Annotated in this window: 52 protein-coding genes (1 of these 52 only partly in view); 26 read left to right on the top strand and 26 right to left on the bottom strand. The window is 40.6% G+C overall.

The window, feature by feature from the left end; genetic code table 11:
- Positions 1–636 carry the end of a PLP-dependent aminotransferase family protein gene (locus tag JF50_RS09515; RefSeq protein WP_327077595.1) on the top strand. It extends 804 nt beyond the left edge of the window, so 636 of the gene's 1440 nt are visible here — the last part of the coding sequence; its start codon lies off the left edge, out of view; it ends in the stop codon at positions 634–636.
- 68 nt (positions 637–704) lie between these two features.
- Here JF50_RS09515 and JF50_RS09510 read toward each other — a convergent pair whose 3' ends face one another.
- On the bottom strand, positions 705–899 hold the full coding sequence (locus JF50_RS09510; RefSeq protein ID WP_039609201.1) for a CVNH domain-containing protein: 195 nt from the start codon (positions 897–899) through the stop codon (positions 705–707).
- A 145-nt stretch (positions 900–1044) separates the two neighbouring features.
- Complete coding sequence (locus JF50_RS09505; protein WP_039609200.1) at positions 1045–1518, bottom strand: SixA phosphatase family protein; 474 nt, start codon at positions 1516–1518, stop codon at positions 1045–1047.
- A 250-nt stretch (positions 1519–1768) separates the two neighbouring features.
- On the opposite strand from JF50_RS09505, the gene JF50_RS09500 reads away from it, so the two are divergent.
- From JF50_RS09500 to JF50_RS09475, 6 genes are all read left to right on the top strand, one after another.
- Positions 1769–3028 carry an efflux RND transporter periplasmic adaptor subunit gene (locus tag JF50_RS09500; RefSeq protein WP_039609199.1) on the top strand — a complete coding sequence of 420 codons (1260 nt, stop codon included), beginning with the start codon at positions 1769–1771 and terminating at the stop codon, positions 3026–3028.
- Positions 3029–3046: 18 nt separating this feature from the next.
- On the top strand, positions 3047–3769 hold the full coding sequence (locus tag JF50_RS09495) for an ABC transporter ATP-binding protein (protein ID WP_039609198.1): 723 nt from the start codon (positions 3047–3049) through the stop codon (positions 3767–3769).
- Between the two features lies 1 nt (position 3770).
- Positions 3771–5084 carry an ABC transporter permease gene (locus tag JF50_RS09490; RefSeq protein WP_039609197.1) on the top strand — a complete coding sequence of 438 codons (1314 nt, stop codon included), beginning with the start codon at positions 3771–3773 and terminating at the stop codon, positions 5082–5084.
- 13 nt (positions 5085–5097) lie between these two features.
- Positions 5098–6300: an ABC transporter permease gene (locus tag JF50_RS09485; RefSeq protein WP_039609196.1), complete on the top strand. Its 1203-nt coding sequence runs from the start codon at positions 5098–5100 to the stop codon at positions 6298–6300.
- Positions 6301–6361: 61 nt separating this feature from the next.
- The gene (locus JF50_RS09480; RefSeq protein WP_039609195.1) at positions 6362–7693 is read left to right on the top strand and encodes a sigma-54-dependent transcriptional regulator; all 1332 of its coding nucleotides are present in this window, start codon (positions 6362–6364) and stop codon (positions 7691–7693) included.
- A complete protein-coding gene (locus JF50_RS09475; RefSeq protein WP_039609194.1) occupies positions 7693–8985 on the top strand; it encodes a sensor histidine kinase in 1293 nt (430 codons plus the stop codon). Before JF50_RS09480 ends, JF50_RS09475 begins: the two co-directional genes overlap by 1 nt.
- Here JF50_RS09475 and JF50_RS09470 read toward each other — a convergent pair.
- The 4 genes from JF50_RS09470 to JF50_RS09455 form a co-directional block, all read right to left on the bottom strand.
- The gene (locus JF50_RS09470) at positions 8982–9305 is read right to left on the bottom strand and encodes a hypothetical protein (RefSeq protein WP_039609193.1); all 324 of its coding nucleotides are present in this window, start codon (positions 9303–9305) and stop codon (positions 8982–8984) included. The genes JF50_RS09475 and JF50_RS09470 overlap by 4 nt on opposite strands.
- A 141-nt stretch (positions 9306–9446) precedes the next feature.
- Complete coding sequence (locus JF50_RS09465; RefSeq protein ID WP_039609192.1) at positions 9447–10091, bottom strand: 2OG-Fe(II) oxygenase; 645 nt, start codon at positions 10089–10091, stop codon at positions 9447–9449.
- A 74-nt stretch (positions 10092–10165) separates the two neighbouring features.
- Complete coding sequence (locus JF50_RS09460) at positions 10166–10867, bottom strand: CTP synthase (protein WP_039609191.1); 702 nt, start codon at positions 10865–10867, stop codon at positions 10166–10168.
- A gap of 119 nt (positions 10868–10986) precedes the next feature.
- Positions 10987–11463: a low molecular weight protein-tyrosine-phosphatase gene (locus JF50_RS09455; protein WP_039609190.1), complete on the bottom strand. Its 477-nt coding sequence runs from the start codon at positions 11461–11463 to the stop codon at positions 10987–10989.
- A gap of 264 nt (positions 11464–11727) precedes the next feature.
- On the opposite strand from JF50_RS09455, the gene JF50_RS09450 reads away from it, so the two are divergent.
- Positions 11728–12591, top strand: a complete 864-nt coding sequence (locus JF50_RS09450; protein WP_052262217.1) for a serine hydrolase domain-containing protein — start codon at positions 11728–11730, stop codon at positions 12589–12591.
- Positions 12592–12643: 52 nt separating this feature from the next.
- Here the strand turns inward: JF50_RS09450 and JF50_RS09445 are convergent, their stop codons facing one another.
- Together JF50_RS09445 and JF50_RS09440 are read right to left on the bottom strand one after the other, a co-directional pair.
- Complete coding sequence (locus JF50_RS09445) at positions 12644–13384, bottom strand: carboxymuconolactone decarboxylase family protein (RefSeq protein WP_039609189.1); 741 nt, start codon at positions 13382–13384, stop codon at positions 12644–12646.
- A gap of 12 nt (positions 13385–13396) precedes the next feature.
- Complete coding sequence (locus JF50_RS09440) at positions 13397–14170, bottom strand: SDR family NAD(P)-dependent oxidoreductase (RefSeq protein ID WP_039609188.1); 774 nt, start codon at positions 14168–14170, stop codon at positions 13397–13399.
- An 85-nt stretch (positions 14171–14255) separates the two neighbouring features.
- Here JF50_RS09440 and JF50_RS09435 point away from each other — a divergent pair, with 85 nt between their 5' ends.
- Together JF50_RS09435 and JF50_RS09430 are read left to right on the top strand one after the other, a co-directional pair.
- Positions 14256–15173: a LysR family transcriptional regulator gene (locus tag JF50_RS09435; RefSeq protein ID WP_052262216.1), complete on the top strand. Its 918-nt coding sequence runs from the start codon at positions 14256–14258 to the stop codon at positions 15171–15173.
- 150 nt (positions 15174–15323) lie between these two features.
- The gene (locus JF50_RS09430; protein WP_152614497.1) at positions 15324–15803 is read left to right on the top strand and encodes a hypothetical protein; all 480 of its coding nucleotides are present in this window, start codon (positions 15324–15326) and stop codon (positions 15801–15803) included.
- 48 nt (positions 15804–15851) lie between these two features.
- Here the strand turns inward: JF50_RS09430 and JF50_RS09425 are convergent, their stop codons facing one another.
- A complete protein-coding gene (locus tag JF50_RS09425) occupies positions 15852–16325 on the bottom strand; it encodes a hypothetical protein (RefSeq protein WP_039609186.1) in 474 nt (157 codons plus the stop codon).
- Positions 16326–16490: 165 nt separating this feature from the next.
- On the opposite strand from JF50_RS09425, the gene JF50_RS09420 reads away from it, so the two are divergent.
- The 3 genes from JF50_RS09420 (at position 16491) to JF50_RS26030 (ending at position 18701) form a co-directional block, all read left to right on the top strand.
- Positions 16491–16901, top strand: a complete 411-nt coding sequence (locus tag JF50_RS09420) for a nucleotide triphosphate diphosphatase NUDT15 (protein WP_039609185.1) — start codon at positions 16491–16493, stop codon at positions 16899–16901.
- A 144-nt stretch (positions 16902–17045) separates the two neighbouring features.
- Positions 17046–18173, top strand: a complete 1128-nt coding sequence (locus JF50_RS09415) for a YHYH protein (protein ID WP_039609184.1) — start codon at positions 17046–17048, stop codon at positions 18171–18173.
- A 66-nt stretch (positions 18174–18239) separates the two neighbouring features.
- Positions 18240–18701: a hypothetical protein gene (locus JF50_RS26030; protein WP_152614496.1), complete on the top strand. Its 462-nt coding sequence runs from the start codon at positions 18240–18242 to the stop codon at positions 18699–18701.
- A gap of 26 nt (positions 18702–18727) precedes the next feature.
- Here JF50_RS26030 and JF50_RS09405 read toward each other — a convergent pair whose 3' ends face one another.
- The 6 genes from JF50_RS09405 to JF50_RS26705 all read right to left on the bottom strand — a co-directional run bounded on the left by JF50_RS09405 (position 18728) and on the right by JF50_RS26705 (position 23952).
- A complete protein-coding gene (locus tag JF50_RS09405) occupies positions 18728–19615 on the bottom strand; it encodes a lipase secretion chaperone (RefSeq protein ID WP_039609183.1) in 888 nt (295 codons plus the stop codon).
- Complete coding sequence (locus JF50_RS09400) at positions 19612–20529, bottom strand: esterase/lipase family protein (protein WP_039609182.1); 918 nt, start codon at positions 20527–20529, stop codon at positions 19612–19614. The genes JF50_RS09405 and JF50_RS09400 overlap by 4 nt, the downstream gene beginning before the upstream one ends.
- 254 nt (positions 20530–20783) lie before the next feature.
- The gene (locus tag JF50_RS09395) at positions 20784–21215 is read right to left on the bottom strand and encodes a hypothetical protein (RefSeq protein WP_039609181.1); all 432 of its coding nucleotides are present in this window, start codon (positions 21213–21215) and stop codon (positions 20784–20786) included.
- Between the two features lie 97 nt (positions 21216–21312).
- Positions 21313–22476 carry an NO-inducible flavohemoprotein gene (gene hmpA / locus JF50_RS09390; RefSeq protein WP_039609180.1) on the bottom strand — a complete coding sequence of 388 codons (1164 nt, stop codon included), beginning with the start codon at positions 22474–22476 and terminating at the stop codon, positions 21313–21315.
- 13 nt (positions 22477–22489) lie between these two features.
- Positions 22490–23737 (bottom strand): NnrS family protein, encoded by a 1248-nt coding sequence (locus JF50_RS09385; protein WP_052262214.1) that lies wholly within the window; start codon positions 23735–23737, stop codon positions 22490–22492.
- Positions 23704–23952 carry a hypothetical protein gene (locus tag JF50_RS26705; protein ID WP_080760191.1) on the bottom strand — a complete coding sequence of 83 codons (249 nt, stop codon included), beginning with the start codon at positions 23950–23952 and terminating at the stop codon, positions 23704–23706. Before JF50_RS26705 ends, JF50_RS09385 begins: the two co-directional genes overlap by 34 nt.
- A 162-nt stretch (positions 23953–24114) precedes the next feature.
- On the opposite strand from JF50_RS26705, the gene norR reads away from it, so the two are divergent.
- From norR to JF50_RS09340, 9 genes are all read left to right on the top strand, one after another.
- Entirely contained in the window at positions 24115–25686 is a 1572-nt protein-coding gene (gene norR, locus JF50_RS09380; protein WP_039609179.1) for a nitric oxide reductase transcriptional regulator NorR, read from the top strand.
- Positions 25687–25899: 213 nt separating this feature from the next.
- Positions 25900–26370 (top strand): bacterioferritin, encoded by a 471-nt coding sequence (bfr, locus tag JF50_RS09375; RefSeq protein ID WP_039609178.1) that lies wholly within the window; start codon positions 25900–25902, stop codon positions 26368–26370.
- 3 nt (positions 26371–26373) lie between these two features.
- Positions 26374–26865 carry a bacterioferritin gene (bfr, locus tag JF50_RS09370; RefSeq protein ID WP_039609177.1) on the top strand — a complete coding sequence of 164 codons (492 nt, stop codon included), beginning with the start codon at positions 26374–26376 and terminating at the stop codon, positions 26863–26865.
- Positions 26866–27053: 188 nt separating this feature from the next.
- Positions 27054–27653 (top strand): TetR/AcrR family transcriptional regulator, encoded by a 600-nt coding sequence (locus JF50_RS09365; RefSeq protein WP_039609176.1) that lies wholly within the window; start codon positions 27054–27056, stop codon positions 27651–27653.
- A complete protein-coding gene (locus tag JF50_RS09360) occupies positions 27643–28485 on the top strand; it encodes an alpha/beta hydrolase family protein (RefSeq protein WP_039609175.1) in 843 nt (280 codons plus the stop codon). The genes JF50_RS09365 and JF50_RS09360 overlap by 11 nt, the downstream gene beginning before the upstream one ends.
- 74 nt (positions 28486–28559) lie before the next feature.
- Complete coding sequence (locus tag JF50_RS09355; RefSeq protein WP_039609174.1) at positions 28560–29777, top strand: ABC transporter substrate-binding protein; 1218 nt, start codon at positions 28560–28562, stop codon at positions 29775–29777.
- Positions 29778–29803: 26 nt separating this feature from the next.
- Positions 29804–33094 carry a PAS domain-containing hybrid sensor histidine kinase/response regulator gene (locus tag JF50_RS09350; protein WP_235423410.1) on the top strand — a complete coding sequence of 1097 codons (3291 nt, stop codon included), beginning with the start codon at positions 29804–29806 and terminating at the stop codon, positions 33092–33094.
- A 67-nt stretch (positions 33095–33161) separates the two neighbouring features.
- Positions 33162–35339: an exonuclease domain-containing protein gene (locus tag JF50_RS09345; RefSeq protein WP_039609172.1), complete on the top strand. Its 2178-nt coding sequence runs from the start codon at positions 33162–33164 to the stop codon at positions 35337–35339.
- A gap of 39 nt (positions 35340–35378) precedes the next feature.
- On the top strand, positions 35379–35759 hold the full coding sequence (locus JF50_RS09340) for a DUF1294 domain-containing protein (protein WP_039609171.1): 381 nt from the start codon (positions 35379–35381) through the stop codon (positions 35757–35759).
- Positions 35760–35824: 65 nt separating this feature from the next.
- Here the strand turns inward: JF50_RS09340 and JF50_RS09335 are convergent, their stop codons facing one another.
- Together JF50_RS09335 and JF50_RS09330 are read right to left on the bottom strand one after the other, a co-directional pair.
- A complete protein-coding gene (locus JF50_RS09335; protein ID WP_419177506.1) occupies positions 35825–37951 on the bottom strand; it encodes a cation:dicarboxylate symporter family transporter in 2127 nt (708 codons plus the stop codon).
- 246 nt (positions 37952–38197) lie between these two features.
- Complete coding sequence (locus tag JF50_RS09330) at positions 38198–38683, bottom strand: malate synthase (RefSeq protein WP_039609169.1); 486 nt, start codon at positions 38681–38683, stop codon at positions 38198–38200.
- A 266-nt stretch (positions 38684–38949) separates the two neighbouring features.
- Here JF50_RS09330 and JF50_RS09325 point away from each other — a divergent pair, with 266 nt between their 5' ends.
- Both JF50_RS09325 and JF50_RS09320 read left to right on the top strand, forming a co-directional pair.
- Positions 38950–40452 carry a DUF3612 domain-containing protein gene (locus tag JF50_RS09325; protein ID WP_039609168.1) on the top strand — a complete coding sequence of 501 codons (1503 nt, stop codon included), beginning with the start codon at positions 38950–38952 and terminating at the stop codon, positions 40450–40452.
- A gap of 44 nt (positions 40453–40496) precedes the next feature.
- The gene (locus JF50_RS09320; protein WP_160290462.1) at positions 40497–41315 is read left to right on the top strand and encodes a substrate-binding periplasmic protein; all 819 of its coding nucleotides are present in this window, start codon (positions 40497–40499) and stop codon (positions 41313–41315) included.
- A 1478-nt stretch (positions 41316–42793) separates the two neighbouring features.
- Here the strand turns inward: JF50_RS09320 and JF50_RS27775 are convergent.
- From JF50_RS27775 to JF50_RS26025, 4 genes are all read right to left on the bottom strand, one after another.
- Positions 42794–42916 carry a hypothetical protein gene (locus JF50_RS27775; protein ID WP_268747815.1) on the bottom strand — a complete coding sequence of 41 codons (123 nt, stop codon included), beginning with the start codon at positions 42914–42916 and terminating at the stop codon, positions 42794–42796.
- Positions 42917–42965: 49 nt separating this feature from the next.
- A complete protein-coding gene (locus JF50_RS09310) occupies positions 42966–43301 on the bottom strand; it encodes a hypothetical protein (RefSeq protein ID WP_039609165.1) in 336 nt (111 codons plus the stop codon).
- A 222-nt stretch (positions 43302–43523) separates the two neighbouring features.
- Complete coding sequence (locus JF50_RS09305; RefSeq protein WP_039609164.1) at positions 43524–43805, bottom strand: helix-turn-helix domain-containing protein; 282 nt, start codon at positions 43803–43805, stop codon at positions 43524–43526.
- Positions 43806–44687: 882 nt separating this feature from the next.
- Positions 44688–46262: a hypothetical protein gene (locus tag JF50_RS26025; protein ID WP_052262213.1), complete on the bottom strand. Its 1575-nt coding sequence runs from the start codon at positions 46260–46262 to the stop codon at positions 44688–44690.
- Positions 46263–46549: 287 nt separating this feature from the next.
- Here JF50_RS26025 and JF50_RS09295 point away from each other — a divergent pair, with 287 nt between their 5' ends.
- Positions 46550–50548: a response regulator gene (locus tag JF50_RS09295; RefSeq protein ID WP_039609163.1), complete on the top strand. Its 3999-nt coding sequence runs from the start codon at positions 46550–46552 to the stop codon at positions 50546–50548.
- Between the two features lie 130 nt (positions 50549–50678).
- On the opposite strand, the gene JF50_RS09290 is transcribed toward JF50_RS09295, so the two are convergent.
- Together JF50_RS09290 and JF50_RS09285 are read right to left on the bottom strand one after the other, a co-directional pair.
- Positions 50679–51257 (bottom strand): hypothetical protein, encoded by a 579-nt coding sequence (locus JF50_RS09290; protein WP_039609162.1) that lies wholly within the window; start codon positions 51255–51257, stop codon positions 50679–50681.
- A gap of 203 nt (positions 51258–51460) precedes the next feature.
- A complete protein-coding gene (locus tag JF50_RS09285) occupies positions 51461–51724 on the bottom strand; it encodes a helix-turn-helix domain-containing protein (RefSeq protein ID WP_039609161.1) in 264 nt (87 codons plus the stop codon).
- A 226-nt stretch (positions 51725–51950) separates the two neighbouring features.
- Here JF50_RS09285 and JF50_RS09280 point away from each other — a divergent pair, with 226 nt between their 5' ends.
- On the top strand, positions 51951–52235 hold the full coding sequence (locus JF50_RS09280) for a helix-turn-helix transcriptional regulator (RefSeq protein WP_080760184.1): 285 nt from the start codon (positions 51951–51953) through the stop codon (positions 52233–52235).
- Positions 52236–52325: 90 nt separating this feature from the next.
- On the opposite strand, the gene JF50_RS09275 is transcribed toward JF50_RS09280, so the two are convergent.
- The 3 genes from JF50_RS09275 to JF50_RS09265 all read right to left on the bottom strand — a co-directional run bounded on the left by JF50_RS09275 (position 52326) and on the right by JF50_RS09265 (position 57033).
- Complete coding sequence (locus JF50_RS09275) at positions 52326–53207, bottom strand: GIY-YIG nuclease family protein (protein ID WP_039609160.1); 882 nt, start codon at positions 53205–53207, stop codon at positions 52326–52328.
- A gap of 367 nt (positions 53208–53574) precedes the next feature.
- The gene (locus tag JF50_RS09270; RefSeq protein WP_039609159.1) at positions 53575–54492 is read right to left on the bottom strand and encodes a DUF1444 family protein; all 918 of its coding nucleotides are present in this window, start codon (positions 54490–54492) and stop codon (positions 53575–53577) included.
- 144 nt (positions 54493–54636) lie between these two features.
- On the bottom strand, positions 54637–57033 hold the full coding sequence (locus tag JF50_RS09265; protein ID WP_039609158.1) for an ATP-binding protein: 2397 nt from the start codon (positions 57031–57033) through the stop codon (positions 54637–54639).
- Positions 57034–57671 lie beyond the last annotated feature (638 nt).

Genomic DNA, 57671 nt, shown 5'->3' with positions numbered 1-57671 from the left:
ACGATGTCTGTTGCGAGAAGAATGGCGATATATAAGTTATGTGCGCAGCACGGCGTTTTTATCATAGAAGATGATTATGATCATGAGTTTCACTACCGTTGCCCACCACTTCAGCCAATGGCAGCGAATGATCCCGCACAGATTGTAATTTACCTGTCTACCTTTTCAAAAATTATGTTTGCAGGTGCGAGATTGGGATATATTACCGCAGCACCTGCGGTACTTCAGCAGCTGGTGGGGCTAAAAAAGCTTATAAATCATAAAAATGATGTGTTGATGCAGTTGGCCATTGCTGATTGGATGGCAACTGGCTACTTTGAAAGGCACTTGCGCCGAATGACTAAGTTATATCAACAACGTTGTGACTCGATGGCATATAAACTCAATGAACTCAAAGCACAAGGGTTTGATATTCAATTTAAGCAGCCGGATGGAGGCATGGCATTTTGGGTTGATTTAAAACGAGATGTATCAGATTTACCTGCCAAGCTTGAAGTGGCAAAGATCTTTGCGCACACAGAGCAGGCGTTTTGCCATGCTAAAGTAGAGAGAGAAACGCATATACGACTTGGTTTTGCTGGGCAAGAACCGGAAAAAATCTCCGCAGGGTTAGATGCGATTTTTGCATTGCTGTAAGGGGAAAAAAGGGTCCATGCCTAGACCCGGTATCGACATAGAAATGCATGTGTTTATAAAAGGGAATATTACTTTCTATCTGGCGCCCATGTGAGCTTGCCGTTGATATTGGCGATATCATACTTGAGTCTGCTTTCAACCCAGCTGCCATCTTCTTTTTGACATAACGCGATGATATAGCAGTCTTCCTCACCGGGAATGCCCTCAAAATGGATATTACGACAACTCGATTTATAAGAGCCTGGTGGTGAAATGAAAGACATGTCTTAGGTACTCCATTTTTGTATAAGTCGATGCAGTGAATTAATATGACTGCTCTACAAAGTGATGGGTACACTATATAGAGATTGTGGCTGCGTAAACATTACACATTATTACACAGCGATTAGGGGTGGGTTTAGGTATTGCTTACTGATTTGAGCTATGGATCTTTAATTTAGCCATCTCACCTTCAAATGTGACAACAAATACCTTATCAAATTCATCTTCCGCTATTTCGACGTCTCGACCTGTTAAATGTTTCACTAGAACCGGTGTGGTATTGCTATGGCCCGCAACGATGATTGTTCCCGTCTGCTTTTTTAGCATATGGGCAAATTCATCAAGCCTACCTGGATTGTAAAGTGAAATGTGTGTGTCAATTAAGTCTGCAAGCGGTGCCAATGTGGCTTTTGTACGATTGTAATTTGTGGAGTAAAGTTTAGTAGGTTCATAGGGCAACATCATTTGTGCGATTATTTTTGCGCGTTGAATTCCCTGTTGAGTTAAACTCGGGTCGACACCTTTTTGTTTTTCGGCATGGCGAACAAGTATGATATTTTCCGGCATTGCTAAGCTTGAAAAGCTGAGTAAAAAAACGAGTATTATAAATAGTGTACGCATCGGGCTTCCTGTCATTTTTTTCTATCTATTACTATATCTTGTTCTCATTCTAACTGCACCTTTAGTGGCTTACATCTATTGCTACGCCATAAATTTATCGTATTACACCAACCTGTCCGCTGCGGACACATTTTCTGTCCGCGGACGCTTTTAAATAACAATAAAAACAAAAAGTATATAATATTCAGCAGTTTATTTTTGGCATGTTATTGGTATCACTTGGTCCACTAGGATAAATCGAGAGGCTAAGATGATTAAAGATACCAGTGGACAGGATCAATATGTGCCAGAGCGCAGAGCATTTTTTCAGCGCAAGTCAGTGTGGGGAGCTGCGGGGATAGCCGTGCTCATATTGACAATAGTGTGGTTATTTATATCGCCACAAGCACAGCGTTCGGTAGATAAAGCACAGCTTGATATCGCAACTGTTCAAATTGACACGTTGATAAGAGAGATTGGTGCACATGGGCGAATTGTTGCAGCACATGCACCGACTGTATATAGCCCTGAAGTCGGCGTGGCGACTTTATATGTCAGTGCAGGTGATAGTGTTAAAGCGGGGCAGCTTGTTGCACAGTTACACAGCCCTGAGTTGAGTAGTGAGCTCAAGCAGCAAGAATCGGAGTTGTCACGTCTTGAAAGCGAATGGCAGAGGCAGCAGTTAGAAGCGCGTCGTCAAGCGCTGGCCCTTGAAAAGTCCCTAGATTTGGCAAAAGTGTCGCTTGAGGCTGCCGAGCGTGAAAACCGCCGTGCTCAGCTGTCAATTCAATCTAGCTTAATTAGCCAAATTGATTTAGAGCAAGCGCAGGATGATTACGCCAAAGCAAAAGTTAACTTTTCCCATGCGCAGAAAGAGGCCGATATAGGCAACGACACCCTCAAATTCGAACTTGCTTCTGCAAAGAGTCGCTTTGATAGACAGGCGCTGGTGGTAGAGGAAATAAAACGGCGCGTTACCAATTTAAAAGTGCGTGCCACGGTGGATGGCATCGTAGGTAATTTGTTGGTGCAAAATAAAGCTGCGGTCAACCAAAACCATCCGCTGATGACATTAGTTGATCTATCTGCTTATGAAGCTGAACTGAGAGTGCCTGAAAGTTATGCCAATGAGCTGGGACTAGAAATGACCGTATTGATGCGTATCGGAGCAACAGAGTTTGTGGGTCAACTGAGTGCCATCTCGCCTGAAGTGAGCGATCGTGAAGTGACCGCAAGAGTCAAGTTTACCAATCAAGATATTACGGGCATTCGCCAAAACCAACGTGTGCATGCCCGTATTCAATTAGAAAATAAAGAAAACGTACTGACAGTAAGGCGTGGCCCATTTTTAAATAATGGCGGCTACTTCGCTTATCGATTGCGCGACAATTTTGCCGAGCGGGTTGAAATATCAACAGGTTCAAGCAGTTTAAAAGACATTGAGATCATCACAGGTCTACAAGAAGGTGACGAAATCATCATCTCTGGCTATGATGCGTTCAGCAATGCTGACTCAGTGCTAATTAGATAAAAATAAAGGAAACATATCATGCTACGTATGCAAAATATTGGAAAGCTTTACCAAACTGAAATGGTTCAAACACAGGCACTGAGAGAGTTTAATTTAACTGTTGAAGAAGGCGAGTTTATTGCGGTTACGGGGCCATCAGGTTCTGGTAAAACAACGTTTTTGAATATTGCAGGTCTCCTAGAGCCATACTCATCAGGTCAATATACCTTAGATGGCATTGATATCGGTAAACTCAATGATAATCAGCGCTCAGATTTACGTAATCAAAAAATAGGATTTATTTTCCAAGGCTTCAATCTCATCCCTGATCTGGATTTGTTTGAAAACATTGAAGTGCCTTTGCGCTATCGCGGCATTAAGGCTAAAGAGCGCAAAAAGCGTGTTGAACAATGCCTTGAGCAAGTGGGCTTAGCAGGTCGAGCGCGTCACTTGCCTCAGCAGCTCTCCGGTGGGCAACAGCAGCGTGTTGCAATTGCACGTGCATTGGCAGGAGAGCCGCGCTTTTTACTCGCTGATGAGCCAACTGGTAACCTGGATAGCTTAATGGCAAGACAAGTCATGACATTGCTTGAAGAGTTAAATCAATCCGGTACCACCATTGTGATGGTGACGCACGACCAAGAGCTTGCTAGAAGAACACCACGAAATATTCAGATTGTAGATGGGCAGGTTGCTGACTTTACGCTTTATCAAGGTGGGCATGTGGCGCGCGAGACAACCGGCAAAACAGTAGGGGCTTAATATGTTGCTACATTATTGTGATTTGGCTTGGCGAAATATCAAGCAAACACCGTTTGTCAGTATGTTGATGATTATCGCTATTGGCATAGGTATCGGCGTCACTATGACGACACTCTCCGTTTATCACATGATGAGTGCAGACCCCATTGCACACAAAAGTGACAAGTTACACGCTGTACAATTGCAAATACTAGATGATGGCTATACATGGCGGACAGAAGATGATGTGCCTTTGCAGTTAACTTATCCGGATGCCAAATATTTACTCGAAAACTCACCGCAGGAAAAACGGGTCGCTATGGTCAAGTCCGGCGCTGCTGTGCACATTGACAGACCTGACAGTGTGCCCTTTATTCAGAGTTTACGGGTAACCAGTCGCCACTTTTTTGAACTGTTTGATGTGCCTTTTTTGCACGGTAATGTATGGAGTGCGTCTCAAAGTGAGCAAGCTGCACTGGTTGCTGTGATAAGTGAAGATCTCGCAAAAAAGCTGTTTGGAAAAACAGATGTGCTTGGAGAGTCAATATATTTAGGTGAACGCCTACATGAAGTGGTTGGCGTAACAAAAACTTTTCAGCCCACAGTTAAATTCTACGATGTAAATAATGATCCTTTTGAGGCGTCGGAGCAAGTATTTGTGCCTTTTACTCATATCGAAGCGTACAAGGTGCCAAGCTGGGGCAACACCAATGGCTGGAAAAGTGAGGATATTGATTCATTTGAGGACTTTTTAAACTCGGAAAACGTATGGTTGCAATTTTGGGTCGAGTTTGATTCAGAATCGCAAAAGCGCATGTATGGGCAATTCGTCATGGATTATATGACAGAGCAGCAAAAGCTTGGCCGATTCAATAGAAAGGCGCTTGATTACAATCTTAAAACGGTGCCGCAGTGGCTGGAATATAACTATGTAGTTAGCTCAGACAATAAAATCCTTGTCGGTTTGAGCTTTATGTTTTTGGCTGTGTGCGTCGCCAATATTTTAGGTCTGTTGCTGGCAAAATTTATGAAACGCGCACCGGATGCAGGGGTTAGACGTGCACTTGGTGCCAGTAAAACACAGATATTTAGTCAGCATTTAGTTGAGGTCGCATTACTTGGGCTGCTTGGTTCAATTGTGGGGGTATTGCTGGCCCAAGTCGGCCTTGCTGGCATTCGAGGTACTATGAGCGGGTATGACTTAATCGCGATAATGGATTGGAAAATGCTGCTGGTTGCTCCAGTTATCTCCATCTTAGCTTGCTTAATTGCAGGGTTATTTCCAGCTTGGGTGGTGTGTAAAACCTCTCCAGCAACACATTTAAAAGTACAGTAAAGGAGTGCGGAATATGTCAGAAATTAAACCGATATTAAGTGCATTAAAGCGCTCTAAAACAGGGGCGATATTGTTAGTATTACAAATCGCAATTACGCTTGCACTGGTCAGTAATGCCATGTCGATTGTGTTCGACAGATTGGAAAAGATGAATCAGCAAACGGGTTACGATGAGCAAAGTATTATTTCATACCTTGTTGTGACGTATGATAAGCGCATTGATAAGGCAAAGCAGTTTGATGAAGATATTCAAAAATTAAAAGATCTACCTGGGGTGATAGAGGCGTTGGCGGTGAGTTCGGTGCCATTGACTCGAAGCGGCGGGGCTTGGGCGCTCAGTACGGATCCTGATGAACTCAAAGGTAAGTCTGTGGATTCAGGTTACCTATATGGCAATCATACCTTGATCGGTGCTCTGGGGCTTGAGGTAACTGAAGGTCGCAACTTTACCGAAAACGACGTTGTGTATGATAGAAAAAAAGAGTATCCAACCGTTGCTATTGTGAGCAGAGCTGTGGCCAATGCGCTATTTGGGGAAGGCAAGGGTTTAAACGAAACCATATATAGTGGCAACAATGCGGCTAAAGTTATCGGTATTATTGATACCATTAAAAGTCAGTGGCCTAAATCAAACATTGCCGACAATTTGGTGCTTCTACCATTGCAAGACAGCACGGCATATCAGAAGTTTGTTGTTAAGACAACAGAGCACCAACGTGCAGAAGTCATGAACAAGATTGAACCTCTGCTATTGGAATTAAGTCGTGGACGCGTGGTTATGGATGTTAAAGCACTGGATAAATCAAAAGCCGATACCTATGCCAGTGATAGGTTGATGATCAAGATGCTTATCTCGATAGTGGTCTTTTTAGGGGTCATTACGGCACTCGGTATTTTTGGCCTAACACATTTTAATATCAGCAAGCGCACCAAACAGATAGGTACAAGGCGTGCGTTAGGCGCTCGAAAATCAACCATCTTCAAGCATTTTTTATTGGAGAATATGGTGGTGACCTCGCTTGGTATGTTGATAGGTGTTGTCGGTGCATTGTTGCTTGGACGAAAGTTAATGGGTATTTATGATGTGCCACCTCTAGAGGGGATGTCTATTCTATTAACAGCGATAGCGATGATAGTGATGAGTTTGGTTGCGGTATTTGTGCCAGCTCAGCGTGCGGCGAATATTTCGCCAAGTGTCGCGACACGCAGTATTTAAAGTAAAGCCGGAACGATATTATGTTACACTCATTGGGGTGTAACATAATAAAAATAAGCACATGGATAAAATACTGATCATTGATGATAATCCTGCGGTTTTGCAGTCATTGTCACTACTTTTTGAACTACATGACTATCAAGTGGCGCTTGCTTCATCTTCTTTTGAAGCGGAGCAAATTGTGCGTTATCAGCGCATTGATTTAGCCATTCAAGATATGAATTTTTCTGCGGATACGACCTCTGGTGAGGAGGGCAAAGCGCTGTTTTATCAGCTTCGCACTCTCAATCCTAATTTGCCCATTATCCTTTTAACGGCGTGGACAGAGCTGGAGATGGCTATCTCTTTAGTCAAGGCGGGCGCTGCGGATTATCTGGCAAAGCCTTGGAATGATGAAAAGCTGCTGATAAGTGTCGCTAATCTCATTGCTCTTGGCAAAGCCAGCCAAGATAGTCAGCAACTCCATCGTCAAGCACAAGAGCGGGCGGACTTTAACGCAGATGCGCAATTATGCGGCTTAATATATAAAAGCGTTGCGATGCAGCGCGCTGTTGAAATGGCACTGCAAGTAGCCAAGTCGGATGTGTCGGTACTTATTACAGGCGCAAATGGCAGTGGTAAAGAAAAGGTCGCCGAAATCATTCAAGCAAACTCTCGGTTAGTCAATCAGCCTTTTATTCGTGTAAACGCAGGGGCTTTGCCTGATAGCCTGATTGAAGCTGAATTATTTGGCGCAGAAGCGGGCGCTTATACAGGGGCGAATAAGCAGCGCATAGGTCGATTTGAAGCTGCCGATGGCGGCACATTATTTTTAGATGAGATTGGTAACCTGCCGTTATCAGGCCAGATGAAACTGCTTCGTGTGTTGCAAACTGGTGAGTTTGAACGGCTTGGCTCGGTTGAAACACGCAAGGTAAATGTACGCGTTATATCGGCAACCAATGCGCAATTATTAAATGATATTGCTGCTGGACGTTTTCGTGAAGACTTATATTATCGATTAAATGTGATTGAGATTAATCTACCTAGCTTAAAGCAAAGAACAGATGACATCATCCCTTTGGTAAATCACTTCTTACCAGAAAGAGTGTTGTCATTGAGCGCGGAAAAAGCGCTTTGTGCCCACAGTTGGCCAGGTAATGTGAGGGAACTTGAAAACGCCTGTAAGCGAGCTGGCGTTTTAAAGCCACAAGGCGAGTTAGATGCCGCAGATTTTGGCCTAATCCAAGTTCAGACACAGTCTGCGCCAATAAAAAATTATGAACCTTCAAAGCAAGAATTACAGCAGGCAATGCATCAATGCGAAGGGGTGATAGCCAAGGTAGCGAGACAGTTTGGTATGAGTCGCCAAGCTTTATATCGGCGTTTGCAAAAGCACGGAATCGACTATTGATGGAAAATACCCAAAAGGCGTTAACTAAAAAAGCCTGTATCGCCATTGCCATAAGCACGCTATTGGCGAGCTTACCCGTGGCATTTTTTGTTTCTTGGTCAATATGGTTTTTGACTGCTGTGTCTAGCTGGATACTTACCTGTGTATTGTTACGTTTATCTTTTAGCTCATTCTTACAAGCATTGGATGCCCTTCAGATTGGTCTTTTGAACTTTAAAGACGGTGACTTTTCGAATCAATTAGCCTACCAGTCAAAAGACAGCTTTGGAGATTTGTGTCACTTATACAATGAAACCGCGAAGCAATTACGAAACGAAAAGCAGTGGCTTTATCAACGAGAAATGATGTTGGATAAAATGCTACAAAGTGCACCTCAGGCCTTACTTTTAATGGATGAAAAGGGGATCATAGTATTTGCCAATCCAAGTGCACAGCAACTGATTGGCAGCGCCACTGCACTAGAGGGAAGGTCGCTTAGTAGCCTATCAAAAGGCATACCGAAAGAGATTTTTGACGCCATGGAGCATGCGTCTGATGGCTTAGTGACGGTTACTATGCCTGTAGGTGAGGAGCAAATGTGGCACAGCACGGTCGGCAAATTGTTATTGAACAATCAGCCACATAATTTATTTATTTTCAAACAATTGACCAGAGAGCTCAATCGTCAAGAAGTGGCTGTATGGAAAAAAGTAATTCGTGTCATCAGTCATGAGTTGAACAACTCTCTAGGGCCCATTTCATCCATGCTGCACAGTGGTAAAATCATTGCCAAAAAGCTTGATGAAGCGCGACTCAATCGCGTGTTCAGCACGATTGATGAACGCATTGAGCATTTATGTGAGTTTATTCAAGGTTATGGCACGTTTGCTAAGCTACCTGCACCACACATCAAGCCTATTATGATCGCTCCTTTATTGGATGCGTTGCAAATGCAGTGGCCATGCTCAGTGTCATGTGATATCGAGGTGATATCAGCAGATAAAGGGCAGCTGGAGCAACTTCTAATTAATCTGTTAAAAAACGCCCATGAGTCAGGGACTGATACTGATGCGATAGCGCTGAGCATTTATTCAATCAATGAAGGCATTAAAATCACGATTTCAGACAGAGGTCCCGGCATGAGTGAAGCAGTGTTGACCAATGCTCTACTGCCGTTTTATTCAACCAAATCCAGCGGAACGGGGCTCGGACTGGCGCTGTGCCGAGAAATCACTGACGCACACAACGGTCAGATCAGTATTCGTAATAGAGCAAGAGGAGGGTTATCGGTTGAGCTTATTTTACCGAATTAGGTTTTGCTTCTTTTCTCAAGGTTTGTCGCGTCTAGTTTTTTACATCCCTTACTCTGCTCAAGCCAAGAGAGGGTGTTTTGAGTTACAACAACTGTGCCAGATACAACGAGGCTTGCAGCGGAGACGATACCGGCACCGGCCATAACCATTGCACATGCTTTACCTGAGCAATTGCCAATCGAAGCCATTTGTTCCGTGCTTAGTACATGTTTGCGCTTTGTAATATGGCACTGTTCATCATAATAATGCACTTCTTTTGATACAAATAAACAACCAGACATCATACTTAATACCAAAATAGATAGCAGAAATTTATACATGACATTTTCCCTCGACTTTTTTGCCAAGATATCGGCATTAGCGGTGACTTGGTAGTTAAATTTTGTAATCAAAAGTAGAGTGTAAATAAAATAGGTACATCTTTTACACTCTATTTAGAAATGATTTATGGTCGAAGTAAATTAACGAGGTGGGTCAATATGTGCTGCGGTACTTGCATTTATTCTGAACCACCCTGCAATTGAATACCTTGATTTATTTGCCGGTAAAACTTCATGAGGAAACTCGTCACTTAAAAAAGTAACAAGAGTGCCTTGTTTTGGCACTACTCTGCACAACTCTTTGTCATGATCTTCTGCTTGATAGATGACGAGTTCACCGCCATCCTTGTCTTGCCAATCATCATTTAAGTAGAAAACAGTGGTGAGAACACGGTTTGCTTTACCTTTAAATGCATCGAGATGCTTCTTGTAAAAGGCACCTTCTTCGTAATGGGCAAAGTGACTCTCATAGCTGAAGAGGCCCATGAATAAACGGCGGTTTAAGTAGTTTTTTAATTCATCCATCGCATCTAGATAGCCGGCCTCTTGTGCATTGCCTCTTTCAAGCCAACGAATTTTATCTCGTCTGATCTGGGCATTTTTTTCGTGGTCACTTTGACGACCAATCCCTGCAGTTTGAAAAGTATCTTCTTCTAAACTTGCAATGCGGGCATTGAGCGCTTGAATAATTTTGGGGTCAACGGCATTTTCGATAATGCTTAAGCCGGTTGAGCGCAAATCATCAGCTATTTGCGCATATATGTTTTCAATGTCAAAGTCAGACAAGTCACACCTCCAGTTAATGAGGTGGTTTTTTACCTAATCAAGCTCAAAAAGGCAAGCGTATCTAACCATTAGGCTTATAAACCTTGATTTTGCGCACAGGCATTAACAAATGCAGCAATAAGAGGTGAGCGTTTGTCACTCAATGCTGCGCGCTCTGGCTGGAAAAGTGTGGCAATAAAAAACGGGTGTATTGTCAACTCTACAGCGCGAATTTCAGTTGTATCGTCGTCTGCTGAAGCAACTAAAGGGCCTTGAAGTAGGGCTTCACGAAAAGCTGTATTTAAACCATAGCGGCATCGGTATCCTTCCTGAATTGTCAAAGAGCCATAAATACTGGCTAATTGGCTTTGAGCAAACAGATTGATTGTCTCAGTTGTTTCAACCAAGGCACAGCTTAAAGGCGATATGACTTGCCGCTTGGCGTCTGGCTCTGATTCTCCGTGTGCCGCGTCTGACCAACCAATGACATTTCTCGCATACTCAACAACAACATGTTGAAAGCCACCACAGGTACCCAAAAATGGAATTAAGTTTTCTCTTGCGTAGCGGATCGCTCTAAGTGCGCCTTCTGGGTCGACATAAGGGGTTTTAGGTACGCACCAAATACCGTCAAATTGAGATAGATCTGTGTCTTGCACTTTATCCGTGCCAAGCCAAGTCGCGGTAACTTTTAGTTTGAGGTCTTCCGCGGCAATGTCTACCGAGAGCGGGATCCCTTGGTGAGCTGGGACTGTTGGATCAAAATCTCCGATTAAAACGATGGACAACTCTTTCATCTCTTTTCCTTAAGCATCGGCTTATTATTAGTATATTTTTATTGTGGGTATATTGGATGTGGACGTCTAGCCCGCTTTTTTTGCATTTTGTAACAGACTGTATGATGGTGTTTTATAATTTAAGCAGTTAACAGCCGCTTAATAATGTTATCACTCGCCCTTTCTATGAGATCTAAAACCAGTTCGAATCCATCTCCTTCACCGTAATAGGGATCAGGCACTTCCTTTACCTCGTCATGAGCGTAGTCTAAAAATAATTGGATTTTATATTGGTACTGTGGTGAGCAAACTGATTTAAGGTCTTCAAAATTCAATTTATCGGCACATAGAATGAGGTCAAATACCTCAAAGTCTTCTGGACGCACTTGTCTCGAGCGTATGTTTGAAAAGCGATAGCCTCGACGTTCACCTGCTTTTACACTGCGTCTATCAGGTGCATTACCTTCATGGTAATTAATGGTACCAGCCGAGTCGATATTTACAGATAACCCTTTGGCTTTGATTTTGGCTTTTAATACCGCTTCCATAGTAGGTGAGCGACAAATATTGCCCATGCAAACAACGAGAATATTAGAAATTTTGGTATCTTGAGTCATTGTTTTCGGCCTATCATTATTGAGCTATCACTTTAAATTGGTGATTAAACTAACATTCTCAACAGAGCAATAAAAGCATAAGTGAGATAATTTCATGATAATACTATAATTTTAATATTATTATGGGGTTGTACTCAATTTAACGAATTGCGTCGAAATTGAAAATGCACTTACCCTTGCGTAAAACTAAATCTAGCACACTTAATTTATTTTGGGCCTATCGTCATACATAGAAGATAGTGTGAATTCAGCGTGGAGTATTCAATGATATGCAGTAAGGTCGATGAGACTGGCAAGGTATATGGACAGAGCCGTGTGATAGTGCCTTGGTGGAGCTTTACTAAAACCGTAATTGCTACCTTGGTTATGCGCCTTTGCGATTCGGGTAAGTTGGGTTTAGACGATAACTGTCCAGGTAAGCCGTTTACTTATCGACAGCTACTACAGCACACTTCAGGGTTAGGAGATTACTCTTTTTTACCTGAGTATCATCAAGCGGTTGCAAATAATGAAAAACCTTGGTCAGTAGATACACTATTTGAAAAAGTAGATGTAGAGACTTTACGCTATGAGCCAGGGGGCGGGTGGTGTTACTCGAATATAGGATATTTATTGTTACGCCAGCAATTAGAACGACTTTATGATTTGGAATTTGCAACATTAATTCATGATCTCTTAGTTAAAGAGCTGGGTTTAAACAGTGCACACTTAGTAAAAGATAAACAGGCTTTTATGCTGCTAGAAGGCAGTGTTAATGATTACGAACCCAGCTGGTGTTACCATGGTTTGATAGCTGGTACGGTGAAAGATGCGGCATTGTTTTTACATTACTTACTCAATGGAGATATTGTGGGTACTCAAGCGCTTGCGCAAATGCAGTCTGTGCTGCCATTGAATGTCGATGTGGGCGAGCGTCCTTGGACTCATCCGGCAATTGGGTTGGGGCTAATGTGTAATAATAATAATAGTCTCCATACTGTGGGGCATACAGGAATGGGGCCGGGGAGTGTCATTGCGGTGCATCATTTTAAACAGCAGAGTCCTAAAACCATAGCCGTGTTTGCGCAAGGGCAAGATCAAGCAGAGGTTGAAAATAAAGCTGTGAAGCTTGCTATAAATGGGCTTTAAGTGAGTAACTTTAGTAACATGTGCCGCAGTAAATTAGTGCGACACATGGTTTTTATTCTGCATATGGGTTTTGCTTTTGAGACTCGGTATGTTGTTTAATCGCAAGAGCTAGATTGTAAGCACTTGGCATGCCAGAGTAATATTGACTGATAGTCGCGATATCATAGAGCGTATTCGCGGTTAAACCAACATGCAATGATGTACCAACATGAAAACTCAATTGTGGCTGGGCACTGCCAAGTGCAGTGAGACAGCTGACTGTCACTAACTGTTTTTCTCTAATTGTAAGTGCTTGGTGGGAAAAAGCATCACCAAATAAAGGGTATGTTGTGGCGACCAGCTGAGGGGCAGCATCTCCAAACGCAGCGTTTATGACTTGATAGCCTTTTGGGTCAAGCTTTTCATAATATTTTTTCCCCACCGCATGGCGTATATTTATTGTATCTTTTGGCAATTTTATCTGCGCCTTTTGTATTTTCTCCGGTAAACCCTCTGTGATCGCCTCTATTTTTGGAAACCCCACATAACTGGTTAGCTGGGCAAGTAATGAAATTATTTGTTGAGGGGTCAATGTTTTGGCATTCAGTGCCTCTTGAATTGTTGTCACAGCGAGTTGCTTTTGGTTAGCGCCGATTAATAATGCGATAGAGACAAGAGACTGCTCTTTTTTTGATAATTGCGTATGTTCAAAGACATCTCGATACGCGCGTTGGCTGATATTATTCATGTTTTGTGCTTGTGCACTGGTTGTCATGAATAGTGAAAAAAGCGTCATTAACATTAGTTTTGTCATTAGAATATTCCTTTATCGTTGACCTGCAATGGCATAACCACCATCGACAGTAATGGATTGGCCCGTGATGTTCATAGCTGCATCGCTCAGTAAAAACGCAACAGTATTAGCAACATCTAGACAGGAACCTAAGCAACCTCTGGGGTGCTGGTTTGCAAAATTCTGAAGTACTGTCTCATCATGATTAAATGCTTTTCGTGTCATTTGAGTATCAATACCTCCAGGGTTGATATTATTGATCCGTATCCCGTATTGACTTAACTCAAGAGCCGCTGGGCGAATAAAAGCATCTAGCGCGCCTTTACTCGCTGAGTAGCAGGTTGACCCGATCAGCCCACCGTTAGCAAGCCAAGAAGAGGTATTGACGATAACGCCGCCATTTTGCTGTTCTTTAAAGTAGCGAGCTTGAGCTTGTACAGCGAGCCATATAGATTTGGTATTTGTGGTTAAAGTGCGGTCAAAGTCGGCTTCTGATTGTTCTAGTAACGGAGCGAAATTCCCGATAGTACCTACATTATTAAAAGCACCGTCAAACCGTCCATACTTTGCAACTGTTTGCTCGATTGCTTGGTGGTGTACGTTGTGCTGATTAATATCGGCGACGAGATAACTTGCGTCATCCGTATAGGGTTTGATCATCTCTAACGTTTGCAATAGCTCATTTTCACGTCTTGCCAAAATAGTTACTTTGGCGCCCAGTTTGGTAAGCAAAACCGCAGTTGCTTGTCCAATACCTGCGCTTGCGCCAGTGACTAAAAATGCATGTTCTTTAATTCCTTCTAGCATGTTTTTACCTGTTTGTTTGAAGTTGTATGCACTTTACAATAGATTGGTATGAGGATAATCACCGTGTGATAAGGAAGTGAATTGCATGACACGCTATAATCAAGATGAAGGTTTACTGGGCCTTTACAGTACATTTGTGACCACAGCGCAAGCTGATAGCTTTGTTGCTGCTGCTCAGCTTTTAGAGCTATCGCCGTCGACACTTGGGCGCAGGATAAAAAAGCTCGAATCTATATTAAAAACGCAGCTATTCACGCGTACAACAAGACAAGTCAATATCACTGAAGCTGGACAGCGATATTTAGAGGCTTACTCTGGTGTGCTATCTCAATTGGACTCTATCGAGCAAGATATGGCGTGCGAAAATAGTGAGCCAAGAGGCACTTTGCGAGTCAGTATTCCTAACACATTTGGACGTTTGCATATTAGTCCATATTTGGGAGAATTTTTACGTTGTTATCCCAAACTTAAATTAGAGCTTATTCAAAAGGATAATTTTGAGGACTTAATGCAGCAGAATCTTGATGTTGCAATAAGGATTGGGACCTTAAGTAACTCAAGTTTACGCGCTAAACGGATCGCCCCTAATATACGACGCTTGGTTGCCTCGCCTGATTATTTAGCACAAGCAGGCGTTCCTCAGTGGCCAGCCGATATACAAAACCATCAATGTTTACATTTCTCGTATTTATCTCAAGGCAAAAAGTGGCAATTAACGAAAGACAAGGTCACGAGAAAAGTCGAGATTACACCCACACTCATGTGTGATGATGCGTCAGCATTATTGGCTGCGGCGTTAGATGGTTCTGGTATCGCGCTGCTGGCAGATTTTATTACCTATTCCCATTTACAAAAAGGGACGCTCGTTGAAGTGTTACCGCAGTGGAAATTAAATCAATCTGATATCTATGCTGTTTACCCCAACACAGGATTTCTCGCACAAAAATCACGCGTATTTATAGATTTCTTTGCACAAAAAATTTCAGCAGCCCTGTTGCTTTGAGTGAAAGTCTCTTTCAAATTTAGAGAAGTAGAAAACAAGCCATTAATAGTTTGTACGAATGGCTGGTGTGTTTTTATATGTAAAAAATATAAATTAGTTGTTATTTTTATGTAATTATCATTTTGTTGTGAAGGTTTAAATGAAGGAAACATGATGAAACATATATTATTAGTATCAGGATTATTACTGTCTTTTGCAGTAAGTGCGCAAGTAAGCATATCTGTCGATCCAACTGAGTGTAAGCAGGTAGGCGCATATGGTGAAATTGCATTTGAAGAAGCGGGTGTGACAAATATATCCTCGACTCAGGACTTAACTATCCGGTGCCCCATTCGCAACCAAGTGGGGCTCAAGTTTCAGGGGCTAGATATTTGGCACCAACCGCATCGCACGGTGTATTGTAGTTTAGTTCGCAGACATTGGTCGCACTATGCAACTAAGCCCACTTTATTAAAGAAAGATTTTACCTTATCTAGCTATCCAGGGTTTTTATATCAGTCTGTCTCTGCAAGTACCATAGGAGATAGTAATAGAGATGTGGGCACAGCTTACAGTTTAGAATGTCGTTTAAGTAAAAAAGTGGGTACTCAACAGACCTATTTAGGGGCCTATACAGTTAATTTTAACTAAGTACACAGGCTGTGTCGGGACCAGACACAGCCTACCAGTAATTGGAAGTTAGTGTGAAAGGCATCGAGCATGGCTTGACTCTAACCTAACATATTGATCGATAATAACCTGACAACGAATGCTTTGATTAAAGCGCACCAGCTCACACGCTAAGCACGCAATATGTCTAAATCCTTCCAGTGCTTTTTTTCTTATTTTTAATTCTTTTTGACTTCTAACTATGTTACTGAGTGCATCTGCTGCCGCTTCTAAAAAGCAATCATCATCAGAGTCGTCGAAAACGGGGCAGTGATCAAAGCAGTAATTGCATACTTCTACCATGCGGTTAATCGATACTCTATTTGCACTTGGTTGTTGTAATATTCTGAGACTGACTTTAAATGCTTCGTGATAACAATTTGCTGCTTTTTCTTGGTGGCCAAACAAGAAAGCGGTTTGCGCACTGTCTATTAAACGATTGTATTTGATCGTCAGCGAAGGTGAGTGAGTAGATGAGACTAGAGTAAGTAATTGTGCTGACATGGTTATCCTTTGTTCAAAAAAGCAGTGAATTTGCCTCTCATATTGAAGTTTTAAATGGTAATGAAAATTAATATCATTTGCAACTGTGGCGTTCTCTATATTTTTGTTGCTTAACCTTTTGATAAGTTTAAAATTCAGCTCCACTCATTTATAAAAGGAAATCCCATGAGCAAAGTAGTCCGAGTCGGGGTTGGTGTTATCATCAAACGAGGCAATCAAGTTTTATTGGGTGAGCGTATTGGGGCCCATGGCGCAAACACGTGGGCAACACCTGGTGGCCACTTGGAATTTGGCGAGAGTATCGAATCGTGTGCAGCTCGAGAAGTGCTTGAAGAGACAGGGCTATCTGTTGTTGATGTCAAACAAGTCGGTTTCACTAATGACATTTTTGAGCATGAAGATAAACATTACATCACTATATTTGTTGAAGCACGATGTGATGAAGGGGAAGCACACATTCTTGAGCCGCATAAATGTAAGCAATGGCAATGGTTTACATGGGATAACTTGCCAAAACCTCTCTTTATTCCGATGGTAAATTTAATCGAAGAAAATCCAACACTTTCCAAGTCATAACGTTAATTTTATTCCTGAATAAATCGGGTTGTAAATTATTTATTTGATTGCACAGTGTTTGCACAATCAACTCCTATAGTTAAAAAAACAGCAATAGTTCACCGCATTTGGTGAGACAGTTTTATTCTTATGGGAGTGTTTGAAATGAAGCAAGGTTCAATTGTTCATAACATATCTGTACTTACAGCAAGTGCAGCTATGTTGATGTTGACAGGGTGTGGCTCTAGTAGTAGTGATAACACGCAAACTGAGTCAACGACGCAGCAAAGTGTTAATAACACAGCAGATACCAGTACATCAGGCAGTACCATTAGCACTTCAGATACCAGCAATAACACTTCAACATCAGACTCGACGAGTGATACCAACACTGATAATTCAGGTGACACAAGTGGTGGCACTGATAGCTCAGGTGGTGTTGATAATGGGACGGCCACGGCATCAGGCTCAACCGATGGGGTGTTATGTGATTATTTCCATAATGAGTTTAACGACTCTGCATCGGTTCAAGCAACCAGTAATGCCGATTGGAATTGTACAGGCAGTGCAAGAACCTTAACTGCAAATGGCATTCCTGACCACCAAACAGGTACTTTCCCAAATCCAGGCAATCCCAATACGATCGGTGAAACGTCAGTGTCGATCAGTTACTCGCTGACACCAACAAAAACTGAGACCACTTCAACACTCGGTGGCCCAAGAGGTGCAACGGGTTATGTTTTGAATGGTGTAAAAATTGATGCCAATACAGCTGGCTCCTGTGATGACTCTGGCAATGATTGTTCGCTAGTGGGGAATACAGGAAGCTGGAGCATTGAAGCGTTGGGTCAAACGAGCTTTGATTTTGGTACCGATGATAATAACGCACATGTGCAACCGGATGGCTCATATCATTACCATGGCATGCCAGAAGGGTTTATAGCACTTCGCGGTGGTTCAGACACAACCATGACATTAATTGGTTGGGCGGCAGATGGCTTTCCAATTTATGCGCGATATGGTTATAGCGATGCAGATGATGCACAGTCCGCGCTCAAAGTGATCACAGGTAGCTATCAGCTTGTTGAAAATGTTAGCAGCAATCGACCATCTACCTCAGTTTATGCGTTAGGCACTTTTGCACAGGATTGGGAATACGTGGCGGGTAGTGGAGATCTAGACGAGTGTAATGGGCGTTTTGGGGTAACACCTGAATTTCCTGAAGGCATTTATCATTACTATGCAACGGACAGTTATCCATACTTTCAGCGTTGTGTGAAAGGTGAGATATAAAAAGAGGTAGATGTAATGACTTATTTTAAAAATCACTTTTGGTGTATGTGTTTTTTGGTGTTTAGTATGCCTGTTAATGCACACCTTATGGTGGCAGAGCGCGGGACGCTTAATTTTGATGAAACAGGTGCTTATACCGTAATTTCCCTGTCGGCATCTAACTTTGTATCGGCGGATACAAATCGAGATGGCCACCTGTCCTTCACCGAGTTTAAGCAGGCAAAAGAGACTATTTTCAAGCAAGTACTGGCTGGCATTTATATGCAACAGGATAAACAAGTCAGGTACTTGGAGGGGCTGATGTTGTCTCCTCAAGCGTCTCATCATGGCAATGGACGTGAAATAGATCAAATCATCGTCATGGGTAAGTTTACCAATGTGGATCACACGAAGAATCTGTCATTCCATAATGTTTTTTACGGTGATAAAGCGCATAGCTCCGTAGAGATAACTGCCAAATATAAACGGTTGGGGCTGAAGAAAGCATTTGTTCTGACCTCAAAAAAGCAGGGTGAGAGAGTATTTTAGTCTAAATTAATGGTGAGCAGCTGCAATTATGGTGATTGAGCCTGCTCACGAGCCAAGATAACGTTTAGACGCTTTAACTCATTGCTGTCGAATAAGCTATGTTTGAGTGTACTTACTCTTTCATCTTGCTGTTCAAGTGGGGCTTGCGCAACAATCGCCTGATGAGCTTGTTTATAGTGTTGAATTCTTTGCTGCCATTGTTGTTGCTTTGATTGTAATGCAACAAGACGCTCAGCAGCTTCACCACCAAAGTTTGCACTAAATTGGTTATAGTCCATTGCGTGCCAGTTGTTTTTGAGTTCAATGAAGCGCTGCGATGATTCAATTATCTGTCGCTGCGCGTTTGGCAGTTGAGAGATATGTGCATCGAGCAGTGATTTGCGCATGTCATCACTGAGTGTTTGGTCAGAAAGAATGTGCCAACGTGCTAAAGTATGCTCGTGCCAGCTGTTTTCATCTTTAAACCATGCACTAATAACTTGTTGTGAGAAGTGTTGTTTTTGTAAAACTGCTAAAGCTTCAAAGCGTTCATGCATGTTTAAATTTGGATCTATTTCTGTGAGCGCCACTTTATAATGCATGTAATCATGGGCGAGTGACTGCAAGCAAGCTGGCAGCTGATGAATAAATTGAGGCCAGCTTTCAACTTGCTGTTTATACTGCAAGGTAATTAACCAATCGTCAATGTATGCTTTGTGTGACTTTGTGACTCTGCTGCATATTGGTATGGGGTTTGGGCTAACAGGAAGCTCGGTTGTTGCACGTGTTTTAGGCTTTTGAACAGAAAGTTTTTGAACAGCAGGGGGTTGTAGTACGATTTGCCCAGCGCTTTGCGTGTCGGCATTTAAATACCACAAAACCAAGGCGCATAGCGCCCCAGCAATCGTCACTTTTGACAGATGTTTTCCTTTCACAGGTTGAGCCCTTTTAATCGAATAATATGTTGTCTGTATAAAGTTAACGGGTCAGTCTCAAATAGGTGGTGTATCCCTATGGTTTGATTGACTTGATCTAAATGGTTCATCTTAAAATCATTGCCTATGACTTGCCCTAAATTGCTCGAGCAGGCTGACACCAGTCCATCATTTGGCTCGTCAAAAACCTGTGAAATAAAAGCCAAGGGGGTATCGGCGGGATCAAACACATTGCTCCATGCTTTAGCGCCACTCCAAGAAAAATAATAAACACCATTGCGTTCAAGCATGTTGCCTTGACCACAATATTGGCTTGGTACGCCTTCAGGGTATTTTTGGTTAAATGCAAGGGTGCCTTCTGTGGTTAATGCTTCAAGTGCTTGTAAAGCATCTTTAGGTGCAGTGGCTTTTCCTGACAGCAAATCAATTAAGCCGGCCAATGTATTGGCGAGCGATGCCAAAAGCTGCTCAGAAAAAGAACCTCGGTCAACACCGCCTCTGACGACATCGGCAAATCGACTCCCCCAATTTACACCGCCAATACTGGTGACCGATGCAACCCACTGTGGTTTTACTGATGCCACATAGCGGATCGTTTGTGCACCTTGGCTATGACCGATTAAATTGACTTTGTCCTTACCCGTCAGTGCTCTGATCAAAGCGACTTGTTCAAGCAATTGCTCACCTCTCAATTCTGAATTATGTGCAGAGGAGACTTCAGCGACGAATACGTTACCGCCTTCTTGTTGAATGACTGAAGGGACTCGATAAAAGTAATCAACACCGAGCAAGTTGTCGAATCCAAATAAGCCATGTACCAGCACTACTGGATACTCGAGGGTGTCCCGGCTATAGGCCAAGTGTGTAAAGCAAGACGTAAAGCCTAAAATGAGAATCAGAATGAACCTTTTCATGTATATGCTCCAATTGTTACAGTTTAGTAACATTAAAACTAGAGCAAGTACTTCAAAGATCAAGTGGAAAGGTTAAAAAGTAGACAAAATATTGAGTTTAATGCGTGCTTCTATAAACAATATTTTATTTAACTTTTTGATATTAAATGAATTAATAAAACATTTATTTCCAGTGCGTGCAATTATAGTTATAGAAAGTGATGCGCTTTTAGCTGGAGCAAATTGATTAGATAATAATTTACCTATCTGCATGATTAAGCATGTGTATTGATACCGTACTGATAGTGCTCAATTTTCTTAAGCAATACTTCGTGATTGTTTATCACGTCGGAATTTGCCGGGTACTGTGATTTTACATAAGCGAGATCTTCACGCATTTGCTCAATCACGTTAAATGGTTTGGTATTGGCGTCATTTAACGAAGTACCTCCCAATTGACCATCATGTTTAATAAGGCCATAGCGACCGGTTAAAAATGCCATTTCACCCATAGTCAAATACCCTGATTGATAAAGTGTATTTGCCGCTTCACTTTGTTCTTTTAGGGTCATATTGGTGAAATCAAATGCGCGTTCAGGGCTGCTTGTACTTGTTGATTGCGTTACTTGGCCGGTATTTTGCGCAGGTGTTGTTAACGTACTTTGCCCTGCTGGCGCATATGTGTGCGCTGTATTTTGAATGTGCATCTTCTGTCCTTGTATTTGCCTTGCTTTAAATTTAAGCAAGCCGTATTCCAAAAATATGCGGTGAAAAAAAAGAGCCGTTCGGCTCTTTTTTAACAGGTTATAATGCTTGGTGAGGGCCAAATACCTCGTAAAGTATGCGGCTTTCGTCAACACCTAAATCGAGTAACTGGGTTTTTATAAACGCCATGAATGCGCTTGGTCCACAGAGATAAAATTCACCGGTTTCTAGAGGTAATTCAGAGGATATTTCAGTTAGGTGCATTCGACCTTCGTGGTGCACGTTGGCATTATTCTCAATCCAATAATGGCTTTGCAGAGAGGAAAGTTGTGGCTTGAAAGCTTCTACATCGTCATAAAATGCATGCTCTGCATGCGTACGTGCCGCATGCAAGAACCAGCAAGGCGTGTTTGATGCGTTTGATTTGATTGTTTGCAGCATCGCCATCATGGGCGTGATCCCAACGCCTGCACTGATCAATACCTTAGGTGCATCTGACGCTAACAAAATAAAGTCACCAGCAGGAGGGTATGCATCTATTTCGTCGCCTTGCTTAAGTGTGTGCAAGTAGCTTGAAACTAACCCCTCTTTTTTTACTGAAATACGATAATGATCGCTGTGACTTGATTGCGATAGTGAGTACTGTCTGATCTGGCGATTTTCAGACCCTTGAATTTCACAATCTATGGCAAGGTACTGCCCCGCTTGATAGCTTGCCACAGGGAGTTTATCTAACGGCGTTAAATAAAAGCTCTTAATGACCTCCGATTCTTGTACAACCTTGTTAATCTCAAAGCGACGACGACCTCGCCAGCCACCAGACTTTTGCTCGTTATCTTGATAAATCGCTTCTTCTTGAGTAATGAATAAGTCAGCCAAAGCACCATAGGCTTGAGCCCAAGCATCAATGATCTCTGGTGTACATTCATTGGGAAACATTTCCTGTAATGTAGCCAGTAGGTGGGTACCTACAATGGGGTAATGCTCTGGTAAAATGTTTAAACTGGCGTGTTTGTGATTAATGCGCTCAATAGCCTGCGCCAATACCGCGGGGTTATCAATGTAGGTTGCATAAGCCGCCAGTGCATTGAATAACGCAAACTGTTGTTTGCCAGTTTTTTGATTACTGATATTAAAGACATCTAATAACTCAGGGTTGTGACTAAACATACGTTTGTAAAAGTGATCAGTGACCGCAGGGCCAGCATTCGCAAGCAGAGGAATGGTGTCCTTGACCAGTTTAATTGTTTGAGTTGATAACATAGGTATTCTCCAATTAACCACGACGCCCGTCGAGGCGTTGTTTCATTAAAATAGGGGTGTAAATCGCAACGAAAATGGTAAATGCACCAGACCATAAAATAGCGCTGGCAAGCCACGCATCGTGCGGGTTGATAAATAAGGGAAGTAGACTTCTAAGCAGAGCTGATAGAAAACACAGTGCAAATGCGATACTCAGGAGCGGGTGTGCCTTGAGTGGTCTTGCGGTATGCCCCAGAGAAACTCTTGACATAATAGATAAAATCATCAGGCCCATTGCACCTATGGTGATTAAGTGCAAAGCGTCTTTTGCTTGCCATGCAAAGTCCAAATAGGCACCACCAAACCCGACTAAGCCTATGCCCATCAAGCAATATGCGATATAGAGCGACCAAAGTAAGGGGACTTGCCAGATTGCAAGTTTGCACCAATACACGCTTCGAGCGATATGCAGTGTGCCTGTTACTATGAGTAGGTAGCCAGGGTTTAAAGCGCTATTAAATACATGATGTGCAAAGAAACCGATAAGTCCTATTAAAGCACTCCAAAACAATGCGAGGTTGAGCAGAGGCGTTGTCGTTTGTGATTGCAGATTTAACCCTCTTGCAATAAAAAACGGTATTACGCGCCCTGCAATGATGCTGATTAAAAATGTAAAACCAAGTACACCAATGTGTGACAAAGTAAGTGCAAACAGGTAGTTGTGTGTGGCAATCAACCAGATAAAGGTCAAGTTGACACTCGCCATAAGCGATAAAATAACGATAAATTGATAGTTATTTTTGCTCTTGGCTTGCACCAGTGTATTGACCAGATGGGTAATGCTCAGCAACCAAAATAAGCCTTGGCAGATAGCGAGCCAAATGTAAGGGGTATCGGACAATACAAAAATTAACCTTGCTGCCACCCATAAGCTACTCAGCAATAGCAACTGAACGCCATTTATCGTTGGGATCCCTGTCCAGTTTTTAGACGCTGTGAATAGAAAACCGATAGCGACCGCACTGGCAAAGCCAAATAACATTTCATGGGCATGCCAAAGCGTTGCAGGAACTTGGCTTTGCCAAGATAAAATGCCGGATAACACACCTGCCCAAATGAGCATACTGATAACAGCCCAAGTGGCTGATAGCCAGAATAAAGGTCTAAATCCCAACGCCAAAAAGGGCCAAGTAGCTGGCTTTAATAGAATGGGTTTTGGTAGAGGCTCTTCAATTGGCAACATCGTCACTAGCGCACCTCCAAACCCAAGCTGTATTGGCATAAGCACCTTACTACATAGCTAATTTTTAATAGGGTGGCGAACAACAAACTGCCAATGTGCGCACTGATCTGTATGGGTATAGATAGCAGGTGAGAAAGCGGGTAGCTGGCGATGATAGCGAGGCCAAAGCCGACTATACTGGCGATAAGTAGCCAATTCGAAGCGTTAAGTAAACGAGTAAAAACGCCCGTCAAGTTCGTTTGTTGTATTTGCATATGTACACCCACTTAGGTTGTGTTCGTGTCATATACATGGCACAAGATGTGCCAACTTTTAAATTTATAAAAAACAATGAGTTATGGTTTTATTGATTTACTTTCGAGTCAATTTGACATATTTTTAATAAAGTCTTTTTGTAGCTAATGGGTCAATATGACATGGATAAAAGAGAATTATCCCAACTAATTACGTTTAATCAATCACTTGCTGAGGCGTTGCCAAAAGATAATGAGGTTGATTTGGTGTCATATTGTGGTGCGGTGATGAATGCGCTTAAAGCTTTCATCGGTGCAGATGCGATAGCAGTACTTGGTCACGAGCAAGGGGCCTTGGTTCCGCTGGTTGCGACAGGACTGGCGCCAGAAGTCATGGGGAGACGATTTCAATTATCAGAGCATCCAAGGCTCAAAGAAATAGCGCACAGCGCAACGGCACCGGTGATTTTTCCTGCTGACTGCCCACTGAGCGACCCCTATGATGGTATGTTGATTGCGGAGATGGGGGATTTACCTGTGCATGCCTGTATGGGCTTTGCAATGTACGAGCAAGATAAGTTATTGGGCGTGATCACATTTGATAGTTTAAGCCCGTATGCTTTTGACGGTTATTGCGCTTCTTTACTTGCTATGGTGCAAGCATCGGTGTCTAGCCACTTTAGTGCAGTAGACAATATGCATAGATTGTCTAAGCGCGCCAAGTCCGGGATCGCGATGTTAAATGAGCTGAGTCATCAGCAATACACCATGGTTGGTGAGTCTGTGCCGATGCAAAAGCTTAAATCGGATATTAGCCTAGTTGCAAACTCTGATCTGAGTGTGCTTATTCAAGGAGAAACTGGCACAGGTAAAGAGTTGGTAGCGCGGCAATTACATGCGCAATCTAATCGCAGTACCGGGCCGTTTGTGCAAGTAAACTGTGCGTCGTTGCCTGACAATCTGGCAGAAAGCGAGTTTTTTGGTCATCGAAAAGGGGCGTTCACAGGTGCAGATAAACACCGTGAAGGCAAGTTCTTGGTAGCTGATCAGGGCACATTGTTTTTAGATGAAATAGGCGAATTGCCACTACATATCCAAAGTAAATTACTGCGGGCGTTGCAAAGTGGTGAGATCCAGCCCGTAGGCAGCGATAAACCACATTTTGTGAATGTTCGGATTGTGGCTGCGACGAATAGAGACCTACAAAAAGAAGTGGATGAAGGTCGGTTTCGCTCAGATTTGTATCATCGCTTAAGGGTTTTCCCACTTCAGGTTCCAGCCCTTAAACATCGCAATACAGATATCGTCCCACTGGCAGGCTATTTTGTAGAGCAGCTTCGCAAGAAGCTTGGGGTGTCTCAGCTTTTACTGGATGATGATTTGCTTTTAAGTTTAAAAGCCCATGACTGGCCGGGTAACGTGCGAGAATTGGAGCATGTATTAAGTCGCGCGGCACTTAAGGCAAAGCATTCTAATTGGCAAAAAGACATTATCAAAATTATGCCTAAACACTGTGAGCTCAGTTTTGAACCATCAAAAGGTGAGCTGGAAAGCCATATACATGTTGAACAGGAGAGTGTGTTGCAGCCCATAAAAGAAGCCACAGAAGAATTTCAACGTAGTCTTATTTTAAAAGCGCTCAATACTCATCAGCTCAATTGGGCAGCAGCGGCTAGGTCACTTAATATTGACCGAGCAAATTTAGTCCGTTTAGCTAAGCGCTTAGGTGTCGAAACTGTGAAGAAAGTTAAGTAGCTAAGTTAGGTAATCGCAACGGCGTGTTTAAAGTGTTAATCGAGACCTTAATTCAATTGTTATTGGCAATGAAAATTGTTCTTAATTCTTTTATAAGTTATTTATTTTAAAAGAATATTAAAACTTTTTTGTTATTTTCATTTAGTCTTGCCAAGTACGAATATTGGACTAGTGTTAAATAGCGTCTAACTGATTTTGCCACTAGGGGGCCCTATGAAGGGTAGTAAGCAAGTAATTGTCACTTTGAATAAAATTTTGACACTTGAACTCACGTCCATTAACCAATATTTTTTGCATGCGCGCATGTACAAAAACTGGGGACTTGAAGAGTTAAATGAAAAAGCCTACAAAAAATCAATCAAGGATATGAAGCAAGCAGATGATTTGATTGAACGCATTTTATTTTTAGAAGGCTTACCGAATCTACAGCATCTTGAAAAGTTACGCATTGGCGAGCACACCGAAGAAATGCTCAGCTGCGACCTTGCTTTTGAGCATGAGCAGTTACCAGCACTGCGCGAAGCCATTGACTTGTGCGAGAAAGAGCAAGACTACGTCAGTAGAGAGTTACTCGAAGACATCTTAGAGTATGAAGAAGAGTATGTGGACTGGCTCGAAACTCAAGATTTCTTAATTAAAAATACGGGTATTGAAAACTATCTTCAATCACAGATAGAGGATTAAATTATGCAAGGTTCCAAAAAAGTTATCGACTTGCTAAATAAGCAACTCACCCTTGAACTTAGTTCAATGGATCAATATTTAGCACACTCCAAAATGTATGAAGATTGGGGAATGGCGCGTTTGCATGACAAATTGTCTCATGAATATGAAGAAGAGTTGGATCATGCCAAACGTATTACTGAGCGGATTTTATTTTTAGAGGGAACACCTGATACGGCTTCTCGTGCGCCCATCAGCGTGGGCAGTAATGTTAAAGAAATGCTCGAAAATGATTTAGCCGCCGAAGTGGTGGTGAAAGATCATCTGAAAAAGGTCATTGCCGTATGTGAAGAAGAGCAAGATTATGTGACCAGAGAAATCTTAGAAGCCTTGCTAGACGACACAGAAATGGATCATATTTACTGGCTAGAGCAGCACCTTGGCCTGATAGATTTAATCGGTATTCAAAACTACATCCAAAGCCAAATGAGTGGGGGTGCAGGATCTGGCAGCTAACGTGGGTTAGCATGTTAAGCAAAGTAAAAGAGCGCGATATGCGCTCTTTTTTTATGCCGTTAATTGGTTGTTTTTTTATGGTTTTGGGATGACTTCTTCGCTCTGAGAAAAGGCAATATTAAAAAAATCTTGATCTCCTCACAGTATTGATTAATATAAAACGAACGTTCGTTCTTTTTCTGGTTGTCATGGGTAAAGGTAAACAAACTAAACAGCAAATTTTAGCCAAAGGCTTGGCACTGGCCTCAGAAACGGGTCTTAATGACCTGACGATTGGTATGCTGGCTACTGCATCAGGCATGTCTAAATCTGGGCTGTTTGGTCATTTTAACTCTAAAGAAACTATGCAGTTAAATGTACTTGAATATGCATCTGATTTATTTAAAGAGCATGTCATTTTAGCGTGTGATAAAGATACGAGGGGTTTAGTAAAATTAAACCAGCTTTGTGAAAACTGGCTTAATTGGTATAAGCCAGATGCGGCAACGTGTATTTTTATCAATGCGGCGGCGGAGTTCGATGACCAACCAGGTGCGCTTAGGGAGCATATCCAAGCCACTTTAAAAAACTGGCTAAGTTACTTACAGCATATAGTTTCGCAAGCAATTCAAGATGGAGACTTTGCAGCAGACACGTGTCCAAAACAGTTTGTGTTTGAACTGTATTCTTTGTATCTCGGAAGTCAAAACCTACGCTGGTTATCACTAGAAGATGATGAGCGTAGTCGTTTTAAAACTGGGTTTAATGCTTTGCTAGACAAATATGGAGCCAAAACGCATGAGCAGTAAAATATACTTTTCAGACAAAAATAAAAAATCTATGAGCTTCCATGTTACCCGTGGAGTATCAAGCTTAATGGCTAAAATCGCCCCTAGAATGAGTCTAAATGCGACTCGAAAATTACTGTTAACACCTGCTGCAGGGCGCAAAGAGGTCGATGTCCCTCAACAGATGACAAGGCGTAACCTTGAAACGCCTTATGGTGACCTAAACTTGGTAGAAGGTGGAGAAGGTCCAAAGCTCGTTTTTACCCATGGCTGGTCTGGCAGCGTGAGTCAATTTTATCCATTGATGCAAAAAGTCATTGAGGAAGGGTTTTCTGTGGTGGGCTTTGACCACTTTGGACATGGAAAAAGTGCTGGCAAGTTTGCAAATTTACCCCTGTTCATTAAAGGGCTCAAACACGTGTTAGCTGAGTATGAAGATGAGCAAGTGAAGGGGATAGTGAGTCATTCCATGGGCACAATTAGCGCAGTAAACGCAACAAGTGATGCCAAACATGTCATGATTGCACCTACATTTGATTTCTATAATTCATTTCAGGAACGTATATATTCTACAGGGATCACGGATAAACTGGTTGAGCGATTGCTTAATGAAGTAGAGACCGAGCATGATATGGTGTTCAAATCCCTTCAAGCGGAGTATCACTTGGCGAAGCAATCTCACCTTTTTATGGTACATGACGAAGAAGACAAGTATGCGCCATACCAGCATACTTTGGCGCAGGTTGAGAAACACAGTCATGCCAGTTTACATAGTACACAAGGCCAAGGTCATGGTCGGGTCATAAATAGTCCACAGACTTGGCAAGCGATTAGACAATTAATTGATATTTAATACTTTGATGGAATTGTAATTCATAGGCAAGATAGACTAACTTTATAGTAGCTAAAAATAATTGATTCGAGCTTATGTTCAAATACTGTTGCGCCGTGCTCTGTGTTGCTTTGTCGACTGCCCTACTTGCAAAAGATAAAAACTTACCTGAAATACATGTTTATCATGATTCAGATTACAGTACCCACCGACAATCCGCTGTGGCGATAAAGATGGGGTTTCTGACCGCTTTAGAAGAAGTAGACAGCCAAACCCAAGGCTTTAAAATTAAGCTGTTATCGCGTGATCATCGCGGTAACAGCAATCGCAGTTTTTTGAATTTTAAACGCTTTTTAAAAGATCCATCTGGATTGTTTGTCCTTGGAGGGTTACATTCTCCGCCTTATATAAAGTACCGAGAGTTTATTAATACCAATCAAATTCCGTTGTTGGTGCCGTGGGCTGCTGGTGGACCAATCACACGATATGATAAAGGTGAAAACTGGGTATTTCGTTTGTCTGTGGATGACACCAAAGCGGGTATTAAGCTTGTTGAGTTTGCCCGCCATAGCGAGTGTAAAAACCCCCATTTACTGTTAGAAAGAACACCTTGGGGCAAATCAAATTACAAATCAATTGGTAAAGCTTTGGGTAACCCTGAAGCAACTGTAACTTGGTTTGATTGGGGTATGAAAGAAAGCAGTGCAAAAATTCACATCAGAGAAATGCTCGCAAAAAACAGCGACTGCATTTTGTTTGTTGGTAATGCCATTGAAGGCAAGCAGCTGGTCTCAGCGATGGCCGACTACCCAAAGGAGCAACGAATTCCAATTATTAGTCACTGGGGCATTACGGGCGGAAACTTTTTTGAGCAGGCAAAAGTAGATCTGGCAACCGGTATCGATTTGCATTTTATTCAAACGTGTTTCTCCTTTCAGCACCGCCCATTGTCTGAGCAAGCAGATAAAGTCTGGAAAAACGCTAAACGTATGTTTGCTGATGAATTTGCAGAGCGTGACTTCCTTTTTGCGCCAACCGGCTTTATCCACGGTTACGATATTGCAAAAGTTGCTTTAGCCGCAATGGATAAAATTGAGCTCACCGGTGATATGTCTAAAGACAGAGTGGCATTTAGAAACGCACTTGAGCAAATTGATAAACCTGTAAAAGGGCTTATTAAAACCTATCAAAACCCTTATTCAAAGTGGAGTGCTCAAAACCCAGATGCCCATGAAGCATTGGGTATTGATGACTTATGTATGGCATATTTTCAGTCTAATGGCAGTACTAAAGTGCTGGTGGATAATTCATGATTCGTTGGCTGAACAGAGTTTTTAGTATGTCTTCGGACAGAGCATTTTATGCATTTTTATTGTGTAGTTTAGTGCTGTCTATTGTTATTAGTTTGTCGTTAGTTGGCACGAGAGCTGATAGTTCGGTAAAAGAGCTGCAACTGCAGGCACGACAAACAGAGGCTAAGCTGGCTGTCAGTAACCTTGGCCAGTTTATATCCACGCGCTTAATTTTGTTAAAGGACTTGGCCAAGATCCCCATGTTGTCAAATGCCGTTATGGGCAGCGACATCTCTCGCGCATCACTCTCTGACTTTTTAAAAGATTACAAAGTACTTGGGGCACATGTTCCGCTGCATTTATACAACGTGTTATCAGAGCCGGTGTTTACTAATTCTCCTTTATACAGTGGCAAGTTTAGTCGCGAGCCTTGGCTTGATCAGATGTTATTGGGAGAGCTGGGTCAAGCTGTGGTACTTAAATATGAAGAGCAAGAATTTCAGTTTGTTTTAGCAGTGCCCATAGAATACAACGGGTTTACTGAAGGGGTGCTAATCTCTGAGTTTAAAACAGACTTGGCATCACTGCTGGCGATTGATATGAGTCAAAGTGAACTGGCCGTTGAGTTAATGGGGCAGTGGGTTGAGTACAGTAATGCGGAGGCTGGACTTGATTACTTGCAGTTATTTGAAAGTCAGCTTCCAGATACCGATGTTGAGATAAAGTTTTTCATCGACCAGCAAATCATTCAAAACAGTGTAAATACGTTCATTTTAGCCATTGCAAAAGCAGTAGTAGTCAGTTTGCTGTTGTCCTTTATATTGTTGTTTTTCTTTGGTCGTCAGTTATTGTTAAACCCCTTTAAACAGCTACAGCTCTCACAAAAAGAAACACAAAAAAGCGAAGAGCGTTTTAAATTGGCAATAAAAGGGAGTAATGACGGTATATGGGACTGGGACATCGAAAAGGGAAGCATGTTTTTTTCGCCAAGATTTCGAGAATTGCTAGGCTATGATGGTAATGATACCAACGGATTTCCGGATATTTTTGAAAGCCTTGAAAGAGCGGTACACCCAAAAGATAAAACCAACACATTTGGCGCGTTGAATACGCATTTAGAAAGTGGTGAAGCATTTGATATTGAGTTTAGAATGCGAAATTTTAACGGGGATTTTCGCTTCTATCGCTCAAAAGGTTTAGCACTACGCAATGAGGATAACAAAGCGATTAGGATGTCGGGTTCGCTCACTGATATTACTGATCAAAAGATGTACCAAGAAGCGCTGAAAAAGGCCAAAGAGCATAATGATTTGTTAGCGTATGCCATTGAGTCTTGTGATGTAGGTATTGTTATCACAGACGCCTATAAAAAAGACATGCCACTGAGCTTTATAAATTCTGCATTCACGCGCATTACTGGGTATGATGAATCAGTACTTGGTAAAAACTGCCGCTTTTTACAAGGTGAGCAAACATCCCCGAATGCGGTTGAGGCGATCCGTGAAGCAATCAAATTACAACAACCTCACAGAGAAAAAATACTCAATTATCGTCGTGATGGTGAGCCATTTTGGAACAATATGCACATCGGGCCCGTCCTTGACGAGAATAAAAAGCTGATTGCTTATGTGGGTATTTTACAAGATATAACTGAACAAATTCGCCAGCAAAAAGCGTTGGCCGATGCAAAAGTACAAGCTGAACAAGCCAGCGAAGCGAAAAGCGCTTTCTTAGCTTCAATGAGCCATGAGATCCGTACGCCAATGAATGGCGTTTTGGGCATGTTAAATTTGATGATGAATAGTCCATTAGATGATGAGCAAAAGCACCGTGCGCGACTCGCTATGAACAGCGCCAATTCTCTGCTTAATTTAATCAATGATATATTAGACTTTTCAAAAGTAGATGCAGGAAAGCTTGAGCTTGAGTTACTCGATTTTGATTTGAGGGAATTATTTGGAGACTTTTCTGAGTCAGCGGCCTTGCAAGCTCAAAGCAAGGGGATTGAGCTCATTTTAGACATTGTTAAAGTAGATAGTTCAGTCGTTAAGGGCGATCCGAGCCGTTTACGACAGGTGCTATCAAACCTTGTTGGTAACGCCATTAAGTTTACCGATGAAGGTGAAATAATCATCCGTGCTGAGCTGTGCAAAGTCCAAGATAAATTACGATTAGACTGCTCAATTATCGACAGCGGCATAGGCATACCGTTATCAAAACAACACAAATTATTTGAGACGTTTTCACAAGTAGACTCCTCGACCACGCGTAAATATGGTGGCACTGGACTCGGATTGTCCATCGTTAAAAAGCTCTGTGAGTTGATGGGGGGCAGTATTGGCGTGAAAAGTGAAGAGGGATGTGGAAGTGAGTTCTACTTTTCAATCATGCTAGATATTGGCGAGCAAAATAATCGGCCAATGCCTAAATTTGACATTAGCAAACTAGAGTTACTGATAGTTGATGATAATCAGACAAATCGGACCGTTCTGCGTGAGCAATTAGAAATTTGGGGCGCTTCAGTGACGGAGGCCGCATCGGCGATTGAAGCACTTTCCCAGTGTGAAACAAGGCTTAAAGACCCAAATAAAACACTATTCGACATCGCATTACTAGATATGCAGATGCCAGTGATGGATGGCGCAAAATTGGGGGCCGAAATGCAGGCAGATCCAAGGCTTAGCAGCATAAAGCTCATTATGATGACCTCAATGGGCCATCAAGGTGACGCTGCATACTTTGCCAAACGAGGCTTCTCTGGTTATTTTCCAAAGCCTGCTACCACAACAGATTTACATAATGCGTTGTCTGTGGTGGGAGAGGATGGTGAAGCGCTTGCGAATGCGAAGCCAATAGTGACATCACATTATTTAAAATCGTTCAAAGAGAGTGATGCTCAAGAGCCTGTTATATGGGATCCAAAACCGAGATTATTACTCGCCGAGGATAACCATGTAAATCAAATTGTCACAACAAGTATGTTGAAAAAGCTGGGTATTGAATTTGTTGATGTTGTAACAAATGGTCAAGAAGCGATAAATACTTTGCGTCATTGTCAGCATTCAAAGCCCTATGATTTAGTGCTCATGGATTGCCAAATGCCTGAAATGGATGGTTATGAAGCGACAGGGCATATTCGTCAAGGGCAGGCAGGTCATAGCAATCAGCATATTAAAATCATCGCTTTAACAGCGAACGCGATGAGTGGGGATGAAAAGAAATGCCGAGATGCGGGCATGGATGATTATTTAACAAAGCCAATTCAACCAGGGACTTTGTTGCAATGTCTGAAAGCGCATTTAAGTACACAAAACGCGCGCTCTGATGTAACTGAGTAAAAATTAATAGCCATATCACAGGAAATTTGGCATATTTAAGTACTGTTTAAATATACAGGCTTGAGTTTTGAAAACACTGCCAGAAAAATACTATCTTACGCATTTTTATGAGCTACTTGATTACTTGGCGCAAACTAGCTGGGATTTACTGAGTGAGGACCAGCGAGCAAAGGTCAATGTGTTTAAGACACTGTCCCAAGATGCTCAGTGTTTGTTGGTTCGCGTGGTAAATCGAAAACGAGACTTTGTATGTGCAGATGAACTTGTTTATGAAGAAATTAAAGATTTTAATCAGGCATACCTTGAATTAAAACGCTTAGACTGGTTATGTCATGCAGATGACAGGCTTGCGTTAGCGAGTTTAGTATCTGAGCTGAACAAGGCTCAGTTGATTGCGCTTGCCAAAGCGCATGCCTTATCGGACACGCCAGCTAAATCAGCCAAAAAGTCGCTTTGGCTCGATTTTATTCTGGCTCAGCTTGATAATCTTGAGCCATCATCAGAAATATTACAGTCCTATTTTTCATCTCCATTTAAGTCTGATTTAGTTTATTTTTTGTTTTTATTTTTTGGCAAGTTAGGCGGTGGATTACCTCAATTCTCGATGCGAGATCTTGGGGTTATGCATACGCAAAACAACAGAGTACAGGGCAATGCGCATTTTGAACATCAAGAAGAAGCGCTCAGTGCCTTTTTGTATTGTAATTTATACTTCGATTTAAAAGAGTTAGCGCCAGAGTCTGTGCTCAAATTGGCTAAATGTGTATCAGCGCATGAATACCCTAGACCTGTAGGTACGCTGGCACAGATAAAATATGATCACTTATGTTATAAATTGGCAAATATGGTGGCTGATGGTCATGCCGCACTGAGTGAATCATTGCTGACTTTGAGCGCTCACCCTAAAGCGCAAGAGAAATACATTCGCTTACTTTACACCAAAGGTGAGCATCAGCGGTGCAAAAACTTAATTGAGCAATTGTTAGATGCGCCTGGCGATGAAAAATTACTCTTCTTTGCAGAAGACTTTTACCGACTGAAGTTTACACAAACTCGAACCTCATTATTAACGGATATGCTGAGAGACAGCGGCGAGCCGCTTGCGCTGGATGAAGCGTATGTTGGTTATGTAGAGCAGGGACTTGTAGAACTGTTTGGACGTTCGGGCACCACAGCTTATCATTGTGAAAATAGACTATGGCGCTCGTTATTTTGTTTAAGCTTTTGGTATGAGTTGTTTGAGGACCCCCGAAATGCATTTTCTAACGAATTTGAGCGCACACCCAAGTGCATAAAGGATAACTCGTTTTATCAAGTATTTGAATCTGAGATAGAGCAGCGTTTGAACGCTTTTTGCGACAATGCACAGTTGTTAAATTGGTTGGTTAAACAGGCTTCTGAAAAATTTGGATCTCATAATCGCTTAATGTATTGGCATCCTGATGGACTGGCGCAACTGTTTGAGTTTGCTAAATACGCACCTATCGACGCGGTGTGTCAACACTTGCGAGCAATGAGTAAAGATTTTAATGGGTTGAAAGACGGGTATCCGGATTTAATGATCTGCCAAAATGGCGTTAAATTTATTGAGGTTAAAGCGCCTGGAGATAGCTTACGTCGCAATCAATTGATCACCATAAAAAAATTAGTTGAATCTGGTTTTGATGTGGCAATACAAACAGTGCAGTGGCAGGTGCAGCCTGCGCAACCTTATGTCATCGTCGATATAGAAACGACGGGTGGAAAAAAAGAGCATGATAAAATCACTGAAATTGCCATGATAAAGGTTGTGAATGGCCAAATCGTCGAGAAATGGCACAGCCTAATCAATCCCCAAAGGCGGATCCCGCGTTATATCACCGAATTGACAGGCATTGATAATGAGATGGTTAATGACGCGCCGATATTCAGTGAAGTCATTGATGATATTGATGCGTTTAGTAAAGATGCTATTTTTGTTGCGCATAATGTGAATTTTGATTTTGGCTTTATAAAAGCTGAGTTTGCAAGGTTAGAGCGGTATTTTAAACGCGCTAAGTTATGTACAGTGCAATTGGGGCGCAAGTGGCTTCCTGGCCACGCCTCGTATTCTCTTGGCAAGATTTGCCAAGATTTAAATATACCGCTTCAAGGTCATCATAGGGCGCTCAACGATGCAATGGCGACCGTAGAGTTGTTTAACCTCATTAATGAAAAAAGACTGATGGGCGATGATAAGGAGAAAGAGCATGAGGCGGAGCGATGATCATTGTTAACTCGGTAAATAGCGTAAAGGGACACCGTTGTGCTATTTAATACTTTTATTATTCATGTGAGTAAGTGCTGTGTAGCCGTGTCTTTGGTGGCGCTTGCTATGTTGACGATCCCCGTGATTGATCACAATATTGTTCTACTTATCACTATGTTAACGGTATTGGTACTGACAAACGGCATGCTGTACCTCGCATTTCATAAAGACAAGTCCTATGCGCAAAACGACAAGCAAAGAGTATCTGAAAAAACATTGATCTTGTTATCTATGCTGGCATTGCACTGTACTACTCACCTTACTATGCACTTTACTCAGCATAAAACCAGTAAATGGTCATTTCAGCTAAAATTGCTATTTGCCATTTTGTTGCAGCTGATTGCAAGTGCAATCGGGTTTGTAAAAATGTATATGTAGCATGTTTTTGCATGGTACTTAAACAAGGAGAAGAAAACGCCAGTGTATACTGGCGTTGTATGTTATTACTGGTTGAGCTCTTCGGAAAGTTCATCAAGGAGTGACCATCGGTGCTCTTTAATCTGTGTGCCTTTACCTAAAATCCAATAATCGTAGTTACTCTGTATTGAGCCCTTACTTTGTTGAATGGATAGCCATGTATTTACATAGTTCAGAATATCGACATTACGCTTTGCAACCGCGAATCCAACAGGGTATTTTAATTCAGCCCCTTTCGGTACAACAACGCCATATTCAGGGTAAAACATGCTCCATGCAAACCCTGCTTCAGCACTAATAACGAGGGCATCGAAGTCACTACTTTGTTCAAAAAAAGACTGGTGATTACCAAGTTGTGTAACCTGAATTTGCTCATATTTGTTGGCGACATCACGCATAAGTGGTTGGTATTCGACATGGGCAAGATTGAGCTTGTCTTTATTTAATAGTTGCTCTTTTGATGCGAACTCTTTGAGCCTGTGATCTTTTGCAACCAGTGCCAGTTGTAGTTCCATGACAGGATTGGTAAAGCGCACACTACTCAAGTCTACAACACTCATTTCTAACCCTGACATGGCAATGTCAAAATAGCCTTTGTTTAAGTACTCGGCCAATTGGTGCTTTTTAAAAGGAATAAACTCCACTTTTACTTGTAAATCAGACGCAAGTTTATGCGCAAGCCCAATGTCAAAGCCAACGAGTTCGTCTTTTTGATTAAAATAACTGAACGGCACATTATCTACTAAATACCCTACCCGCAGTAGGTTTCGTTTTTTAATAATATCTATGTTGGTCAATGACAGTTCGCCGCTCTGGTAGGCTTTAGGCACATGGTTTAATACATCGCTAGGTACTTGATCTGAAACCACCATGTTTGCAATTACATCGTCGGCACCTTTGGTACTTTTGGCTAAGTAATTGTTGGCCGCAAAACTTAAGACCATAAAGGCAGGTAAGCATACCGACAGTAAGGTTAGGTAGTACACAGAGCGTATGCGTTTTAAGTGTAATTGCTGTTTGTTGTAAAAAATACACAGTAAAGTTACTGCGAAAATATACACAACAGTCGTCGGGGAGACGACCTTAGCAGTCAATACGGACATAGATAAATACAACTGATAACTATCAGCTGGGATCTTTAAGCTATCCAGCATGTAAGGGATGGCGATGTGCACATTCGCGAAATAGCTCAGCATTGCAGAGAGGGTAACATTTGGAATTTGTTCTAACGAAATAGGATTCCCAGTCAACCATGCTGCAAAGGTGACAAACATTAAAGTGGTTAATTTACCAAGGCTTGGAAAGGTGTACGCGATAGGCACCAGGACTTCGGCAATATGATCAGACTCTTCATCGCTGCGTTTAATTTTTTGTAAGTGTGCTTTGATCCCTTCAGTAATAACTGGCAATACGATAAACACGTTGCCAGTACTGAATGCGGTTATCCATGCATTACGCATGGCCTTGATTAAGTCACGGTACTTTACTGGCGTCAGTGCTGCAACCAACATCGGCAGTAACGCAAACATCAGGTAAAAGCCTAGGCAAATAACCAGAACCAAATAAATTTGCAGATTGCTGAGCTCCTCTTGACCAATGGTACCTGCAGTACTTGCAGTCATTGAGAAAATACCGATTGGGAAAAACTTAATCACTTTTTTTGACATAACAGTCAAACCTTGGCCGACAACTTCAAGTACATCAAGTAGCTGGTTTTTTCTACCGTTTGAAATGAGTGCAAGACCGAGCGCGATACAAAATATTACTAATGCAGGTACATTGCCCTGAGCCATCGATGCAAAAGGGTTGGAGGGAATATATTGCTGAACAAAATTAACTTCGGGTGCTTGTGCTACGAGTGCTGGAGAAAAGAAGGTACCAGCATCATGACTTGGCAAAGTTAAAGTAAAGCACCAAATTACAGCAAGGCCTATTACCCAGAGCGCCAACATGGTAATGGCTGCCTTGGCAAGCACTGTCTTAACTTGATCTGGGCTGAATTTACCCAGGCCAACGACGAGGCTGACAACAATATAAGGGAAGATAGTGATTTGCATTAAGCTGACAAAGCCTTCGCCAATAGGCTTTAAAAATGCTACGCGTTCGCCAAAAATAAGTCCTGTTGCAATACCGAGGATCAGTGCCCACAGCATCCAGTTCATGCTCTTTATCCAATCGAATACTCTATTCATTGTTACCCGCCGCAGTTAAATAGGTGCGCGATTATATTGAGGTTAGCTGAAATTAATCTGAATGCATGAAATGAAATAACGCAGCAGGGAATTAAGCTTTGGTAAAATATGGATTTGATGCGAGTAAGTATTCACATATGGCCGCGATTTAATGTGCGGCCAGAATAAAAATTCAAGAAGAATAAATGTGTAATTTTGAGGTGATTATTAGATTTCGTAATCTTCGCCATTTTTGCTGCGGTAACATTTGCAGCGAGATTCATCGAGTAAAGTATGCTGAACACCATCAATAAAACTCATCCAGAGTTTAGTGTGTTGGCGGTTTTGTGTATCAATCGAGCTGAAAGGCGTTTCATACTGTACGTCGTTTATATGGGCTTTGTCGTACTTTCCATTTTCCCCAGCGATATTAAAACTCAACTCAATGTGTAAACCGTCGTCCTTTTGCAGCAGAATAGTCGTTGGCTCTTCTTTATGACCACAAAGCGCTACAAATTGCTTTGTGTTTTTCAATCCACAATGTTGACCATCCTCAAAAAACACCATTAGGTGATTGTAGTAGACAACGTAAGCATTTACTTGAGTATGAGAACCAAACTCAAGCGGGCAGTGTTGATCTAAAAATTGCTTTGCGATGATAAGTTTTTGGCATTCTTCGCTCAGTGGTGGTGTGGTTTGAAGTTGTGCTTTCATTGATGTATCCCCAGTTACCGAAATTAAATTGTTGTGACGTTACGGTTGTCTCATAACGCTCGCTGATTAATTGACTACAATTTCAGTGTATAAAAAAATATCAATAAATTTCACAAAAAGAATTTTACAGTGTAAATTTTACAAAATCTGGTCTGACCTCTTGTTGTAAAATGGTCGAGTTTATGCTCTTTTATATCATGCACATGTTCAAAAACGGTCTCGAACATTGATGAAAGTCGCTTAAATTAGAAGGATTGGTATTAAAAATGAAAAAATCGTCAGAATTGATGCGTAAGTCTCACTTTCTCGGTACCAAAATCCGTAACCTCCGAAAGCGCAACCATTTAACGTTGGAAGATTTGTCTGCGCGTTGCATCAGGGTTGACCCACATACAGCGCCATCGGTGTCATATTTATCAATGATTGAGCGGGGAAAGCGCACGCCAAGTAGTGGCATGCTAGATAACTTTGCAGAGGTGTTTCAAAAGCCGCTTTCTTGGTTTTTAGACACAGATCCTGAGCCTGATGATATTACGCCGCAAAAAGGGCGCTCTGGTGGGATAGAAGGCATGGCGCTTGAGCCCAACTTTTTATTTTCAAATGACATTTTACAAATCGCGATACCAGAAATGCTTTCTCAAACTGGGATCAGCGGACGTCAGTTTGCACATTTACTTATCCGTGCTCATCAAGAGCATCATCAAAATCATTTTCCCGACCTAGAGCGTGCTGCAGATGAAGTGGGAGGGAAAAATTTATATTTAAGTGTTGAAGCATTATTTATGTTGCTTAAAAAACAAGGCTTAGTGGTTAAATGGTTTGATAAGGTGCCCAATGAAGTGATGGATGACAGCGGCCATGTGTTTAACCACTTAATCACATCCTACTTTAGTGAGCCGAATATTGTGCACATTAATCGATCGTTGGAGAAAAACCCAGCAAGGCTGAAGTATGATTTAGCCGTGCATATTGGTCACAGTGTTTTACATGAACTAGAAGGCCTGCGCTGTGTTTTGCGTACTGGCGGATTTAATACGGCTGTTTTGCCTGCCACCGATACGACACCCAATGCGCAAGATATTTTGACGGCTTGGCATGACTTTGAATCAAGTTTCTTTGCTGGAGCGCTCCTTTGCCCAAAAGTGGCTTACCGTCAATTATTAGATTCATATGGTTATGAAATTGACATTCATCAGCACTTAAATATTTCTCCGTCGGTTGCAATGCGGCGCATGACAGTGGTCTCTCCTTATCCGCATTGGCACTACTTTGACGCTTACTTACCCGGTAAGTTGAAAGCTGTGTATCGAGGCAATGGGATCCCACTCCCTTGGGGAAATATGCGCAGTGTTGAAGATCCTTGCCAGCATTGGGCGGTGTTTAGAAAGTTTGTAGCGCAAACGGAACAGTCTAGTGCGCAATTATCAATTCTAAACGTCAATGGAAAGCCACATTTATACTGCTGTGAATCACTCAAAGTAAATGACTTGGTAGAAAACGCACATGTTTTATGTGCGGGTATAGATCTGAATCCAGCCATTGATGCACAAGGGGACAGTGCCGATGAAGTTGTGCAAGAACTGCAAGCATTGTGCATAAAACAAGGGGGGGCCAGTGTGGTGCCGTGGCACCTAAAAAAACAGTTAATGAGTGTAGCAAAAATACTTAATATTAACTGGATAGAGCGAGGTATTAATAACGATGTCAGAGTGATTTGTACTCGGGGTACTGCTTGTCCAAGACAACCTAGCTGTTATGAAGCCAGTTAATGCTTATAATATAATTAATGAGGTTTTTTGAGGCGTGGATAATATTGAGCAGGTCGTCAGTTAAAAGACAGTACGTGTGGGGGAAAGCGCTGTGTTTTTTTTCGCTCGTTATACTCGTTAGCGGAGCAAGTGCTGCGCAGAAAAAATGCGAGGAAACCTTACGGGTTAGTACCAGTGGTAACTGGCCACCGTATTCTGAACGCATTGGCTCACATTATGTTGGGCTTGAAATTGAAATCGTAGAGTTGATTTTAAGAGATGCAGGGTTTTGCTGGCAATATGTTGAGCTACCTTCTTCTAGCCGAGCATTCAAACAGTTTCAAGAGAACCAAGTTGATTTAATCCCAGCGGCGAGTTTCACCCAGCCTAGACGAAAGTATGCTGAATTTAGCATACCGTATCGACAAGAAGTGATGTTATTGTTTACACACAAACATAACCAACAAAGCATGTTGAGCTTTACTAAGGTGACATCCTCTGACTTACTAGAGAGTTTTGGAAATAATCTTATCGCAGTCAGTCGTGGTAGTGTATATGGGCAGCCCTTTGCCGACTTTAGACATGCTTGTGAAGACTGTGTCGTTGAAACAAATTTTGCTCATGAGCGTTTTAATTTAATGAATAAGAAGCGCGTTGAATATGCGATAGAAGATGCTTTAACCGGTGTATATTTACTACAAAGGCCAGAGTACAAAGACACAATAAAGCCCACCGCAATTCGTATTTATGAAAACCCAATTCACTATATGCTCCGCCCTGGAATGTTAACAGAGAAGCAACTACAGAAGCTCAATTTGGCTATCATTAAAAACAGCCAGCGTATTGAGGAAATTATAGAGGCCTACCACAATAGTGCGAACTAAACATTGAATTAAAGATATGAGACTTTTGAAAAGTACACAGTGCATTTAAGAGATATGATATTGGGTACAAAGTGTATTTGAATTAAATAAAAACGGTGTCAGTTTCGTTAAGTCAAACTACTTATCATGTGAATAATCTGGAGGCCTTTTTGATTTTAGAGCCGCTTTTCTGTTGTTCTTCATCTTCATAACATGCTCATCCACAGGTGCTGTCCTTGTTGCTAGCCAAAGTATAACAATGGCTTCCAGTAAGCAAAGTATCGTGAGTAACGGGCTAAAAAGGTGTCTGATAAATGGAAATGAGTCTATGACATATAAGACATATAAGCTTACTTCAGCTAGGGCTATAAATGTAATGAGGGTATAGGATAAGTAAATGCTTAGCAGAGCACCTTCTTGTTTCGTAAAGTAGAAGTTATGGTAGACATCTTTAAATAGTTGACTGTAGTTTTGGAGTCGAGCGGCGATAAGTCGTCTAGCGAGCACAACATAAATGTAAAGCAAACTGCTCAGGAATACACATAAATAATAATAATTCTGCCAGTTTAGTGCTAGTTCAGTTAAGACCGTGTCTACGAACTCAAGAGTCGCTAAAAATATGAGTAGGCAGCGTGTATTAATACTTTTCCAGCCGACAAATAAGGCAATAATCATGACAGGCAGGCTAACAAAACTGATACCATGATAGATTGAGTTTATAGAAAACGCTTCCAACAATTAAAGGGCCTTTCATTCAAGTAAGCAGAGAGTAAGTTATGAGCTAGTTTATAATGTTATTAACATTAGTCTATCACTAATAGGATGTAGCGCAGGTAAAACGCTTTGAATTATATGTAGCTTGAGAGAAGTAGCATTAATTGTTATGCGTAAGTTCACGATTATCTACTGGAGAGATTGAGAGGATCTAATAAACATTGGAAGGTCAGTATAGCTTCGTTTAATTCAGCCCTTTGAATTAAAGCAAACATTGCCTCTATCACTAGCAGTGAGTTATTGAAAAGTATGAGCACTTTAACTTTTTATTTATAGACGGCTACTGATGGTTAAGGTCTCTAATTTTCTCATGTTTAGATAGTTTTTTAAACGATTTATGTAATCATTTAAGTGCATGTGCCGCACAGCTCGCTTTGATAGTAAAGGCGTTTCTATGGCGTGAGCCTTGAATGGCTATATCGCAGGAAATGATTGTATTCTCGCGCGACTAAAAGAAGCTTTTACAGCAATGTTAAAAAGCGATGTGCATACTTATTAAAAATCAGCTTAAAACGACGAAAAGCAGTTTAAATCAATACGACATAGATATTATGGTTATAACCATGGGGAATGATAAGAGGGGGATTTGATAAGTAAACAAATTGACAAAGCCAAAGTTGGGTTGATTAGGGCGATGAATTCTAGTCAAACAGAGTGTTTACTTATAACCTGAAAAGACCGCCCTACAATATATTTTTATATGTGAATTAGATTTAATAGTTAGCTTAACTAGTTTTTTCTAATTTAATAGGGCCAAATGCTTGTACTTTCTTTGGTATTTCACCAACACCATTTGCAGGGCCAGCTCCTAGTACGCGAGTTAAAAGGTTTTTTTCAATCGTTTTCATGTTATTTCCTCAACATAGTTCTTGGGTGATCTCGCTAAATAGCCGAGACTTAAGCAAATCGGTGGCGCTCTTCTTTAGAACTTCGATTTTTACCCAAAACCATACTGATAACCAAAAATAACTCAAAGAATGAAATCAACAAGTGGCTAGGGCCATAAATATGAAGTCTAAATGGAACACTTCCAATTAAGTTAAATTTAAATAAATTTACTTCAACAAATGTCACAATAAAAGAAATGGCAGTAATAAAATACAGAGATAACAACCCACCTTCTTGTTTAGTAAAGTGGTAGTTTTCATTTGCCTTTCTAAAGAAATCTAACTTTTTTTCCAATTTATTGGCAATTAGTCGTCTTCCCATAACGGGATGATAAATAAGGTACATATAAAAACACCCCATAAATAATAAATGCTTCCAAATGGAACAATGTATAAGTATGTAGACGAATCAAAAGCTTCAACCAATATTAATATGGAAATTAAGAATCTAAAGTTTATGTTTTTCCAACTTATTAACAGAGCGATAAAATATACAGGTAAAATTACTATACTATAATAATCATATAGCTCTAATAGCTTTTCATAACTAAACATCAGGTACGTCCTTTTAATTTCTTTTGTTTTCTGGTTGTTGACTTTCGAGTAGTTGTTTGGTTTGTTCTTCTGGACTAAACCCACATATAAAACAAATTAAAAAATAACTTGTTAAGGGCACAGGTGTTTTGCCTGTTTCCCAATTAGATATAGTCGCCTGATCCACCGCGGGAATTAGTTTTTGTCCTAACTGACTTTGAGTGAAGCCTGCATCCTTACGCATCGATCTTATCGACTTGGCCGCTTCTCCCCATAAGCCATTAAACAGTCCTAGTTGTCGAATTCTCAATTTCATATGTCCCAACATTACCTTTTGATAACAAATTTAACAAAAGCTATCACTAAAAATACTGCTGTTGCAAGCATTTAGAGATGGTTGACGGCTTATATTAATATAATCATGTTATCTTAAAAAGTTAATAGGAATTACTCGATATCAATTGTCCTGATGTTTATTAAATTTTTCATTCGATGTGAAATATACTATCAAGGTGAGGTTGAGAAATAAACTATAAAAATTAAAAAAATTAAAAAATTTATTGTTTTTTGTTTTGGTGGGATTAATGCCAAAGTATTGGTGTATTTTGAAGGTTTTTTTACGATTTAATATTGATTATATCGGGATTATATTTCTTTTTTTCAAAGGGGTTTCATGGTTTTTGATGCGGTTAATGCATTAATTTACTTAATTTTATTTTGTAAATAGTATTGAAATGCGGTTATGCCTCTAATGCTAATAGCCTAGTGGTAACAAAACATTTAGCGATGTCGTATTTGTCTTTAAACCAAGATTGAAGTCTTTGTAAGTTAGGTTTGCCCAGCTCTAGGAGTTTCTGAGTGGCTGAAAATAGCATTTTGACGCAGCTTGTATCCGACAAATCGTACTGTATAGTTCAGTGTTGTAGAGGTGAGTTTCGATTGGCTTGTGTACGCAAAGGCATGTAAAGCGTATCCAACGTAGCTGTATGCTGATGTATTAATGGGAGTTCAATACCACCTCTAAGTACTTGGTAAGTAAAAGTGGTGACTATTTGCAAGACTTACGAGGAGGTATTGTAAATTTAGAGAGTCTTGATATGCCGCTTTAAACAAAAAACGGTGCAATTCAGGCAGAGTTTGCACCGTTTATAGGGAGGTTTTAAGATAATTAACAACTATTTATTGTACAGGGAGCATGTTAGTCCACACACGTTTCCCACGTTTCACCATCGTTACTGCAATGCGTGACATAGGTGCCGTCATCTCGATAAGTATCGCGCTTCCATGTTCCATCGCTATATTTATAGGTTGTAACCCGGTTGTCGCCAGAATCATCGGTAATACGTTTTTCCCATGAGTAAAAAGGAATAGTGATATCTTTGTCAAACTCGTGGCCTGATTGAACGAAGTAATAAGTTAACACCAATATATCTAGCAGGTTTGGCTTATCAGCTAGATTAACCCAGTCTGCTAGGTCGTTTTTCGATTCTTTATCTTGCGTAATTGAGGTGTAGTAGTGAACATTACCTTTGTCATAACTAACAGACAGCCCTCGATAAGGTGCGTCACTAAAATCAACTTTGCCATCACACATTTCGTCATGAGAAGTTCTGTCAACGGATTTATAATTATCAAGCCTGTAAGTAATGTCGCCAATATGAATGTCTAAAATTTCTGAATGGTGGCAATAACCTAGATCTTCAGATGTGTTTTTGACCATGTCCACATGTCTACTATATTGGTGGCCATCACCCCAAGGTTGAGCTGTGATTTTTCGGTCGTAATGCACAAATAAAACTTCTTCTAAATTTTCGTCCATGCGTACAGTTTCATCAACAATAGTCTGATGGTTTTTATCAGAAATATGAATGCTTCTATACCAGACAAGTTCTTCACTTTGTGGTTGTGCAGGTGGGGTATCTTTATAGTGAAGCACGCGGATTTCACGGGCATCAAGGTATTCTTTTGCAAGTGCAAGATACTTTTCAACACTGGCTTGCAAACCTTTTACAATACTTTCGGCCAATTTTTTCAGACTTTCATCGCCACTTTCAATGTAATCACTAAATAGTTGTTCTTCAGAGATGTTAAAATGAGCAACAACTTGTTTGATGCTCTCGCTTAAAACAATCTGTAGTTGGCTTCTAAGTTTATTGTCTGCGATGACTTGTGCACATGTGGCGTCTTTAAATTCATCCGTTTTATAAAGTGATTGCCACAATACTGTGGTTAACGGGGTAATGTGTTGTAATTCCTCATCATCGGGTAGGGTGAAAGAAGGAGGTAACACCATCTGATATGCTTTTGTGACTTCGCCTAAGTCTTCATCAATGGCACCGACTGGCACATCTACATAAGTTGGAGCATAAGCGGCACACAGAGCTTGATCTTTAGTTAGTTCAAGCTCATAGCTACCTTTGTCAGTAGAAATTGCGAAAGGTTCGTTATCATCTTTTTGAGCATTGCTGTTAAGGTCTAGCCATACGGTTGCGCCTTTTACGTAACCATCAATAACACGTCCTCTTCTCGCGTATCGGTTTTGATCTGTGTTTACAGGGGGCGTTGAATCTGCATTATCTTTCGAATCAGAACTGTTTCCAGTATCCGGGTTTTGAGAACCAGTCTGTCCATTATTTTGAGCAGGGGTTGTGTTTGTATTTTTATTATTTAGGTCAATAGAAGGCGATTTGGTGCCACCTTTACCACCACAACCGGTAAATAGAGAACCACATAAAATAGCCAGGGTGAGTGTTTTTAATTGAGTTTTAAACATGCATGTTCCTTAATACGCAGGTTTATAAGTTACTGCTTCGATAGTTGTTCTAATACTGCTATGCAGTGTGTGTGAAATTTGCAAAGCGAATTCGATGTGAAAGATTTTAAGCAATCTTGGCCTAAACTCGGTAGTTAAAAACAGACAAAAAAGCGCAATTTTCTGCCTAAAAGATAAGTTAACTGAAAAGTTTCATAATTATTAGGTTGTTGCTATTGTGTCAAATGGGTACAATGAATTTCAACTAGAAATATAAAAATAAGCAAATATAACAACAGCCTAATAACATGATTCATAATTTATCATCCACATTTTTTGTAAGCTACTTCCTTATTTTTGTTGCAATTTTTAGCAACAAGGGCAGTGCTGAGCCCAGTTTGGCAAATGTGTTGGGTGTAGGTGATGGGTTACCGAGTAATCGGGTATTTGACATCGAGCGTGATCATTTAGGTTATATGTGGTTAGCCACAGAGCAGGGGATTGCTCGATTTGATGGCATGTATGTTAAACGTTTTTCAGCGCACACAACGCCAAAGTTAACCTTGTCTCTGAAAGTTCGCGATTTGCTGTTCGACAAAAATAACCGCCTTTGGGTGGCTGGCAAGCAAGGGCTTGAGTTACTGGCACCTTTTAGTGAACGTTTTGAACCTCTCACACCTAAAGGACAAGACAGTCAGCTGAATGCTTACAGTGTGATGGAGTCTCAACTCGGCATTATTTGGGTTGGCACAAGTACCGGGCTGTTTCGGTATAGTGAAAATGAATTAAAGCCCGTGATTTTGACATTGAATGAAAAGCATATCGTTCCTCATGTATTATCTCTGACAGAAACGGACACCAATGAGCTTTTATTGGCCACCGAAAATGGTGTTATGCGCGTCAATTTATCCACATTGACAGTGCAATATTTACAAAATGAGGCAGGGGAAACTGTCTTTGCAGATAGAGTTTGGCGCTTGAGTAATGGGGAAATCTGGCTTGCGATTCATGGAAAAGGGTTAGCAACGTACAGCTCAGAAACAGCGCAAGTATCAATGCAATACATAGATGAAAATGAGTTTGACACTGTCGGTTATGTCTTTGATTTACTAATAGGTAAAGAGCAGTTTTTGGCAGCGTCACTCAATACCGGCCTGTTGACTTTAAATGATGGCGCTGTTGAGCGTCATCTAGGGTTACCTCCTTTATTGTCTTTATATCAGGATGAGCAAATCACTGCATATGGTAGTTTTAGTGAAGGTGTGACTTTTAGCTCAGCAAATCACAATGCGGTGAATAACCAGTATTTCACTCACCCAAGTGAAACAGGACAATATGAAATTAACGATATTTTAATGACGAAAGAGGCGATTTGGTTTGCCGATCAACTCGCTGGCCTTTGTCGTTATTCGTTAGAGGGAGTCTTCGAAGCGTGTTTAGACACCCATGACTTATCAGCGCAAGCAATTGCACAATCTGCAAGTGGTCTTTTATGGGTGAGTTTGTATCAAAGTATTGTTCAAATTGAGCCTGAGACTTTGAACGTGGTTCGGCGGTTTGACTTATCAAGTTATCACATACCAGATTCGATCTATACGATTGCATCAACCAATGACCACTCAGTGTGGTTATCTCACAGCTTTGATGGGGTGACTCGTTTGAATGCAGTTACCAAAGAAGTAGAGCGGTTTCATACTGGTAACTCTCCATTGAAGAGCGATGAGGTGCATAGCCTTGTACTACATGGAGATACCTTGTGGGTTGCAACGTCGAAGGGGTTACAGGCTTTTGATGTGCAGTCTGAGCAGTTTAGATTAAACACATCACTGGCTAGTGATATAACCACCGCGGTATATGGGTTATCTGTGAGTCCCCAAGGACTTTTATACATTCAAACTGATATTGACTTACGTGTGTTTGATTTAAAAGCACAGTCTTGGATTACATTACCAGACAAAATTAAAAGTCTCACAGATACAAGTATTGCTTTTGACGATGCTGGCTTTACATGGTTTGCCAGTAGTCATGGATTAATGAGGTGGTCTCGAGAAGATAAAAAAACACCCGTACGCCATTTTGATAAGGGAGATGGCTTGTATCCTCAAGGGTATTTAGGCGGTGCCGGTGATGCTTTAAATCGTAAAATTGTGTTTGCTGCGCCTGATGGATTGAGTCTTTTTTACCCAGAAAAGTTCGATTTCGCAGATGCATCACCCAAAGTCAGTGAATTTGAATTGACGTTTACGGATGGCAAGACTCAAAGCTATTTCAACCAGATAAACCTTCCTGTTTTGCCATATGATCATGCCAGTATCCGATTTGTTTTGGCTAATACAAACTTTTCAAGCGCTTTTAAGCAGCAGTTTAAGTACAAACTTGAGGGAGTGGCTGATACTTGGGTTGAACTGGGTAAGAGCCGAGTGCTCATGATCCCAAAGCTCGCCCATGGAAAATACACCTTATTATTAAAAAGTACCGATAGTGATGGCAACTGGTCAGATAATATTGGGCGCTTTTCTTTTGTGATTCAAACACCTTGGTACTTAACCATATGGGCGTTTTGTTTTTATGGTTTGATGTCATTGCTTATTTTATTTATTGTATACCGAGCCCGTATAAGAACCCTGAGACGCATTCAAATAGCACTGGAGAAAGAGGTTGCGACTCAAACGCAAGAAATTAGTAAACAGAATAAACTGCTGATTGAAAAAACAAAAGCATTGGCGGATGCACAAGCACAGCGCTCAGCGTTATTGAGGACGTTGTCACATGAGTTGATGACACCTGTCTCCTTGATCCAAGGGCCCGCAGAGCAATTGATAAAAGTACAGCACTCTGGTGAACGCAGTAAAATGGCAAATATCGTCGTTAGTAATGCCAAACGCCTTAAAGTATTGATACAACAACTCATGCAGGTTTCTAATGTAAATCAAGCGTCCTCATTGACATTAGAACAGGCACACGAGCCAATAACGAGTTTTAGTTTGTCTCAAATTTGTGAAGAGCAAGTTGCGGCATTTCAACCCCTCGCTGCGCAGCGAAGTATTAAATTGAGTGTGAGCGTAGAACAACATATTTATGTGCAGGCAAGGCCTGATCAGCTTGAGCAATGTGTGAGCAATTTGCTTAGTAACGCAGTTAAATACAGTCATGATGGTGGGGAAGTTGTGTTCAATCTTGAGCTGCTGTCATCATTACCTCAATCAAAGTGTAGATTGCGTGTTAAAGACTTTGGTATAGGCATAGAAGCTGCTGAACAAAAAGCCATCTTCTCTCCTGAATATCGCACCGAGAATGGTCGTATGCAAAACGTAGGCTTGGGCATTGGCTTAAGTGTTGTAAAATCGGTAATGGATGAGTTAAATGGTACTGTAGAAGTGCAGTCTGAATTAGGTAATGGCAGTGAGTTCAGTCTAACGTTTGATATGGCCTCTAGTGTTAATCCCCCTCCGTTAAACAAAGCGCAACCCAATAAATTGCATGATATCAGTGATAAAACAATTTTGATTGTTGACGATACGCCTGACATGCTGACTTTACTCCAAAGCGTGTTCAGTGCAGATTATAAGGTCGAGTTGGCTTCTGATGGTATGCAAGGGGCTAAAATGGCAAAAGAGCTACTGCCAGATCTCATCATCTCAGATGTGATGATGCCGAAGCTAGATGGATTTGGCTTATTAAGTATGGTGAAGCAGGATCCTCTGACAGCACATATTCCAGTGATCCTGTTGACTGCGAATTTAAATGAACAAAAGGAGTTGGAGGGGTTGAGTCGTCAGGCTGATGATTACATTACCAAGCCTTTTAGTGTTCAGGCTTTAGAATTTAAAGTACGTAATGTGTTTATTCACCATGCTGTGAGCATGGCAAAGTGGCATGCACGTATTGAGCGGCCTGCTAAAAGCTCAGCCGATGATTTACCCATGCTGCCTAAATTGAGTTTTAAAGATGAACCACATATTTATGACTTTCTCGATAAGTTAGACGGTGTGATCCATAAATGTTATCAAGATCCAGATATCGGAGTCCCTGAACTTGCCAAAGAGATGGCGCTCAGTGAACGTCAGCTGCATCGAAAGTTGACGGCTGTGATGTCAATGGGCGCCAATGAATATCTGAGGAATTATCGTTTATATCAATCAATCACCCCGTTATTATATGGTAAAAGTGTTGCTGAGGTGGCTGACATGGTAGGTTTTAATTCTTCTTCTTATTTCAGTGCATGCTTTAAAAAGCACTATGGCTTGACTGCAAAAAGCTATGTCCAGAAGCAAAGAGAAAAGCATAAGCCCACTAAAGCCGTTTAACCTTCACTTTAGAAAATGAGGTCTTGTTTTTCCCTTAGATAACGCTGTTACTCTGTGTGACAAGAGGAGAACAATCTTTATATTGCTCTGATTTGGCGTTGGTTTTTGGATTAAACAGGGTAAGAGCTTCTTAATTATTTTTTTCTTTTATTGAATAAATGATCATTGCTAATAGCGAACCACAGGTTAAAGACCAAGGAAGGTAGTGAAGTATTTCAAATGTATCGTAAATAAAAGTAAAGTTTAAATGAAAAGCATTTCTCAAATAGTTTTCGAGTAATGCTAAAAAACAAACCGCCATAAGAAACAGAAAGTACCAGTGGTATAAAGCATCAAAATATGTGAGCTTGATATTGTTTGAGCGAGAAAGGGCTCTAGACACCTGTACCCTGAAAATAAAAATACAAAATGCGATAAAGTTGACCAATAGCTGTGCACCGAAAACGAAAGTACCTTGACTTAAGTAGTTATTATCTGCTGCTGTTAAGTCTATAAGCCCTGATATGAAAATTATATAGTTTAGAGAATTGATAGTGAGTAAAAACAAAGATATATGAAAAATGTTTATATCTTTTAGTGCTTGCCCTGCAAAGAGGGAAGTGCATAAAAGCAGTATGTATAAAGGGGTTACGACAAAGGGAGTCTGTAACTGTATAAAAAAAGCTAAAATAGCTACAACGCTTAATGCAATTAAAAAGGTGGTTTTCATATGCTTTTTATGTGCTTATGATGCTTTTTATAAGCTGTAATTGAAGATGTTAGCATGTGTAACTTATATTATTTTTGTTTATTTGGTGATTAAATTTTTTATATTTCAAGCCAGTATTGATAACTAAGGCTGAATTATAAATATGTACATGCTTAGCTATGAAAGTGTTTCTTTATTGTTTTTAAATGCGTGAAACTTTTTTGCTATTTCAATTTCTTTTTATTGTTCTGTTCTGGCTTAACACTCTTATCAACTTGGTTTTGTATTGCATCGATCTGATTGACCACAGAGCGAGTATCAATTTTGCAAACAATCAGCCATTTTAGAAAGTCCCTCATTTTGGGCTGGCCTACATCTAATTCATAGTTACTGATTGTTTCCCGGGATATGCCCAGTTTGTCAGCCATCTCCTTTTGGGTTAAACCTGCATTGACTCTCATGCTTTTTAGGTCATCACCGCTAATCACTTTCCTTATCCTCTTCCATTTTGTCCATTCGGAGATTTTTCCGCATCCGATGTTTCATGATATTAACATTGATTTTTCATAAGTAAACATAATGGGTTTTGCTTAGTGCTTATGGACGAGTTATTTCTTCGCTTGTACGAGCTAAAGCCTAATCTGGAGTATTTTGCATAGGGGCTGAGTATGAATTCAGCTTGTGACTATTAACCACTTCTATTAAGGACAATGTATGGTTAGCAGATTTATGAGACATGACGCAGTGAAGCGTAGGTTGGTAATTAATCAGTTGATGCTAGAAATGCAGCATAACTTAAAAGTTATTAGGAAAAATAATAACTTAACGCAAAAGCAATTGGGCGATAAGCTTAATGTTGATCAAGCGACAATCAGTAATTTTGAGAACGGCAAAACGTACATGACCATTGAACTTGTGTATGAAATGTATTTAATATTTGGTAATGATTTTTCTTTACCTTGTATTAGTTATTCAGATAAAAAGTCACCTTCTAATTGAGCGTCATAAAAATGAGTAGGTTGGGTATTAAATAACCCAACCTAACTTGCAAAGAAGTAATATAGTTGCCAGTAATACGTTCACTTGCTATTAATGCTTTAACAACTGCTCCTCGATGAGCTTCAGCATAACCCCTTCTTGCGTTTTCCAGCTTTGTGGGCCGCTTCGGCTGCTACCGGCTACCAGTGAAGCGGCATATGAAGAGGAGCTCAATAGCTTGTCTTTCACCAATTCATAATACTCACCTTTATCGACCAAGGAGCCACTATCAATAAGTTGATTTTTAATGTCCTTGCTTTTTCCTGGCATACTGTCAGAGGATTTTAGCGACAGTTGAGATCCCCTAAGCAACAAAAAACCATCATCGGTGATTTTTCCCGCGGCTTTGACCTGGTTCACTTTAAAATGAAAGTCATAATCACTGAGTATAAAACTACTGTTATTCGTAACCAAAGCACGTTTGGCAGAGATAGGTTCTAGTATTCGATGTCCTAGTGTGCCGAGGATTAAGCGAATATTATCGATGAACTCCTCCATTGCAGCTGCATCGGCCCTAGGCAAAGCCGACTGAGTAGGAGAGACACTATTCTCTAATTGATAGCGTTCTGCATCTTTACTTATTTGAACTAGGCGAGATTCAAGGTACTTTACATGGCCTTTAGTTAAATTTTCATCTTTGCTGGTAAAGATGATGAGCTCATTCCAAAAGTCTTTTTCTCTATCATGGTTGGCAAGTCGTTTGAGTACATCTTCAGACTCGCCAATATACGCAGTGTTGTTATCACTGGTTGCTCTTTCCAGTAAAAAATATACGCCAGGCCTTTTGCATTCATCCCACTCTTTCAATTCTGAAAAGCGGCTGCGGGGGCATGCTAGCGCCTGCCCAGACCAATTTGCGATTTCGACATGTCTTAAACCAGAGGGACTACCATCAGCGAGAAATGTTCTGATACTACGGCCAAATTTAGACATATTTTTCCTTTATATCAATGTATTGCAGGGTTTATAGCATGTTGTTTGTAATTGATAAACAGGTTGCTTTATAAAAGTTAGAAAATTGAGAGGGTGAGCTTTGTAGTTAGCCTGCTTTAATTGGTCGCCACTTAATCAAGGGTGTAACTTATACACTAATCGAAGCTACTTAAACTTGATAACGAACCTGGAAAATGCAAAAGGCATCATGTCATTACGTGCGTAGGAGTATACACAATTAGACAGCTAAACTGTTAAACGGTATCAGCTTTGAAAGTTAGGCCTTGTTGTTTGAGGTTGTACGTATAGCATTAAAACAAACAAAAAGTGGTGTGGCTAAAGTATAAAAACCACACCATTGATAGAATTAAAACTTGATACGTTTTAAAACCCCATCTTTATATTCGTACGCAAATGGCGACACATTATAAGACAGGTTTGGATACTCAGAATAAGCGAGCATTGCTATTTGATACAGTCCAGCTTCATCATCTAGTGGTACCACTAGCACACTACTCCTGTTAGGGAATACCAACCCTACAGGGCCATTAAACGTTGCTTTAATCTGCTGCTCAAAATAGGTTGAGAAAACAGCGCTGGCTTCGTAGATTTCGTCAGCAATAAACATGTAGATGTTACTGGTTTCATCCTGTTGATCAATTTTGTGTAGCTTTGCCCCAATCTTTGCAAGGTACGACTCCAAGTTTGATTTTGCGATGTCTTTCAATTGCTCAACAGGGAGGTTGAATTCAGCCAATTTCTCCTTGTCAACATATTGTATGCTTGTCGGTGTATCGATTGCTAAGAGCAATACCAGTTCATCATTGAGCTGCTCATAAAAAAATGGGAAAGGTACGTTAGAGTCACCAGATTGATTAATTTGCGCGGTAATGTTGTCAATATAAACAGTGGGTTTAATCACAGGTCTTAGTTGACTGAGCTGTAGTTTCGATTCTTCTGTTAGAGAGTTGATGCTTTTAGCCGACGCTATGTGATCTGAAAAAATGTCTTTAAGGCTTGCCTTTTCATTCGAATACCTCAAATAAGCATTGGTCAGGTCGGTAGACTGGGTCATATTCCCTGAGTGAGTGACTTCGATTGTTAACTCACCGGTGACTTTAAATTTAGCGTCTTTAAAGTGCTTTTTTGCTTCCTTTACATAAGCTTTTGTAAATGCTTGTTCCGAAAGGAAGGCGTTGGAACTGGGCGATGAAACAGCTGAGAACGAGACTGACAGAGCCAGTGCACAAGATAGAAATAGCGCTTTTTCATTGTTTAGAATCATAAAAAGAATTTTATGTATGATAGTTTCTATTACAGTAAATGTCTTTAGCTGTTGTTATGTTATTTTTTATATCTGTAAATGCTACTTCCCTAGTTTATAGAAAGTAACTAGGGGGAGCATAGTGGATTATTTAATTTTATCTTATTACAAAGTACTCTCTGTGTCGTAAGTGGTCGACTTTTTAAATATTGCGTCCATTTTCTTGTCTACATGGCTTATAAAATCACTTTCGCTGATAAACCTGAAATTTTTGATTTCATTTTTTTTTCTTATGTTGTTGTATGCAATATTTTGAAAATCTTTGGGCAAAGTAAAAGTCCCATCGGTACTTTTTGATATGTCGATATGCCTAAAAACATATAATATGCCATCTTTTAAATTGTCTTTTTCATATACTCTATTCGTCGTTTGAAGGACCATATTGTTAAATTCGGATATGATTACGATCAATATACTTTTTGCTCTTTCAGAGTTCAATTTATAACTTTCACGGATCAATGAACCAACAGCTTTGTGAAATCCAGCTCTAATATGAAAGTTAAAATTCGTTGTTAGATCTTTGTGATTTTTGGTTGTCCTTCCTGCATATATTCTTTTTTTAACTAACATTCTAAAGAAGTCTATTGCTGCTTTATCTCTACTTTCCATATGGCCATGTCTTAAGTAGTGTGAGAACCCTCTGGAGAAAAAAGTAGGTGTTAGCCTATAAAACCCTTTGTATGCTTGATTCTGCAATTCTTTAGAGTGAAAGGTGTTTTCAAATGAAGATTGATGAAAGCGAGTTACTTGGAAGAAAGAGTTGCATATTTGATAAAGAAAACCTTCGTGAACAGTACTTAGTTGCTTAATTCGTATCATCGAGAACAGTTGTAAAAGCGTGTGCACTACTAAGTTTGGATACATTCCGATTCTGTAAAAAAATGATTCGATAACCTCAAATGCAGATTGCAAAGAGCGTTCATCACTTTGTTTAATGGATTTGAAAATTGCAGAAATGATTATACAAAATTGACTTACCTCTTTGGTGGAACGATTGTTCAACTCTGTGGAATTCAAAGTTAAATGAAATATATAACTTAAAATCTTTACTCCATTCTTTTTTCGGGTGATTTTTTTTGAGTTTTCACTTAAATCTTTTTTGATGTACCTAGTTATTCTTTCTAACACATTTTTAATGAAGTCCTTGCTTGAGTATTCCATTAAAAACACTAAGTACTCAATGTCTTCTAAGCCATTAATTATATCATCAAGCTCTTTATTACACTTCTCAATTTGGTATTTTAAAATACATAGCTTTGTTGTTACAGTGAGTTGGTTGTTTTTTAGACTTCTTAAGCTGCTAAGGCTAGAAACTTCGTCTTTGTTGAGCGAGATTAATGAACTAGCAAGGTTATATGCCCAAACATGAGGGTACCTGATAAAGTAATGACCTCTTTCCACATTAAAAATATGTGTGAGGAATTTATGTTTCGTAATTTCTGGAAGTACTTTGAGTTTAACTTCTTCTGATTGGTTTTCTATTTCCCCCAAAGGGCAAAAGTTTATTTTAATGAACTCTTCTTCTATTTTATAGTATGATACCCTCTGGAAAAGATAGATTAATCTGGCTTGTTCTTCGGAGCTTGTGGTGACCCCAACTTTTTCGAATATGTATCTTACAATCTCTTGGAATATATCAATATTTTCAATGGTATCAAAATTCCCTCGGTGGATGTTCCTGGATAAAATTTTGACTAGTGCAGGAGGGAAATGTTCAATTTTCTCATATTTATATTCATATGTTGTGTCAATAACATTGGATTTCCATATTTGATGTCCTATTGACTTTTCTTTGTTTAATTTGTCTAGGTTATACCAGCCATCGAAAAGTGAATAGAATTCTGAAGAACTACCTTGTGCAAGGTTTTTATTTGCTTCAAAGCCAAAGCTGGATATTTTCTTATAATTTGAGTCATATATAATATTGGCAGTGTCAGAAGTGGTAATGACCCATTTTGAGTTTTTGAATACTGTTGAGTTTTTTATGAATTCAATGATGTCATTGGTGTTTTGGTTAGTTAGTTCAATAAGCTCCTCTAGTGAATCTATAATAATAACAAAGTCATCATGATATTTATATTTATCTTTTAAGAGGTTGAAGTCATGAGAAATAAGATTAATCGCTACCTCTGGCCCTTGGGATTTTATATGTTCATTGAAGTCAAAATAACTTTTTGATTGCTCTTTTATTATATTTGCGATGGTAGTCTTACCAGAACCTACGCCTCCGAAAATTAAAAGGCAGTTTTTCTGTTTCAAGCAATTTATACTGGCCCATACCTTATCGTCTTTTTTTTCTTTGCTGTTTTCTATTAAGTGCTTCTTAAATTCGTTTAAAGAGAGTGATTTTGCTAGGCTCCGAACCTTTTTTTCGTGCTTTGTTTTTTCTTTCTCATTTGAAAACGACTTTTTAGATTCGTTAACGAACCTATCAAGCCAACTCTCAGATTTCAAAAATGAATCAATAATCTGAGGCATAGGGTTATATATTTCATTTGGCATATTAACTCCTGCTTTCAAGAGGTAGAATTTTATTCTCATTGCTTTTCAGTATTGAGAGCAGGAAGTTTAGCAAACTTGAAAAAGCGATGGTTGTAACTAAAAGAGGCTCCATTTCACCGATGTCTGGATAGCAAAGCCAGTAAGCTGCTATTGTGCAATTCACAATGTTTAGAGTGATACTTATAAAATTGTACTTTTGGATCAAGAACACTTTTGTTTGATAGAGTTTCTTTGGCATAAAAATTTCCTTTTTATTTAAGAAAATTTGTTGGAAGAGAGTTCCGTTTTTTATTTCTTACATAAAACATATTCTACTTTATAAGTCTAATCAATATAAATGCAGTAGTGGTCAGTACTTCATAACCCCAGTTGGAAGTATTTCCATCTATTGAGTCTTACTTAGCCGATGAAATTGAAAGCAGCAGTGTGTTTTTAACTAAGTGCCAAAAATCCATCGAGTAGCAGGATAGTTAGAGGAAGGTTAGGTGAAACATATTTTAGTTTAGTACCACTAAGTCTAGCTAGTAGTAGGTAAGGCAAAGTAAGCATAATACTAAAAGATTAGGTAATAAGTACAAATCATTCAGATATTGCAGAGACCTGTCTAAACAATAATGGCGCTATGGATGCGGTGTGTT

Source organism: Pseudoalteromonas luteoviolacea, from assembly GCF_000814765.1.
Classification (GTDB): Bacteria; Pseudomonadota; Gammaproteobacteria; order Enterobacterales; family Alteromonadaceae; genus Pseudoalteromonas; species Pseudoalteromonas luteoviolacea_H.
The sequence above is the reverse complement of the archived record's forward strand: the minus strand, read 5'-3'. Positions and strand labels throughout refer to the sequence as shown.

Bases quoted from the DNA above. Each gene is read 5' to 3' on its own strand.
- JF50_RS09510 (WP_039609201.1), bottom strand. From the start codon at position 899: ATGTCTTTCATTTCACCACCAGGCTCTTATAAATCGAGTTGTCGTAAT.
- JF50_RS09505 (WP_039609200.1), bottom strand. From the start codon at position 1,518: ATGCGTACACTATTTATAATACTCGTTTTTTTACTCAGCTTTTCAAGC.
- JF50_RS09500 (WP_039609199.1), top strand. From the start codon at position 1,769: ATGATTAAAGATACCAGTGGACAGGATCAATATGTGCCAGAGCGCAGA.
- JF50_RS09495 (WP_039609198.1), top strand. From the start codon at position 3,047: ATGCTACGTATGCAAAATATTGGAAAGCTTTACCAAACTGAAATGGTT.
- JF50_RS09490 (WP_039609197.1), top strand. From the start codon at position 3,771: ATGTTGCTACATTATTGTGATTTGGCTTGGCGAAATATCAAGCAAACA.
- JF50_RS09485 (WP_039609196.1), top strand. From the start codon at position 5,098: ATGTCAGAAATTAAACCGATATTAAGTGCATTAAAGCGCTCTAAAACA.
- JF50_RS09480 (WP_039609195.1), top strand. From the start codon at position 6,362: ATGGATAAAATACTGATCATTGATGATAATCCTGCGGTTTTGCAGTCA.
- JF50_RS09475 (WP_039609194.1), top strand. From the start codon at position 7,693: ATGGAAAATACCCAAAAGGCGTTAACTAAAAAAGCCTGTATCGCCATT.
- JF50_RS09470 (WP_039609193.1), bottom strand. From the start codon at position 9,305: ATGTATAAATTTCTGCTATCTATTTTGGTATTAAGTATGATGTCTGGT.
- JF50_RS09460 (WP_039609191.1), bottom strand. From the start codon at position 10,867: ATGAAAGAGTTGTCCATCGTTTTAATCGGAGATTTTGATCCAACAGTC.
- JF50_RS09455 (WP_039609190.1), bottom strand. From the start codon at position 11,463: ATGACTCAAGATACCAAAATTTCTAATATTCTCGTTGTTTGCATGGGC.
- JF50_RS09450 (WP_052262217.1), top strand. From the start codon at position 11,728: ATGATATGCAGTAAGGTCGATGAGACTGGCAAGGTATATGGACAGAGC.
- JF50_RS09445 (WP_039609189.1), bottom strand. From the start codon at position 13,384: ATGACAAAACTAATGTTAATGACGCTTTTTTCACTATTCATGACAACC.
- JF50_RS09440 (WP_039609188.1), bottom strand. From the start codon at position 14,170: ATGCTAGAAGGAATTAAAGAACATGCATTTTTAGTCACTGGCGCAAGC.
- JF50_RS09435 (WP_052262216.1), top strand. From the start codon at position 14,256: ATGACACGCTATAATCAAGATGAAGGTTTACTGGGCCTTTACAGTACA.
- JF50_RS09430 (WP_152614497.1), top strand. From the start codon at position 15,324: ATGATGAAACATATATTATTAGTATCAGGATTATTACTGTCTTTTGCA.
- JF50_RS09425 (WP_039609186.1), bottom strand. From the start codon at position 16,325: ATGTCAGCACAATTACTTACTCTAGTCTCATCTACTCACTCACCTTCG.
- JF50_RS09420 (WP_039609185.1), top strand. From the start codon at position 16,491: ATGAGCAAAGTAGTCCGAGTCGGGGTTGGTGTTATCATCAAACGAGGC.
- JF50_RS09415 (WP_039609184.1), top strand. From the start codon at position 17,046: ATGAAGCAAGGTTCAATTGTTCATAACATATCTGTACTTACAGCAAGT.
- JF50_RS26030 (WP_152614496.1), top strand. From the start codon at position 18,240: ATGCCTGTTAATGCACACCTTATGGTGGCAGAGCGCGGGACGCTTAAT.
- JF50_RS09400 (WP_039609182.1), bottom strand. From the start codon at position 20,529: ATGAAAAGGTTCATTCTGATTCTCATTTTAGGCTTTACGTCTTGCTTT.
- JF50_RS09395 (WP_039609181.1), bottom strand. From the start codon at position 21,215: ATGCACATTCAAAATACAGCGCACACATATGCGCCAGCAGGGCAAAGT.
- hmpA (WP_039609180.1), bottom strand. From the start codon at position 22,476: ATGTTATCAACTCAAACAATTAAACTGGTCAAGGACACCATTCCTCTG.
- JF50_RS09385 (WP_052262214.1), bottom strand. From the start codon at position 23,737: ATGCCAATACAGCTTGGGTTTGGAGGTGCGCTAGTGACGATGTTGCCA.
- JF50_RS26705 (WP_080760191.1), bottom strand. From the start codon at position 23,952: ATGCAAATACAACAAACGAACTTGACGGGCGTTTTTACTCGTTTACTT.
- norR (WP_039609179.1), top strand. From the start codon at position 24,115: ATGGATAAAAGAGAATTATCCCAACTAATTACGTTTAATCAATCACTT.
- bfr (WP_039609178.1), top strand. From the start codon at position 25,900: ATGAAGGGTAGTAAGCAAGTAATTGTCACTTTGAATAAAATTTTGACA.
- bfr (WP_039609177.1), top strand. From the start codon at position 26,374: ATGCAAGGTTCCAAAAAAGTTATCGACTTGCTAAATAAGCAACTCACC.
- JF50_RS09365 (WP_039609176.1), top strand. From the start codon at position 27,054: ATGGGTAAAGGTAAACAAACTAAACAGCAAATTTTAGCCAAAGGCTTG.
- JF50_RS09360 (WP_039609175.1), top strand. From the start codon at position 27,643: ATGAGCAGTAAAATATACTTTTCAGACAAAAATAAAAAATCTATGAGC.
- JF50_RS09355 (WP_039609174.1), top strand. From the start codon at position 28,560: ATGTTCAAATACTGTTGCGCCGTGCTCTGTGTTGCTTTGTCGACTGCC.
- JF50_RS09350 (WP_235423410.1), top strand. From the start codon at position 29,804: ATGTCTTCGGACAGAGCATTTTATGCATTTTTATTGTGTAGTTTAGTG.
- JF50_RS09335 (WP_419177506.1), bottom strand. From the start codon at position 37,951: ATGCTGTGGGCACTGATCCTCGGTATTGCAACAGGACTTATTTTTGGC.
- JF50_RS09330 (WP_039609169.1), bottom strand. From the start codon at position 38,683: ATGAAAGCACAACTTCAAACCACACCACCACTGAGCGAAGAATGCCAA.
- JF50_RS09325 (WP_039609168.1), top strand. From the start codon at position 38,950: ATGAAAAAATCGTCAGAATTGATGCGTAAGTCTCACTTTCTCGGTACC.
- JF50_RS27775 (WP_268747815.1), bottom strand. From the start codon at position 42,916: ATGAAAACGATTGAAAAAAACCTTTTAACTCGCGTACTAGGAGCTGGC.
- JF50_RS09310 (WP_039609165.1), bottom strand. From the start codon at position 43,301: ATGTACCTTATTTATCATCCCGTTATGGGAAGACGACTAATTGCCAAT.
- JF50_RS09305 (WP_039609164.1), bottom strand. From the start codon at position 43,805: ATGAAATTGAGAATTCGACAACTAGGACTGTTTAATGGCTTATGGGGA.
- JF50_RS26025 (WP_052262213.1), bottom strand. From the start codon at position 46,262: ATGTTTAAAACTCAATTAAAAACACTCACCCTGGCTATTTTATGTGGT.
- JF50_RS09295 (WP_039609163.1), top strand. From the start codon at position 46,550: ATGATTCATAATTTATCATCCACATTTTTTGTAAGCTACTTCCTTATT.
- JF50_RS09290 (WP_039609162.1), bottom strand. From the start codon at position 51,257: ATGAAAACCACCTTTTTAATTGCATTAAGCGTTGTAGCTATTTTAGCT.
- JF50_RS09280 (WP_080760184.1), top strand. From the start codon at position 51,951: ATGGTTAGCAGATTTATGAGACATGACGCAGTGAAGCGTAGGTTGGTA.
- JF50_RS09275 (WP_039609160.1), bottom strand. From the start codon at position 53,207: ATGTCTAAATTTGGCCGTAGTATCAGAACATTTCTCGCTGATGGTAGT.
- JF50_RS09270 (WP_039609159.1), bottom strand. From the start codon at position 54,492: ATGATTCTAAACAATGAAAAAGCGCTATTTCTATCTTGTGCACTGGCT.
- JF50_RS09265 (WP_039609158.1), bottom strand. From the start codon at position 57,033: ATGCCAAATGAAATATATAACCCTATGCCTCAGATTATTGATTCATTT.